38 protein-coding genes and 4 pseudogenes (1 of these 42 cut by a window edge) are annotated in these 45,686 nt (G+C 40.9%); 29 read left to right on the forward strand and 13 right to left on the reverse strand.

Annotated features, from left to right (window positions below; genetic code table 11):
* Positions 1 to 53 (forward strand): annotated as a pseudogene (locus ACM0OY_RS13860) (transposase); its annotated part reaches 966 nt to the left of the window's first position; the annotation flags it as partial.
* Positions 54 to 92: 39 nt separating this feature from the next.
* On the opposite strand, the gene ACM0OY_RS13865 reads toward ACM0OY_RS13860, so the two are convergent.
* Positions 93 to 3,545 (reverse strand): caspase family protein, encoded by a 3,453-nt coding sequence (locus ACM0OY_RS13865; protein WP_414569426.1) that lies wholly within the window; start codon positions 3,543 to 3,545, stop codon positions 93 to 95.
* Between the two features lie 72 nt (positions 3,546 to 3,617).
* On the opposite strand from ACM0OY_RS13865, the gene ACM0OY_RS13870 reads away from it, so the two are divergent.
* Positions 3,618 to 3,953 (forward strand): CU044_2847 family protein, encoded by a 336-nt coding sequence (locus tag ACM0OY_RS13870; RefSeq protein WP_414569427.1) that lies wholly within the window; start codon positions 3,618 to 3,620, stop codon positions 3,951 to 3,953.
* A 763-nt stretch (positions 3,954 to 4,716) separates the two neighbouring features.
* Here the strand turns inward: ACM0OY_RS13870 and ACM0OY_RS13875 are convergent.
* A complete protein-coding gene (locus ACM0OY_RS13875) occupies positions 4,717 to 5,703 on the reverse strand; it encodes a hypothetical protein (RefSeq protein WP_414569428.1) in 987 nt (328 codons plus the stop codon).
* A 134-nt stretch (positions 5,704 to 5,837) separates the two neighbouring features.
* Positions 5,838 to 6,056, reverse strand: coding sequence for a helix-turn-helix transcriptional regulator (locus ACM0OY_RS13880; protein WP_414569429.1), 219 nt, complete (start codon positions 6,054 to 6,056; stop codon positions 5,838 to 5,840).
* Positions 6,057 to 6,217: 161 nt separating this feature from the next.
* Between ACM0OY_RS13880 and ACM0OY_RS13885 the strand changes: the two genes are divergently transcribed.
* The 8 genes and pseudogenes from ACM0OY_RS13885 (at position 6,218) to ACM0OY_RS13920 (ending at position 10,330) form a co-directional block, all read left to right on the forward strand.
* Positions 6,218 to 7,009 (forward strand): hypothetical protein, encoded by a 792-nt coding sequence (locus tag ACM0OY_RS13885; RefSeq protein ID WP_414569430.1) that lies wholly within the window; start codon positions 6,218 to 6,220, stop codon positions 7,007 to 7,009.
* A complete protein-coding gene (locus ACM0OY_RS13890) occupies positions 6,993 to 7,184 on the forward strand; it encodes a hypothetical protein (RefSeq protein WP_414569431.1) in 192 nt (63 codons plus the stop codon). Before ACM0OY_RS13885 ends, ACM0OY_RS13890 begins: the two co-directional genes overlap by 17 nt.
* Positions 7,185 to 7,319: 135 nt before the next feature.
* Positions 7,320 to 7,778 carry a DUF1392 family protein gene (locus ACM0OY_RS13895; protein ID WP_414569432.1) on the forward strand — a complete coding sequence of 153 codons (459 nt, stop codon included), beginning with the start codon at positions 7,320 to 7,322 and terminating at the stop codon, positions 7,776 to 7,778.
* A 38-nt stretch (positions 7,779 to 7,816) separates the two neighbouring features.
* Positions 7,817 to 8,746, forward strand: coding sequence for a hypothetical protein (locus tag ACM0OY_RS13900; RefSeq protein ID WP_414569433.1), 930 nt, complete (start codon positions 7,817 to 7,819; stop codon positions 8,744 to 8,746).
* Between the two features lie 146 nt (positions 8,747 to 8,892).
* Positions 8,893 to 9,231, forward strand: a complete 339-nt coding sequence (locus ACM0OY_RS13905) for a hypothetical protein (RefSeq protein ID WP_414569434.1) — start codon at positions 8,893 to 8,895, stop codon at positions 9,229 to 9,231.
* Between the two features lie 80 nt (positions 9,232 to 9,311).
* Positions 9,312 to 9,521, forward strand: a pseudogene (locus ACM0OY_RS13910) (VVA0879 family protein); the annotation flags it as partial.
* A gap of 6 nt (positions 9,522 to 9,527) precedes the next feature.
* Positions 9,528 to 9,731: a hypothetical protein gene (locus tag ACM0OY_RS13915; protein WP_414569435.1), complete on the forward strand. Its 204-nt coding sequence runs from the start codon at positions 9,528 to 9,530 to the stop codon at positions 9,729 to 9,731.
* Entirely contained in the window at positions 9,728 to 10,330 is a 603-nt protein-coding gene (locus tag ACM0OY_RS13920; RefSeq protein ID WP_414569436.1) for an MT-A70 family methyltransferase, read from the forward strand. Before ACM0OY_RS13915 ends, ACM0OY_RS13920 begins: the two co-directional genes overlap by 4 nt.
* Positions 10,331 to 10,396: 66 nt before the next feature.
* Here ACM0OY_RS13920 and ACM0OY_RS13925 read toward each other — a convergent pair whose 3' ends face one another.
* From ACM0OY_RS13925 to ACM0OY_RS13935, 3 genes are read right to left on the reverse strand one after another with little or no spacing between them, the layout of a single operon-like run.
* Positions 10,397 to 10,591, reverse strand: a complete 195-nt coding sequence (locus ACM0OY_RS13925; RefSeq protein ID WP_414569437.1) for a hypothetical protein — start codon at positions 10,589 to 10,591, stop codon at positions 10,397 to 10,399.
* Between the two features lie 9 nt (positions 10,592 to 10,600).
* Positions 10,601 to 10,738, reverse strand: a complete 138-nt coding sequence (locus ACM0OY_RS13930) for a hypothetical protein (RefSeq protein ID WP_414569439.1) — start codon at positions 10,736 to 10,738, stop codon at positions 10,601 to 10,603.
* Complete coding sequence (locus ACM0OY_RS13935; protein WP_414569440.1) at positions 10,732 to 10,878, reverse strand: hypothetical protein; 147 nt, start codon at positions 10,876 to 10,878, stop codon at positions 10,732 to 10,734. Before ACM0OY_RS13935 ends, ACM0OY_RS13930 begins: the two co-directional genes overlap by 7 nt.
* A gap of 156 nt (positions 10,879 to 11,034) precedes the next feature.
* Here ACM0OY_RS13935 and ACM0OY_RS13940 point away from each other — a divergent pair, with 156 nt between their 5' ends.
* The 13 genes from ACM0OY_RS13940 to ACM0OY_RS14000 all read left to right on the forward strand — a co-directional run bounded on the left by ACM0OY_RS13940 (position 11,035) and on the right by ACM0OY_RS14000 (position 25,318).
* Positions 11,035 to 12,321 (forward strand): helix-turn-helix domain-containing protein, encoded by a 1,287-nt coding sequence (locus tag ACM0OY_RS13940; RefSeq protein ID WP_414569441.1) that lies wholly within the window; start codon positions 11,035 to 11,037, stop codon positions 12,319 to 12,321.
* Between the two features lie 113 nt (positions 12,322 to 12,434).
* Positions 12,435 to 13,796: a replicative DNA helicase gene (gene dnaB, locus ACM0OY_RS13945; protein ID WP_414569442.1), complete on the forward strand. Its 1,362-nt coding sequence runs from the start codon at positions 12,435 to 12,437 to the stop codon at positions 13,794 to 13,796.
* The gene (locus ACM0OY_RS13950; protein ID WP_414569443.1) at positions 13,796 to 14,296 is read left to right on the forward strand and encodes a DNA cytosine methyltransferase; all 501 of its coding nucleotides are present in this window, start codon (positions 13,796 to 13,798) and stop codon (positions 14,294 to 14,296) included. The genes dnaB and ACM0OY_RS13950 overlap by 1 nt, the downstream gene beginning before the upstream one ends.
* Before the next feature lie 315 nt (positions 14,297 to 14,611).
* Positions 14,612 to 14,824, forward strand: a complete 213-nt coding sequence (locus ACM0OY_RS13955) for a hypothetical protein (protein ID WP_414569444.1) — start codon at positions 14,612 to 14,614, stop codon at positions 14,822 to 14,824.
* A gap of 64 nt (positions 14,825 to 14,888) precedes the next feature.
* Complete coding sequence (locus ACM0OY_RS13960) at positions 14,889 to 15,101, forward strand: hypothetical protein (protein ID WP_414569444.1); 213 nt, start codon at positions 14,889 to 14,891, stop codon at positions 15,099 to 15,101.
* A gap of 187 nt (positions 15,102 to 15,288) precedes the next feature.
* Positions 15,289 to 15,516 carry a hypothetical protein gene (locus ACM0OY_RS13965; RefSeq protein ID WP_414569445.1) on the forward strand — a complete coding sequence of 76 codons (228 nt, stop codon included), beginning with the start codon at positions 15,289 to 15,291 and terminating at the stop codon, positions 15,514 to 15,516.
* A gap of 136 nt (positions 15,517 to 15,652) precedes the next feature.
* Complete coding sequence (locus ACM0OY_RS13970; protein ID WP_414569446.1) at positions 15,653 to 15,886, forward strand: hypothetical protein; 234 nt, start codon at positions 15,653 to 15,655, stop codon at positions 15,884 to 15,886.
* Positions 15,887 to 16,010: 124 nt separating this feature from the next.
* A complete protein-coding gene (locus tag ACM0OY_RS13975; protein WP_414569447.1) occupies positions 16,011 to 18,161 on the forward strand; it encodes a peptidase domain-containing ABC transporter in 2,151 nt (716 codons plus the stop codon).
* A gap of 228 nt (positions 18,162 to 18,389) precedes the next feature.
* Positions 18,390 to 19,799: an HlyD family secretion protein gene (locus tag ACM0OY_RS13980; protein WP_414569448.1), complete on the forward strand. Its 1,410-nt coding sequence runs from the start codon at positions 18,390 to 18,392 to the stop codon at positions 19,797 to 19,799.
* 192 nt (positions 19,800 to 19,991) lie between these two features.
* A complete protein-coding gene (locus tag ACM0OY_RS13985) occupies positions 19,992 to 20,477 on the forward strand; it encodes a hypothetical protein (RefSeq protein WP_414569449.1) in 486 nt (161 codons plus the stop codon).
* A gap of 790 nt (positions 20,478 to 21,267) precedes the next feature.
* Positions 21,268 to 21,945, forward strand: a complete 678-nt coding sequence (locus ACM0OY_RS13990) for a response regulator transcription factor (protein ID WP_414569450.1) — start codon at positions 21,268 to 21,270, stop codon at positions 21,943 to 21,945.
* A 174-nt stretch (positions 21,946 to 22,119) separates the two neighbouring features.
* The gene (locus ACM0OY_RS13995; protein ID WP_414569451.1) at positions 22,120 to 24,012 is read left to right on the forward strand and encodes a CHASE2 domain-containing protein; all 1,893 of its coding nucleotides are present in this window, start codon (positions 22,120 to 22,122) and stop codon (positions 24,010 to 24,012) included.
* A gap of 466 nt (positions 24,013 to 24,478) precedes the next feature.
* Positions 24,479 to 25,318, forward strand: a complete 840-nt coding sequence (locus ACM0OY_RS14000) for a DUF928 domain-containing protein (RefSeq protein ID WP_414569452.1) — start codon at positions 24,479 to 24,481, stop codon at positions 25,316 to 25,318.
* A 74-nt stretch (positions 25,319 to 25,392) separates the two neighbouring features.
* Here ACM0OY_RS14000 and ACM0OY_RS14005 read toward each other — a convergent pair whose 3' ends face one another.
* Entirely contained in the window at positions 25,393 to 26,853 is a 1,461-nt protein-coding gene (locus ACM0OY_RS14005; RefSeq protein WP_414569453.1) for a CHAT domain-containing protein, read from the reverse strand.
* A 732-nt stretch (positions 26,854 to 27,585) separates the two neighbouring features.
* On the opposite strand from ACM0OY_RS14005, the gene ACM0OY_RS14010 reads away from it, so the two are divergent.
* The 3 genes and pseudogenes from ACM0OY_RS14010 (at position 27,586) to psbA (ending at position 33,231) form a co-directional block, all read left to right on the forward strand.
* Entirely contained in the window at positions 27,586 to 30,138 is a 2,553-nt protein-coding gene (locus ACM0OY_RS14010; RefSeq protein WP_414569454.1) for a beta-propeller fold lactonase family protein, read from the forward strand.
* A gap of 358 nt (positions 30,139 to 30,496) precedes the next feature.
* Positions 30,497 to 31,838: pseudogene (locus ACM0OY_RS14015) on the forward strand (transposase).
* A gap of 307 nt (positions 31,839 to 32,145) precedes the next feature.
* On the forward strand, positions 32,146 to 33,231 hold the full coding sequence (psbA, locus tag ACM0OY_RS14020) for a photosystem II q(b) protein (RefSeq protein WP_414569455.1): 1,086 nt from the start codon (positions 32,146 to 32,148) through the stop codon (positions 33,229 to 33,231).
* Between the two features lie 105 nt (positions 33,232 to 33,336).
* Here psbA and ACM0OY_RS14025 read toward each other — a convergent pair whose 3' ends face one another.
* Positions 33,337 to 34,176, reverse strand: coding sequence for a hypothetical protein (locus ACM0OY_RS14025; protein WP_414569456.1), 840 nt, complete (start codon positions 34,174 to 34,176; stop codon positions 33,337 to 33,339).
* 397 nt (positions 34,177 to 34,573) lie between these two features.
* On the opposite strand from ACM0OY_RS14025, the gene ACM0OY_RS14030 reads away from it, so the two are divergent.
* The 3 genes and pseudogenes from ACM0OY_RS14030 to ACM0OY_RS14040 form a co-directional block, all read left to right on the forward strand.
* Positions 34,574 to 35,155 (forward strand): hypothetical protein, encoded by a 582-nt coding sequence (locus ACM0OY_RS14030; protein ID WP_414569457.1) that lies wholly within the window; start codon positions 34,574 to 34,576, stop codon positions 35,153 to 35,155.
* Positions 35,156 to 35,253: 98 nt separating this feature from the next.
* Positions 35,254 to 39,186, forward strand: a complete 3,933-nt coding sequence (locus ACM0OY_RS14035; RefSeq protein WP_414569458.1) for a CHAT domain-containing protein — start codon at positions 35,254 to 35,256, stop codon at positions 39,184 to 39,186.
* 82 nt (positions 39,187 to 39,268) lie between these two features.
* A pseudogene (locus ACM0OY_RS14040) lies at positions 39,269 to 39,400 on the forward strand (MBL fold metallo-hydrolase); the annotation flags it as partial.
* Positions 39,401 to 39,661: 261 nt separating this feature from the next.
* Here ACM0OY_RS14040 and ACM0OY_RS14045 read toward each other — a convergent pair.
* The 5 genes from ACM0OY_RS14045 to ACM0OY_RS14065 form a co-directional block, all read right to left on the reverse strand.
* On the reverse strand, positions 39,662 to 42,961 hold the full coding sequence (locus ACM0OY_RS14045; RefSeq protein WP_414569459.1) for an efflux RND transporter permease subunit: 3,300 nt from the start codon (positions 42,959 to 42,961) through the stop codon (positions 39,662 to 39,664).
* A gap of 91 nt (positions 42,962 to 43,052) precedes the next feature.
* Positions 43,053 to 43,508 (reverse strand): beta-lactamase hydrolase domain-containing protein, encoded by a 456-nt coding sequence (locus ACM0OY_RS14050; RefSeq protein WP_414569460.1) that lies wholly within the window; start codon positions 43,506 to 43,508, stop codon positions 43,053 to 43,055.
* 6 nt (positions 43,509 to 43,514) lie between these two features.
* The gene (locus ACM0OY_RS14055; protein WP_414569461.1) at positions 43,515 to 44,966 is read right to left on the reverse strand and encodes an efflux RND transporter periplasmic adaptor subunit; all 1,452 of its coding nucleotides are present in this window, start codon (positions 44,964 to 44,966) and stop codon (positions 43,515 to 43,517) included.
* Positions 44,967 to 45,011: 45 nt separating this feature from the next.
* Entirely contained in the window at positions 45,012 to 45,338 is a 327-nt protein-coding gene (locus ACM0OY_RS14060) for a rhodanese-like domain-containing protein (protein WP_414569462.1), read from the reverse strand.
* The coding region (locus tag ACM0OY_RS14065; protein WP_414569463.1) for a hypothetical protein at positions 45,335 to 45,686 on the reverse strand (352 nt) is incomplete at its 5' end. The genes ACM0OY_RS14065 and ACM0OY_RS14060, both read right to left, overlap by 4 nt.

Below are 45,686 nucleotides of genomic sequence, written 5' to 3' on the forward strand. Positions count from 1 at the left end.
TTACTTCTTTAGGACGTATTCATCCCGTTTCTACAAGCGTTGAACCCTCGTAAATTGGCAGAGGTATTGTATTAATCACCGCTTTGAGATTCTTATTTACTCCAAACATATTTGCGGCAGACTTCGCAGGCGGCTTTTGCTTCCTCGGTTTGCGGATTTGTGAAGATGGGATGGTAACGCAACCTGTTGCAACAGACTCGTAACCATTCTTGCACCTTACCTTCACTACCACCACCGACAATTGTCTGCTCATCCGAGCTAATGGCGAAAGGCATAATATCTATTCTACGCTTGCGGGAAGGGTCTACCAAGGGATGACCTTCGATATTCCACAACCGCACCGTTCCATCTTTACCACCACTAACAATTGTCTGCCCATCAGGGCTAATGGCAACAGAACAAACATCACCTTTATGCCCACGTAAAGGGTCTACCAGCGAGTGTCCTGGGATCTCTGACCAATGTCCTTGGATGTCCCATAACCGCACCGTGCCATCAACACCACCACTGGCAATTGTCTGCCCATCAGGGCTAATGGCAACGGAACAGACATAACCCTGATGTCCACGCAAGGGGTCTGCTAAGGGATGGCCTTGGATAGCCCACAAACGCACAGTCTCGTCAACACCGCCACTGACAATCTTTTGCCCATCCACGCTAATTGCTATCGAAGAAATATAACCTTGATGTCCACGCAAGGGGTCTGCTAGGGGTTGACCTTGGATGCCCCATAACCACACACTCCCGTCAACACTGCCATTGATAATCTTGCACCCATCTATGCTGAAGTCGGCACAAGAAACATAACCGCCCCTAAAAATCTGCTGTCCATCTACCCTAATAACCACGGAAGAGGCACAATGCTCATGCCCACTAAAAAGGTTTACCAGAAGATTATCTTTGATGCTCCACAACCGCAGTGTCCCGTCAACACCGCAGCTGGCAATTGTCTGTCCATCAGGGCTAAGGGCAGCAGATATGACAATACCTTCATGTCCACGTAACGGGTCTGTTAAGGGCTTACCTTGTATATCCCACAACCGCACTGTCCCGTCTTCACCGCTACTGACAATCTTCTGCCCATCTGGGCTAAAGGTAACGGATCTGACAAAACCCTGATGCCCTCGGAAGGGATCTGCTACGGAGTCGCCTTGGATGTTCCACAACCGCACTGTTCCGTCATCACCGCCACTAACAATTGTCTGCCCGTCTGGGCTGAAGGCGACTGAACAAACAATACCATCATGCCCTTGGAAGGGAATTGAGACTATACCTTTTGTCATTGCCCAATTCAAACTGTTTTGAACTTGTTTAAAAATTTGCTGAGGCATTTTCTCTAGATTTTCACCCACTGTCAGGATTGTAAGGACTAAACCATCTAGAGGTTGAACAGATAATAAATTCTGTGCCCTTGCTGCTTTCTCTTGCAAGGTAGCTAAGTTAGCTTCAGTGAGCGCCCGTTGCAGTTCGGCAATTTGGTCTTTTTCATAGGCATCGCTGTGCTGGTAAAAATTTTTGGTTAGCAATGATACAGATAGTTGTAGCCTGTCCCAATTTTCTCGCACCTCTGCCAGCAATCCCCCCTGCATTAAGTATTTTTCATTCTCCCCTTTGTTCAACCACTCGCGTAAAGCATCTGCTAACCGATCGCTCAACCGCCGCAAATCTCGGTCTTGTTGTCGCCATTGGGCAAACCTCTCCCAACCCTCAATTAAGGCTTCATGGGCTAAATCAATCCACGCTTTTCCTTGTTCATCTTTCCCAGCTACCAGCAAACGTCCTTGGATTAGTTTTTCTATAACTTGATTGATCGCTTGCTGCTCATCTAGGTTTTCATTAGCAAGACTTAACAATTCCTGTTTTGGTTGTCGCTGTCGGGTATCCTTGTCTTCTACGCCAGTACGCACCAATTTCCAAAAAATCCGCTTGATCCAAGGCTGCTGCTGTTTGGTGAAACTTGCATACAAATTTTCTGCATGACGGTTCAACGCCCCAATGACTCCACCTAGTTCGTTAAACTTAGCAATTGTTAACTGGTGAGTTTGTTTATCGCGCTGTTCCCAAAGTTCAGTCAGGGCAAACTGTAATAATGGTAAGCAGCCTTTCTCTTGCCCCACTACTTCTTGCCGGATCGTTCCGAGTAACCCTTTTTCTAACTGATAACCTTGTAAGTTTGCTGGGGATGCGATCGCTTCTTCTAATTCTGCTCCTAGTAATGGCGGCATATACACTGCCTGTTCCTGAATTAGTTTTGTTAGGGACTCATAGCTTAAACAAGATTCCAGAAAATCAGCTCGCATAGTGATGACAATTGCCAACTGCCCTTGAGAAACTTGGGTTAACAATTCAATAAATTCTTTTCTCTCTTCTTCTTTAGAAACAAGGGTAAAAATTTCTTCAAATTGATCTACCACCAACAACCAACGCTCAGAACCAGCCAGCTTAAAGATTACGGGAGATAAACCTTCTGTATTAATGAGATCCGAAATTTCCCTAATTTCTGTGCGTTCAAACAACTGTGTAAAGGCTCGTTTTAAGTCTGCTAAGGGTTCGACTCCGGGCAAAATTGGTTCTAAGACTCGCCAACCAATTGTTTCTAACACTGGAATCAAACCTGCCCGCACTACGGAAGATTTACCACTTCCCGATGCGCCAATAATGGGGACGAAATTTGCTTGAGCTAGTTTTTGTTGAATTAAGTTAACTGCTTTCTGGCGACCAAAAAAGAACTTGGCGTGTTCTTTATCAAAAGCTTGTAATCCTCGATAGGGACATTCTTCGCTCACCACCCCAGGTGCTATCGGATTCTTCGCTGGATAAAAAACTAGGGGAATTGATCTACCACCACTCATATAAATTGCTTCTTGTCCGCTTTGCTTGAGTTCCCCTGACACAAAGCTGATCAAGTCGTTGACATTAACTTCTCCTGTAATCTCATCAGCTTTATCTTGAGATAATCCTCTTAAAACTGCTTTGGTAAAAATCCCACCTTCAGCATCTTCTCGCGCTCTTTCAGAGACACGAGAGGCTGCAATTAGGCAGTAGTCTAGTTTGCTGTTGAAAACAGGGAAACTTGACTGGATCAAACTTCTCTCTAATAAAGACCCAGCATAGCAGCAGTCCAGCAATATCACTAAGCTACTGAGTTGAGATTTAGCGATTAAAGTGTTGAGGTCATCAAAGGCGATCGCATTTTGTCCATCTTTGCTACAATCCGATGTTGCCAAGAACCCTTCCAGCTCACCTATAAGGTTGAGCGCTTCAAATCCATGTCCTGCAAAATAAATCAGGGCCTCGCTACCTTTGGCCTTTTCTAGCAGAAACTTTCTCAGTGTTTGACCGAGTTCTTTACCAATTAACTTTTTATCCGGTGTGACTTGCCAGCGATTCTCACTCTCAATTAGCTTACCTGGTATTGGCTGAACATCAAACCGACCATGCTCACGCAGTAGCTGTGCTATTTTTTCTGCATCGTTAACAGCCTTTGGTAGGTTTGTAAAATTGTCATACTTAGCAATACCAATTACCAGTGCATATCGAGGCATACTGCTCAATTTTGTATCTATTTTTACGTAATATTACAAGAATAACAACCCAAACACAAATTGAGGCTACAGATGTCAGAAGTACAACGCCTGATTGTCAAAGAAGATGATCAAGAGTACGAAATTTATGTGGAATCAAAGACAGCCGCAGAGGTTCCAGAAGAAGAGGAACCAGGATACCGTGATGGTTTACCGACGCTTAATATTACAGAATTTCAAAACAAAATTCGTAATTATGCCAAGTTAGCGGTTGGGGCATTTAAAAATTTACCTGATGCTGAGGAGGTAACAGTTAAATTTGGCATCAAGCTGGGTGGTAAAACTGGCATTCCTTTTTTAACTGAGGGTTCAGCTGAGAGTAACTTTGAAATTGAGATTAAGTATAACTTGGTTGAGAAGAAATCATAAGTGTAAGCATCTCACAATCGTCGATACCTCAAGGCTGGGGCTACAAAAACAAAGTTTATCTTCCTGGTTTTTGTTTTTGTAGCCGCTAATAGAATGATCCTGTTTGCAAATTAATCAGGGGAAAAACTTATATACCTAGAGTCGACGATCGTGAATTAGCGCCAGTTAGTGGGAGCAAGAGCAGCAAAGCAAGATAAAAAAGTAGAGACCAAAGGTATATTAAATTATTGCTACTTGCGTACCTTATTTAAATAAAAATCGTTATATAATTCCCTGCCACACCTTGCAAATAAGCAAACAGTCAGTCTTTAAGTTCAGTAATCGCACTTAAAATAAATTATTTAATCATCAAACTCCTATTTCTATTTCTAGGAAACTCAACAGTTTTTCTTCCAGAGCAGTCAAATAAGCCCGCTTCAGCTTCCCCAACGACTCCAAAAACCTCTGCACCGACTCCTCCAGTCCACTAGAGTACACCCTATTGATGCGTAGACGCTTTGCGGCTTGCCGTCAGGCATCGCAGATCGAGATTGTCTGCTAGATATGTGGAAGTTGTACCTTTTCCCAGTCGCAATCTAATACATTACAGATTCCTTTGAAAGACTCTTCCACAACAGGATTACCTTTGAAAAACCAAAAACAGTCAAGGTAATTTAATTTATTGCTGTCAGCAAAGTTTTCTAAAGTTTCGTAGTTCAACTTCATTCTATGCCTTAAATCAACTATCTAATCTACGTGTAATTCTGGGTAATTTGCACTCATTTTATCCTCCATCAGTAATTCCATATTCTGTTTCTATCAAACTCAACAATTTCTCCTCCACAGCAGTCAGATAAGGACGGTTCAGTTTCCCCAACAACTGCAACAGATTTTTGACTGTCTCCTCCAGAGAATCAGAATACACTCGATTGATGCGATCGCATATCTCCCGCACCTGCTGACATTCATCTGGCAAGTAATTGAATGATCGCAAGTGCTTCACCCCAACAGTACATTCGCCATTCCAAAGCCTTACAGTGCAACTAAAGTCATTAACTGCGCTAACAATCGCCCAACAGCCGCCCTTACCTCTGAGTTCGGGGTTATCCTTGGCTAAGATTTGGCACACCTCACCAACCTGGTAACTGTTGGGTACTTGGGTTCGCTCCATAATCGTTTGCACAATGTCTTTAACAATACGACCGGATGGCACTTTACCACCTGCCTGTTTTACTGCCCTTTGCCATGCCTGGTGCTGTTGTTGGGGTTCTAGCTTTGCAAGAGGGCGGACTTGTACCTCTGATGTGGGCAAAATTTGGGAACTAATAGTTCCCATTTCCTCTACTTGTTCATTTTGGGAACTATTAGTTCCCATTTCATCTACTTGTTCATTTTGGGAACTATTAGTTCCCATTTTTATGTTGTCAACTATCACTGAACCAGCTATTAAATAGTTTACATGGCGGTAAGTATAACTAAACCTGTCCTTGCAATACTCCTCAAACGTGCGATGAGTAGATCTGTATAACCTGCGATCGCGTAATTCTGCCAAAGCCTTTCCTGCTTCAAAAAACGCCCTTTCAACCTTCCGTTCTAAATGCAGGCGATCGCTCTGCTCCTGTTCGGTTAATTCAGGAACTTCAACCGCAGAAACATTAATGATTGCAGAAGCTGGGTTTTCTGAAGAGGAAATGTCTGAGTTGGTGGACGTTTCTCGATTGCTGAATGTGGCAGAGATGACTTTCTTGCGCTTGGAGGATGGTTGAGACACGATTTCCCACCTCTGTAATTCAGTAACTTTTGCTCAGAGCTAATTGCAAATAGATTCTGGTTATGGCGGAGATTTGGAATTGCTGTTTTAAAAAAGCTGAAGGTGAAGACCCAAGAGAATTGATGGATTGAAAATCAAGCATCTTCTTCGTTTTCTCCGATCTGTTGATATCCAAACAAATCGTTAGGAGTGCATCGCAAAGCATCACACAACTTTGCGATTCTTTCAAACCATTCAACTCCACTGCGATTATTTTCCCAGTTACGAACAGTAGTTTCAGTGACCCCAACTAAATCGGCTAATTCCCGTTGTGTGAGGTCAAGACGTTTTCTTAATTCAGCTACACGCGACATTGGTATTTTACCCATAAAGAGACTTATATCAATAGTCTAACGAAAAAGTCTTTGCGTAAAGATATTGACGCGTAAAGTTCTTTACGGTAAAATTTTCATAAAGAAAGCGCCCCCGACTGCGAATCTAGAGCGCCTTCTGTCCTATTCAGAACTAATCAATTATGACCCACACTATATACACTCATCAACAGCTGCACCTGAAATCCCTAGCCCGCCTCAAGCAGATCTACAGCGAAATCGGCGCTAGCGTTGAAGTACGAGACAGACGATGTAAGGATGCGTGGATTAGCGCGTTCGTCGAAGACGTTGGCGCAGCCATCGCACAATACCAAGCCAGCAAACTTCAGAAGATTAACGAGCAGGACATAGCCCAAGCCGAGTTCGACCAGTACATCGAAGACCAAGCCCAGTCCATCGCCCCAGAAGAATTAACAGCAAGAGAAATATCTTTTTACCATCACGAATATTACGCCCTTGGCAAGTTGATAGCAGCCATCGACTACGACAATGACCTCACACAACCTTGGGTAGTGACGATCAACAACGCAAAAGAATTTCGTGCTGCTACCCCAATGATGTGCGATCGCTACATCCGCATTCATTACAAAGACGGCTCTGAGCAATTCGCAACTCGCAATGGGCTTCGCCCCGCTTCGCTAACGCAATTCGCAATTGATAAATCCAGTCTTGATAAGGGCTTAAGGGATTTGGCTCTGTTTCCAGATTTTCGTGAATTTATATCATTACCAGTGCAAGAGCCAGAAACTCCCACCAGCACAGGCAATGAAGTCATGGTGCAGATTGCCGCCGAATGCGACAAATACGGCTTAGAACTACTGGATAAGGGGATTTACACCAACGATGGCGTGAAACTAGGCTCAGTTGGCTGCATTCCAAACAAACTGCAATATCACATCAATAATTGCGAATTGCGAATTGCTCTGGTGGTTTGAGCGAGTCAATCAAAAGCGAACCTTTTGCAATTCTGTTGAGGATGCCGTTTGGCTACTTCAAATACTAGATGGTTTACCAGCGGCTAATGAATACTTGCAATATCATTCGCTTGAGCAACTGTCGTCGATGGAGTTGCAGTGGTTGTTTGAAACGCCAGAGTTACTCGCGGTGTAAATAAAAGTGGGCTTTGATGCCCACTAACCTTGAAGCCAAAGAAATCGATGTTTCAAATATAACTATCTGCATTGGGATAAACCTCCGTAATTTTCTCCCAATGCCTCACTAATCACTTCATTCATAGTCAAAACAATGAACTGTGCAATCACCGCTTTTGAAAAATGCTGGTATCTCTCGCCTCCTTGGGGTCAGCAAATGCCCTCCCTGGAAGTTCATTTGTCGGAGAAAGTCTACCTCACGACTAATCACACATTTGGTTATTGCTATGGGGTGCAGTGGGAGCAGGACAAGTGGGTTTATGCGATCGCAGTCGAACGCTCAATATCCTACGTCACTAAACGCGAAATCATCGGTACGGGACGATTACAGTCCACTTATTTGAGAAAACCTGCTTTTGTTCTGGGAGATCGCGTCATGCTTCGTTTTGATAGTCATGCCACAAAACAGCGTTTGATTCTGGGGATTGTACTGGTGAATAACGCTTGGTTTTACGTGATTGAGATGATATCCCCAGCTTTGGTTCGACCATTGGCTACACCTGTTCGTTTTCCATTGGTGAGCGAACAAGATTTAATTCGTGTGCTTTCCTAAGTTGATACGCCCTGTAGTTTTCTACAAAGGAGCAGATTATGACTTTACCTTTAAATCAATCGGTACTACTTGAATCTAGAACTTTGAGGACTTCAGCGATCACTAATTTTTCTGATGACAGAGCTTTAGAAATTCTGACGAAAGCTAAAGCAATTATCTTTGCAGTCTGGGGCGGTAGTGGTTGGGCGACTACTGCACAAATCGCTGAATACTTTGAGGTAACAGAATCTGCTGTCAAGGAACTTCACCGAGTTAATGGGGCTGAATTTCGAGACTTAGAAACTAAAACCCTTACTGGCAAGGAGTTACGCGATGCTCGACAGAAGCTCTGTCTACCATCTAAGACATCCCAGGTCAGAGTTTTTTCAGCTTTGGGGACTCTGAGAATTGCAATGTTGTTACAGCAATCCGAGATTGCAGCCCAAGTTAGAACCATTATTCTAGACTTGGTTGCAGCAGTGCCTACTGTTACACCGGAACCACCACCCATCACTGCACCAGCACTCCCAGTTGAGCAGCGATTGCATACTCTCGTCCTGGCAATGAAGACTTTAGCCGAGTTAACAGGTGGCAGACTCAACCCGTACATGGAACAGCAGGTCAAGGATTACGCCGCTAATCTTCTGGCTGAACACAACAGGAAGATGTTGACTCCCTCAAAAGAACACTGGCTTGGAGTTGTAAATTTTGCAGAGAGCGAGTTAGGTAGAAAAGTTCCTTTGAGTGGCTCACATTACCGAGGGCATCTGGGTACATGGGTAAGGACATTCTACCCACATCTAGGCTCACGCCAAGAGGATCGCTTGGTTAACGGTACTCAACAATCAGTTTACGTTTACGCTTGCCACGATCAGGTGGTGGCTGCTGGTTTGACCAAAGCAATTGACGAGTTTTTCGCACACCCGAATCCGGCGGCTGCTCTTCGGCAGGCTAGGGCTTTTTCTAAGAAAGCTGTGGTTACTGCTTGATGCACAATTTTAGGACGGGCAATATGCTCATCCCAGGATTAGTAACTATTTCCTCAGAACATTTATCACTCAGCAGTCAATACAGCTAAAAGAAAACGAACACACCTGATAATTCTGTTAATGAAGCTATTGATTGATTGAATGTAATGAACTGCCCGAACTGTAGAAGCTCAGAAATTTACCGTCAGAATCCAACCCAAAGACAGGTGTACTGCGATCGCTGCGGTTATTCATGGCAGGTAAAACAACCTCAAATCCCACTTTTAGAAAAAAAGATTTATGTAAGTCAAGGATCAATGAAAGGACAACACTATGTTTCGGTTTGGTACTGCCCAATTGATTCATCAAAATATTCTTTCTCTCTTAAATACGGTGGTGGGGTTTGTCTGTTTAATGAATTTCTTGAAGACCCATATTTAAGTGGCAGTTACAGCACTCCAGAAAAGGCATTAGAAGCGGGTATCGCAGAGGTAAGAAATGACTAAATATGAATGGCTTTTACAAGGACAAAGCTTATTCGGACAAGACATGATGCAGTGGAAGTTCACTCTTCCCATGCTGTAATCATATTGCTACTGTTAAGGATTATAAAAATGCTGGCGCACCTGAATCAGCCGTTGGATTTTCTTGTATAGGTCGATGGTTAGAAGTGCGAAAAGAAGCGTTTGATAACCAGGACAAGCGGAAAATTCCTTGTAATTATGCTGGGGGTGGATTAATTAATATTAATCCCGTTGATGTTGATGGACTTAAAGTTTTTGAATTCGGAGCTTAATTTCTTGTGAAAATCGTAGTTCAAATAGTCGAAAAAGTTTACCAAGAAGCCCACATTTATCTACCAGATGGATTGACAGAAGAAGCCATCAGACAAGTCATCACAGACCGATATAATTCTGGCGAAATGATTCCTGATTTAAACATTTTCCAAGTTGAGTTTGAATCCATCAGTGCAACGATTGTCCAACAACCGCAGGAGGCAGCATGAGACTCACAACCTTACAAGGCCAATATCAGTGCATCGTCATAGACCCTCCTTGGTTCTATCGCCTCCGCAACCAAGATAAAACACACCGTAACCGCATTCCTTATCAACCTATGCCAACAGAAGAAATTCTGGCGCTGCCTGTTCCCGAATTATGCGATTGCACTGGCTGTGTGCTGTGGTTATGGTTCACGAATAATCACATGATTGAGGCTTCTCAATGCTTACAAACTTGGGGTTTTGACCTCAAAACTATCCTGACTTGGCAAAAGATTACTAAAGCTGGAACCCCACACCTGGGGACTGGACATTGGTTAAGGAATTGCACCGAACATTGTGCTTTGGCTGTTCGGGGAAACGTGAAGGCTTTTGCTGGACGCACTTTATCAAACCAGTCAACTATCTTACACGCACCCCGCCGTCAGCATTCGCGCAAACCGGAACAGTTTTTTGAACTTGTAGAAAAGCTGTGTCCAGATATGACCAAGCTGGAGATGTTCGCACGTTCATCTAGAGACGGCTGGGACTGCTGGGGAAATGAGGCGGATATGTTCGATCGACCTGTTGAGGGCTGTGATGAAAATATTTCGTTGAGTGCGTAAATTTTGGTTAATTTAGGCACTCAAAGTCTTCCGAACCTTGAAAACCAAATATTCAACTCTTCAATGCTAATTTTCTGGAGGATTGTCAGTTGTAGAGGATTGGTAGATTTGACGCAATTCATCAACTGTAGTCGCTGTTTTTATACCTTCTTTAATTGCTCGTAATTGTTCAACATCTTCAATTTGGGAAATTTCATCCATCACCCCAAGTGAAGAAGTACCAAATTTTAGTTCTAAGCCTAATTCAATTGCTTCTAACAATCCCTCTATTCAGGTAATTCGCTCAAATGATGTCATGTACGGCATAGACTGTTGTGCCTCCAGTTGTTCTACTTCTGTTTTAAACTCTCGTTCTAAATCTAATGGTAATGTCAACATCCAATCAATAAAACCGAATAAATTCAGCACAGCATCTCGGTTAAACCCCTGCTCCAATCAATTTGAGCATGGGCTTGAGGAAAGAAAAATTGCATGAAGTCTTCAAAATACAACTGCAACATCTGCTTCCAGGGCGAATCGTATTCAGTTTGAGGTGCTTTATTAGTCATTACTGTACCTATTATCTAATTTCAAATTAATGAGATGAACTTCTTGAACAACTGCGCTTTAAAGAATTTGCACATCCGATTGCTGATTAAAAACAAATCCCTCGATTAGCAATAGTAAACCGAGGGAAAAGAAATTATTTAGTGAGGTGTATCATCATGAGTTTAGCAGTAAATGAATTAAATAATCGTCCAGATTTTGGAGTTTTTATTCCAGGTTTCTTTGATGATTATCCTCTCGAATCTGAAGAATTTAGGTTATACGCGCATATCCAAAGAAGAGCAGGTGTCAGTGGTTGTTTTGAGTCTATTCCTAACATGGCAAAACATTGTTACATGGCTCTGAAAACTGCCAAAAATGCCATCAAGCTTTTAGTAGCCGCAGGAATGATTGAAATACAAGAACGTCTTGGAACTACCAACATTTATACTCTTACTTCACCTTCGTGTTGGGTTTCTCCCGACCAAGTTCAATTACTTCGCTCACAAATCAAGGCAACAAAAGAAACCCCAATCAAAATTAACCCCAGTCAAAATTGCACGGGGGGTGGGGTTAAATCTGACCCCAGTGGTGGGGTCAATTTTGCACGGGGGGTGGGGTCAAATTTGACCCACAAAGGTATTCCCATTAAGGTAATCCCATCTAAGGAACTCACACTAAGTACAGCATCCTTTACCCATCAAAGTGTGTGTGAAGAGTCTGGACAACCAGGACAACAAAACCAGGAAGAAGAATCAATTCCCGAATCTTCGTCTTCGTTGTTAAAAAAATCCGAGACTTCGCATCAAACCCAAGATCCTGCATCTGGGCCAACAGTGCCCGCTTTGTTCGATAATCCCGAACAAGTGAATAATAAACCCAGTAAACAAAAATTCCAATCGATTGAAGATTTGCTTAATCAGGTTTTACTAGACCCTGGCATTATGGCATCTGACCCGTTGCCCGCCGTTTACAAAAGCGAAATCAAATTGCGCGGCTGGCGCTTCCCCTGGCGTACTGCTACCAGAGACAAGATTTACCAAACCTGCGATCGCGGTTTAGTAGAGTTAATCGCCAAGGAAAGAGCCAAGTGGAGTAAATGCGAGTGGCAAGAAAAAATCCCCACAGTCATCAAGTCCATTGGCAATCTGGAAGCAACCAAGGGCGGCTTAGAAGAACTGCTGGGTTATTGGTCAAAAGTTGTGGACTCGGCTGCACCACCAACAGAAACATCTCAGGCAACTAATGACCCCATTGGCTACTACTCGAATCGCTCCCTTGAGTGGCACAAAGCCACATTCTGCGAATTACTAGACCTTGGCGACAAAGTTGGGCAAGAACAAGCGATCGCTCAATTCAGTACCCGCTACGACCAACAACACACAGGGGCTACTGATGGCTGGTTGAATTGGTTGCAAATCAATTATCCCCAAATGTATGCACATCTGCATCAAGCCGCAGCATAAAAACAATTCGCTGATGAACGCAATACCCCAGTCCTATAGCCAATGCCCATGCCTCATGCCCTATGCCCATACCAAGCGTTCCCTGTACAAGAGCTTGTTAAACGAGGTAAACTATGACACACGAACTAAACTTTACATCCCAACAAGACCGCCTACCCCCACAAAGCATCGAGGCTGAAGAAGCCATACTCGGTGGCATCATGCTTAACCCAAATGCCATGAGCCGAATCAGCGATCGCCTGAGTGCCGATGCTTTCTACATCAACGCCCACAAAGACATCTATCAAGCAGCACAAAGGCTCTACAGCCAAGGACTACCAACCGATTTGCTTTGTGTCACGGGCTGGTTATCTGACAATGGTCTGTTGTTTCGCGTTGGTGGACGCAATAAACTGGCTACACTTGTCGATCGCACTGTCAGTGCCGTGAACATTGATGCTTTCGCCGATTTGGTCGTGGAAAAATATCAAAGGCGGCAGTTGATAAAAGCGGGAACTGAGATTATTAAGCTGGGCTATGCAACCGAAACCGAGCTACCGATTGTCCTTGACCAAGCCGAACAGAAGGTTTACTCAATCGCATCTGAACATTCTGCGACAGATTTAGTTCACATTTCTGACTCCCTGGCTGATGCTTTCACCGAAATCGAAGCCCGTCATGCTGGAACCGCTAGCCCTGCTGTGTCCACTGGATTTTACGACTTGGACAGTTTGCTCGGCGGTGGCTTTCGCAAAGGGCGGTTGTATGTACTGGCTGCTCGTCCGTCTGTTGGCAAGTCGGCTTTGGCTGGTAATCTCGCTCTGGCGGTGGCGAGTAGGAGTCGGTTGCCTGTGTGTGTATTCAGCTTGGAAATGTCCCAGGATGAATATGTGCAGCGATTCCTCAGCAGCGAATCGGGCATTGAAAACAATTTTCTTGAAACTGGGCAAGTCTGTAACAACCAGTGGCAACCATTGAGCCAAGCGATCGCTTCTCTTAGCGAACTGCCGATTTTTATCAACGATAACTCTTGCCCTTCCCTCAATGAAATCCGCAGTCAAGTTCGCAGGGTTTCATCGCAGTACGGTGGCGTTGGGCTTGTGGTTGTGGATTACTTACAGCTCATGGCTGAAGGTGCTGATTCTAGAAACAATATGACCGAGCGTGTTGGCGAAATCAGCCGGGGACTGAAGAAACTTGCCAAGGATTTGGATGTGCCTGTCTTAGCTTTATCTCAGTTGAGCCGTGAAGTTGAAAGCCGCAATGACAAACGCCCAATACTCAGCGATTTGCGGTCAAGTGGGGCAGTGGAACAAGACAGCGATGTTGTGATCATGCTTTACAGGGAAGAAATGCACAATCCCGATACACCTGAGCGTGGCATTTCTGAGTTAATCGTTCGTAAGCAGCGCAATGGCCCTACTGGGACGGTCAAGCTTTTGTTTGACCATCAGTTTACGAGATTCAAGAACCTTTCTCATGGTCGGGGGTTTTGATGAAATCCGTTCTCTCACTTTTCTCCGGCATCGGCGGACTATGCCACCACGGAATATCAGCCGCAGGTCTATCCCACAAATTCCGAGTCCAGCAATTTGTCGAAATCTCCCCTTATTCTCAATCACAATTGCGCCATGAACAACCAGGAATTCCAATCCACGCAGATATTACCAACTACCGTTGCCACCGACGACAGTTCGACATTTTGTGCGGGGGATTCCCCTGTAGTGGCACCAGTAACGCTGGAGATAAAAAAGGACTACTCGACCCCAGGTCAGGACTGTGGCACGAAATGTTCCGCATCATCAAGGAATGTCAGCCGCTATTTATACTCATCGAAAATCCTGCGGGTTTGCTCCATCGCGGACTTAACCGAGTCCTGTTTGACCTTGACTCCATCGGGTACGATGCAGAGTGGGATTGTATCTCTGCTTCATCAGTCGGCTTGCCACACAACAGAAAAAGAGTAAATATATTTTTACAGATTGACTCAAGGTGAGGCGATCGCACTGATGGTAGTCTTTCGATACTAACTAGAGGTGGCTAGATTTGGCTCAAGTGTTTACTGGAGTTATAACTTAGTAGCTCTGAGAAGGGATTTTGCTAGCTGTATGTGTTTTTCGGAAATGGTCGTGACCTAATTGTGAAATCAAGTTTACCAAATTTGGTAACAAACTTTACAGAAAACATACATGACTACAGCCAGTGTTTTCACTTATTGTCTTAATTAAGCAAGGAGTTGAAGGGAAACAAAAATCACAATGAACTCCAAGCGAAGATTAACTGTAAACATTCTAATTGTAGGAGAAAAATCATGCAAGTTCTAGAAAATAACGCCTTGTTTACTGAAGTTTCTGCTGAACAATCTCAGGTTGTTAGTGGTGGAAAGAAACGTGGACATAGTGATAGCTTGACTTTCGATCTAGATGCTTACCTATTTGTTTTAGGTGCTGGGGTTGTATTCGGTAATCCTACACTTACCTCAGATGAAATTCAAGTTGGTTGGGAATATGCACTGGGTATTTAATTACCCGTTCTCAAATGGTTGCCTGAAAATTAACTGTAAACATTCCAATTGTAGGAGAAAAATCATGCAAGTTTTAGAAAATAACGCCTTGTTTACTGAAGTTTCTGCTGAACAATCTCAGGTTGTTAGTGGTGGAAAGAAACGTGGACATAGTGATAGCTTGACTTTCGATCTAGATGCTTACCTATTTGTTTTAGGTGCTGGGGTTGTATTCGGTAATCCTACACTTACCTCAGATGAAATTCAAGTTGGTTGGGAATATGCACTGGGTATTTAATTACCCGTTCTCAAATGGTTGCCTGAAAAATTATGTATATATTTATTCATTTTTCAGGCTTACCTAACGATGTTACAGGGATAGATAAGCGTAGTCCAAGATATTAAATACTGGAGCATTAAATGTTCCAGTATTTGAAATCGTCACCGAAAAAATCTTAGAAATTACTAGCAATCAAGGATGAAAAATGAACATTAATGAGATTGTTCCAATTTTTACAGAGCTAATTAACGAAGAAGCTGCGGTTGTTAATGGTGGTGCAATTCCCATATTTGCTTATGATGGCACAACAGCTAAAATTATAAATGCAGACGGACACGGCAAAGAAGTAATTCTTTCTCGTCCTGGTTCTAGTCCCTCTCCTCAGCCTGACAATAGTATTGGTAGCCAATTATGGTTGCCAGTGGGAATTTAAACGTTATCAAAATCACGAATAAAGAGTGGGTAGTTAACGGTTAAAGCGATTAATTACTCATAAAACCCATGATTTATTATATGCTCCTGGGTTGTCAAGTTGCTCATTGTTACAACTAGTTTAATGCAAGCGAATCATGGAAGAAGATAACACTCTTTTTCAAGAAATTACCCCTGAAGAATCTGCTGCCGTCAGTGGAGGATATTTACAAGTTAGTTTTGACTTGAATAGTTACTTATTCATTTTGGGGGCTGGTGTTGTATTTGGCAACCCTGGACTTACTCCTGATGAAATTCAGTTTGCTTGGGAGTCAGCCTTTATATTTGAAGATGCACCACGTCGCAGAACTAGACGCAGTAGAAGCTTCTGAAATAATGGCATTTAGTGTATATGCAAGTATATCTGCTATGAGGCAGGCTGACTTAGCCTGCCTTATTCAAGATTGCTACTTTTTGAAAAAATTTTGGCTCAAATTAATATAAGCGTTTTGCTTTATGAAATACCAATATGTTGCCCAACATAGCGAAGAAGATTGTGGTGCTGCTTGTCTTGCATCAATTGCTAAACACTATGGACGGAGTTTTACCCTCAGTCATGTTCGTGAGGCTGTAGGTACTGGACAATTAGGAACAACTTTATTGGGGCTAAAACGAGGTGCAGAAACTCTTGGTTTTAATGCTCGTCCAGTCAAAACTTCGCCAGAACTCTTAAAGCGGATAAATAAAGCACCTTTACCAGCAATTATTCACTGGCAAGGACATCATTGGGTAGTTTTATATGGTAAAAAAGGCAAAAAATGTGTAGTTGCCGATCCGGCTATTGGTTTGCGTTATCTGTCTCCACAAGATTTAGCAGAGGGGTGGAGTGATTGGTTAATGCTATTGCTCGAACCTGATTCAATACGGTTTCATGAGCAAGAGAATGACAAAGTTAGTGGTTTTTGGCGTTTCTTTAAACGCATTTGGAATTTTCGAGCTATTCTGGCTCAAGCTTTACCCCTCAATCTCTTATTGGGATTATTATCTTTAGCTTCTCCTTTCCTGCTGCAAATTTTGACTGATGATGTGTTAGTTAGGGGTGATACCAAACTACTCACTACGATAGCGATCGCAGTAGTTGTAATGAATGTAATTTCTAGTAGTTTATCTTGGGTACAATCTAACTTAATTGCTCATTTTGCCCAGCGTCTACAATTAGGGCTAGTTTTAGAATTTGGGCGGCAAATTCTCCAATTACCCCTCTCTTATTATGAGGCTAGGCGTAGTGGAGAAATTGTCAGCCGTCTGCGAGATATTGACCAGATTAATCAGTTAGTATCTCAAGTTGTTGTGAGTTTACCCAGTAAGTTTTTTATTGCCATCATTTCTTTTGGATTCATGGCTTTTTATAGCTGGAAACTAACTGTATTAGCTCTATTTTTATCTATAGTAATGACTATATCTACAGTCATATTTCAGCCTAAATTGCAACAAAAAACCCGTGAAGTTTTAGTCACAGAAGCCGAAGCACAAGGTATTTTGGTCGAAACTTTTAAAGGCGCTCTCACTCTGAAAACCACCACAGCTGCACCGCAATTTTGGGAGGAATTGCAAAGTAGGTTTGGGAAAATTTCTACCTTGACACTTAGCACGATTCAGATTGGCATTATTAATGGTACGTTCTCTAACTTTGTCTCTGCCGTTGGTAGTATTGTTTTGCTGTGGTTTGGAGGCAATTTAGTAATTAATCCCGAAGAAAATTTAAGTATTGGGCAATTGCTAGCATTTAATTCCATGAATAGTAATTTTGTGGGTTTAATTGGCACTGTAATCGCTTTTGTCGATGAATTTACGCGAGCAAAAACTGCAACTCAACGCCTGACAGAAGTCATAGATGCGACTCCAGAAAACCAAGGAGATGGTAAAAAACCATTTGCCAAAATTCTTGATGATGCTGATATTGTTTGTAATCACGTCAATTTTCACTATGCTGGTAGAGTTGAATTACTAGAAGACTTTTCTTTAACTATTCCTGGCGGTCAAGTTATCGCCATTATTGGAAAATCTGGTTGTGGTAAAAGCACCTTAGCTAAAATAATTGCTGGTTTATATCCTATACAATCAGGTAATATTCGGATCGGACTTTATAACATAGAAGATATTTCTCTTGATTGTCTACGTCAACAGGTAGTTTTAGTTCCTCAAGATGCTCACTTTTGGAGTCGTTCTATTATTGAGAACTTCCGTTTAGGTGCGCCTCATGTTACATTTGAACAGATTGTTAGAGCTTGTCAAATTGCTGATGCTGATGAATTTATCAGTAAACTTCCTGACAAGTACCAAACTATTTTAGGCGAATTTGGAGCAAATATTTCTGGGGGACAACGCCAAAGATTGGCAATAGCACGAGCGATTGTCACAGATCCACCAGTGTTAATTTTGGATGAATCAACTGGTGGACTTGATCCAGTAAGTGAAGCACAAGTTTTAGATAGGTTATTTCAACATCGTCGGGGCAAAACTACTATTTTGATTACCCATCGTCCTAAGGTAATTAATCGCGCTGACTGGGTTGTGTTAATAAATCAAGGTAAGTTGAAAACTCAAGGTTCTTTAGAGAGCTTACGCTCTATATGTGGAGAACATTTAGAATTTTTAAATCCTTAATGGCGAGTAGGGAGCAATACGGTTCAGTTAAGGCTAAAACTCTTGGTCAAATTCAATTTTTTTAACGAACCGCCAAGGACGCAAAGAGAAGAAAGAAAGGCTTAACTGAACTGTATTGGAGTAGGGACTAGGGAAATGAAGGAGATGAGGGGGATGAGGCAGAAGAATTAATAATCAATGACTATTGACTAATAACGAGTAAAAATTTTTGAATTTTCAATTGTAATTATGCTCTACACTTATAATCAAAAAGTTCTATCATCAGTTCAAAGCGAAGAGTTTCTTCCGCCTATTAGCCGTTGGACATCATTAGCAGGAATTTTCCTGATCGCTAGTGTTGGTACTGGTATTAGTTTATCTTCATGGATAAAATACAATGTCACAGTAAAAGCGACGGCGGCTGTGCGTCCTACAGGCGAAATTCGCCTAGTGCAACCGAAAACTGAAGGAACAGTGAAAACTATTTTGGTGAAAGAAAATCAGCGTGTCAAAAAGGGAGATGCGATCGCTTACCTGGAAGATGAACAATTGCAAATTAAAAAGAGCCAACTGCAAGGTAGCATTCAGCAGGATAAATTACAAATTCTGCAAATTGATGCTCAAATTAGGGCTTTATATACCCAAATTTTAGCGGAAATCACAATATCAGAGCGAACGGTTATCTCTGCAAAGGCAGATTTGGAACGCAGTCAAAGAGAATATCAGGATAAGCAAATTACCACTAGCAGCGAATTAGTAGCAGCACAAGCCAATTTGGAAAAAGCCCAAGCTGATTTGCATAAAGCCGAAGCTGATTTAAGTTTTGCTGAGGTAGATCGCGATCGCTATCGACAATTAACAGAAGTTGGTGCAATTGGGGGACGTGAGTATGAACAGAAAAAACTTGCTGTTGAACAGACTAAAGCCATTCTGGAAGGTGCCAGAAAATCCATTGATATAGCCCAAACTCAAGTTAAATCGGCTAAAGCTGCCGTGAATCCAACAAATGCTACAGTGGCGATCGCCCAAGAACGTATTGCTCAAGAAACTGCTAGAGGCCAAGCCACTATTGCTACTCTCAAAAAAGAAAAACAAGCCTTAATTCAGAGGCGAGTGGAAATTCAAAATCAAATAGGACAATCGCAAAAAGAAATTCAGCAGGTAGCCACACAACTGCAAGATACTATTTTACGGGCTAGCAGCGATGGTATTATTTTCAAGCTGAATTTACGCAATACTGGTCAAGTTTTACGTGCAAGCGAAGCTGTTGCGGAAATTGCTCCTAATAATGCTCCTCTAATTATTAAAGCAGTTATTCCCACTCAGGAAATTAAAAATATTGCCGTTGGTCAAAAAGCACAACTGCGAATTGATGCCTGTCCCTATCCTGATTATGGCACTCTCAAAGGAGTTGTCAAAGCTGTTTCCCCAGATGCCATTAACCCCAACGATAGTAATACAAATACCCCCAAATCAGGTTCGACAACTCCTGCTGCTAGCTATTTTGAAGTGACTATTCAACCTGAGAGTCTCGTCTTCGGAAATAGCCACCAGTGTCATCTCCAATCTGGTATGGAAGCTCAAGCCGACATTATTTCTAAAGAGGAGACAGCACTGCAATTTATGTTGAGAAAAGCTAGATTGATTACTGATTTATAAAGTTAGAAAAAATAAGAGCTTAGAGGATGTTTTTAAAACAACAATACTGCTCCTAATATTCTTATTAAGGTTGATTTTTTTAGTGTAGACTGCTTGCATAAATAATTTTTCTCACGCAAAGGTGCATTCGGCGTTCGCCATTGGCGAAGGCTAGCCATTTCCGTCCATGCAACGTCTCCAAGAGAAGGGTAGGTGCAAAGAAGAACAAGGCGAAAAGAAGATTTTTGCAAAAATTCTAGTGTAGTTAATTTAAATTTGGAGGGAAGTAATGTCACCATGATTATGTTTGTTAAATCCTACAATAGAATTCAGCAAGCATTGCAATGGTGGTCTTTTAGACAATCTATTAAATTATCTGTGGAAGCTAATAAAATCAGAGAAGACTTCTTGCAAGAATTATTTACAGTTCGCCAAAATTTAGAGTTATTAGCAATAGATAACCCAGAATCATCTATTGAAAAAACTCAAGCTTCCTTAAAACAAATTGATCATTTACATCGCTCGCTAGCACAGTTGAGCGATCGCTTATTTCCATCCTACCTTGAAGATAACTTGCCGTTGGCTATTGAATATTTATTAGAACCGTGGATTGTCTCCCATCCCCATCTAGATTTTCATATTAGTATGCCCTTTAGCTGGCGGTATGAACCAGGGCAAACGCATCTAAATTACTCTTGATCACAACGAAGGTTAAAAACCAACGAAAAAATCAGGATTTCGCGCTTGATTATTTTTTAAGCCCCAAAGCGATCGCCTAAAATTTTCGCAATAAGCAAGAGTTAATGACATTAATTTTAGTTCTATTGAGAATAGACTTTGCTTGTTGACATGATGCGGCCGCCCTGCGGTATGAACCAGCTAAACAAAGTCTGATAGTTTTAAATGCTTTAGAAGAATTACTTATCATCACTTTGCCAGGATTGTTGACTCCAAGTTCAATTAACATTAGTTTGCAACAACAGGAGAACTTATCTCAGTTAATTGTAACAATAACGCACTCTGATATATCTATGCTAATTTCTTATTCTAATTTGAGAAAACTAGATTATCTTTGCAAAAGCTTTGGAGCTTTAACATCGGGAAAATTATTTTATCGGAGAAATAATCTAATCGTTATTTACTACTTTTATTGGTAAGGAAAACTTGTAAATCCAAGCATCAACTTGATAGCTACTCTGTTGACATTCTGACAATTCAGCGGTATCTGGAAAACCTCACTTCTATTTCTCTCTCGTAGAAGGAGAGAGACTTTGAATTTTCCCCCTTCCCGCGACGAGTTGGGGGTTATGGAGTTAGGTTAATCGTTAGCTTTTCCACATAACGTGAAAAGTCAGGTTTACATTAAATAAACAATACGTGATTCTTCTTAATTTAGTTATTAGTATATAGACATTTTAATATAATAAATATATGGATCAATTTATGTAAAAAATTGATAAACACGTATTAAAGGAGTGGGACGTTAATTATGAAAGAAGTTTTAACAGAAAAGGCTTTGTTGAAAATTCTAGTAATTGATGACCACGAATCAGTATTATCTGGCACAGTCAATGTGTTGCAAAAACATTTCCCTGATGCTGAATTAATGATTGCTGTCAATGCTCAGAATGCTCTCAGTCAGATGACTACCTCACAGCCGGATATTGTGGTTATGGATTTGTCGATTCCAGATAACCCAAAAACAACAGCTAGACCAGATACAGGTGTGCAACTCCTCCGCACTTTGATGAAAAATTACCCCCATCTAAATATTGTAGTGCAAAGTGCTAATATCAGAACTCTAGTGAGAATCAGACCTGATATTGATAGCCATAAAGGAGGTTTTACCGTCGCTGATAAAAGTCTTTCCACCCAGGAAATGTTGACTAGAGTTGATTGGGCATTACAGGGATTAACCCATACAAAAGATATTAAAGGCATTCATTCGGGATTAGAAGTTAAACCAGAGTGGCTCAGGATGTTGACTTTAGCATTTGGAGAAGGATTGCAAGATAAGACCATTGCTGAACGGATGTGCCTATCGGAACGCATGGTACGTCATTATTGGAGTAAGCTGCAAGATACTTTAGATGTTTATCCTGAAGAGGGTAAAAATATCCGCATTCAAACTGAAATGCGAGCTAGAGAAGAAGGATTAATTGATTAGTTACGGTGTCGTTACACTAATTCGTAATTCGTAATTCGTAATTCGTAATTACATCATTTGATGTCGTAACATTTAAGCAACAGATCCCTGACTTATACAAGAAGTCGGGGATCTAATATCTCGCCATAGTTCCCCAATTATTTTTGGAGTCACTAGAGATTACAACAGACACTTATGCAGCCTGGACTTTGGAGAAGAATCAAACAAGAAATTACCATTTGGCGTATAGGTGCCTTACCAGGTGTTGCAGTAATGGCACTGGTAATTTTGGGTCGTCTAGCTGGTGCGATGCAATCTTTAGAGTGGCTAACTTTTGATACTTTTCTGCGGATACGTTCAGAAGAACCTATAGATGAAAGAATTTTACTCGTGGGGATTAATGAAGATGATGTTCGCATTCGCAAAGAGTATGCCCTAAATTCTGCCATATCAGATCGCGATTTAGCTCAACTGCTATTAAAATTACAGACTTATAAAGCGAGAGTCATTGGTCTGGATATCTATAGAGATTTACCTGTTAACCCTGGCCATGCTGAACTACTTACAGCTTTTCAAAGCGTCCAAAATTTAATTGCTATTGAAAAAGTATTACCCGACCAAGTGCCTCCACCTCCCACATTATCACCCGCACAACTTGGTTTTGCAGATCAAATTATTGATAGCGATGGCAAATTAAGGCGAAGCTTGTTGTCAACACCATCATCTGGTGGATACAAGTTATCTTTGTCTTTACGTTTGGCGGAAGTTTATTTAGCCCAGCAAGGAATTACTTTAGAAAATGGTATTCGCGATCGCGCTACTATCAAGTTGGGCAATACTGAGTTACCCCGGTTTTTCCCAAACTCTGGGGGATATGTGGGAACTGACGCAGGTGGCGTTCAGGTACTGCTCAATTTTCGCAGTGGTAGAGCCAGATTTAGAACTTTATCTTTGTATGACCTCAAAAATGATAAATTCAATCCAGACTGGATACGCGATCGCATAGTCATTATTGGCATCACTTCCCCTAGTCGGAAAGACTTTATTACAACTTCAGCCATTGAATCTATTCAACCTGCTACCGGACAAGTTTACGGATTAGAGATTCAAGCACACGCTGTTAGCCAAATTATCAGTGCAGTGCTAGACTCTAGACCACTCTTAAAAACTTGGCAGGATGGATGGGAATATATCTGGATTATCGCTTGGGGTATTTTAGGAATTGCTAGTGCTAGGTTAACCAATTCTTCTCTGAGTAATTTTTTAGTTATTGTTTTTGCTAGCTGTAGCCTGGTAGCTGTTAGTTATTTCTTACTCATTTGGGGTTGGTGGGTTCCGGTAGTTCCCACACTTCTAGTTTTAATTTTAAATGGTATCGAACTTACGGCTTTATATCAAAATTATCAAACTTTACACTTAGGAATAAAAGCCCGTCAAGCTATAATTGAACGCACATTTGAAACGATTCACAATGGCCCCTTGCAAAACCTTGCTAAAGTATTGAAACTTTTACGAGATAAAGATTTATCAACCAGCCAATTACTAGCAGAAATAGAACAAGAACTAGAAAAATTAAATCGGGAGTTACGAGGAATTTATGAATTTTTGCAAAGAGAACCAATAGACCAAGATGCCAGACTTTATTTAGGAAACAGTCTAGTCCTCAACTTAAAAGACCCTCTTCACGAAATTCTTTATCAAGTTTACACCTATACCTTAGAGCGAGAGTTCCCCTGTTTTCAAAGCATCAGGATTAAAATTCGTAACTTTGAACCGATAAATGAACAACACTTGACTATTGAACAAAAGCAAAGTCTTTGTCGATTTCTAGAAGAGGCTTTATGCAATGTTGGTAAACACGCTACAGGAGCAACTCGTCTCGAAGTGACTTGTTCTTCATCTGAAGGTTGGTACACTCTAAGCATTGTCGATAACGGTTTAGGTATAACTTCATCTACAGAAGGTCGTGGTACTCAACAGTTTAGAAACTTAGCTCGACAATTCAAAGGCAAATTTCGGCGTGTATCTCTTTCTCCTAGAGGTACTCTTTGCGAGTTGTCTTGGCCAATGCCAAAGTCTTGGCTGTAACCATTAGCCAAGGAGAGAAGTCTCTAGTAAAATCGGGTCTTGTCAGCTTTTGGCGAGCGGGGAAGGTTACGCCTTTTAAGGCAAAACGAAGATATTTCAATTTGTATACACGTGAATTTCTTTAGAAGATCCTTATATTTGAATTGTATTTTACTGACATTAACGCCATGTACAGAGGTGCAGAGGAAAATGACTAAGTTTTGGTAATAAAACTGCTGTTAATACTTTAGCTGTAACTACACAAAATATTACTAAATTAATTTGTGAATGAAAGGTAAAAAAATTTAGGTCAAACTTATTCATATCTTTATGACTATAAAGTAATAAAAGTGTAGTATTAATATGTATTCTAAAAATACAAAAGTAACTTATAGGTTCTTCTGTATATTTTTTTGATGAAATTAAATAAGATTTAAAGTTTTTTTAATGATTTGATTACCACAATATTGAAGGAGGAAAGATGGTCATGCACGCATCTTTAATTAACAAAAATCAATGTGAAAAAACGGGAGAATTAAAATGTTCAATTTGTAGTTTAGTCACTAACTCTAACTGTAAAATAGATCCAAGGATGGATGACAAAAATAAATCCTTGCATAAATTTTTACATAGTAGTATTTTAACAAGTTGTATTTTGAGTGCGATTCTAGGTGTAAGTCAGACTGCACTGGGTGGGTATCAACCACCCAAAGATCAAAAACCCCCAAGCGGTTATTCAGACTCATCAGGTGTCAGAGGAAGTTGCAGTGCTACCACGCCCATACTACTAGCCCCTATAACCCATGTAGGACTAACTACTTCAACTCACCCTACCTTTGTTTGGTTTGTACTTGATAACCAGTCTGTACCGATACAATTTAGCCTCTACGAATTCGATACAAACCTCAAACCCAAAAAGCTCAATAGCTATACACAGATATTCTCAAGTTCATCGGGACTGATACAGCGATCCTTATCAAATGACTTACCAGGCTTAAGTGTAGGTAAAAGATATCTCTGGCAGTTGCAAAGTTTGTGTAACCCTAACCGCCCTTCTCATAATCCAATTGCCAGAGCAGAAATAGAAGTTGTACCAGTACCTCAAACTCTTTTCAATGACTTGGCTACTACTAAGGATCGATTCAGCAAAGCCGATTTGTATGGGAAATATGGTATGTGGTACGACGCTATCAAAGAAGTTCTTCCATCTACTTCCCAAGAGGAACTTAGTCAAGTCTTTATCAGTTTGTTAGCTAGTCTTGCCCAATCAGAGAAACCAGTAGAACGGAAGAATTTAACCGATATCGCTTTTATCGATGGGAGGTAGGGAGTAGAGACGCGATTAATCACGTCTCTACATGGGTGGGGAGATGAAGAAAATTTATCTCCTTGTCTCCTTGCTTAAAACCAATTTCCCACAAGTATAAATGCTGCCCAGTATGCAGGATGAGAAAATGCTCCATCACTTGCAATCAGCGATCGCTGTGCTATGCGTAGAGCCTCGGCTTTACTTACACCAGAATGACACCAAGCTTCATAAAACTTAGTTACTAAATTAACAGTAGCAGCATCGTTAATCAACCATAAGGGAGCTATGGCAGTTTTTACACCAGCCTGTACTGCAACTCCAGCAAATCCAAAAACGGCATTATCTTTGCCAATGGCGCTTTCACAAGCAGTCAGCATCAGTAAATCTATGGTTTTATTCTCGTGATTGAGACTACGGAGAATACGGGTTAATTCAGTAATGGTGAGCTTTTGATTATCACCTGTTACCAAGAAAGTATCATCAGCGAGCTGGCCAAATTCACCATGTGTAGCAATGTGAATAATGGGGTAAAAACTTTGGTGGAGTTCTGATTCGAGGCGATCGCGTGTAAAATTCTCATCTAACAACTGCTTGCTATCTGGAATCTGTTGTTGAACTTGACGGATTTCTGCGGCGACGTGACTCAAAGCCTCACATTTGCAACCTTCAACCTTGGCATTTTTAGTTAAGCCAACAACTAACGCCCGCATTTTTTTGCTTGATATTTGCAGATTTGTCAGACTTAGGCTAGGAGTAGTGGCGATCGCATACTTTTCAATCAAAAATTTTTCACCATCATGCAGCGCCGCCATTGGTACACTCCGAAGAATTCCATCTGGGATGAAAACTAGAGTTTTGATCTGCAAAGACTCTAAATCATTGACAAAAGGTCGAATAATTAAGTCATAAACCTTTTGTGCTTGCTGGGGATTGTAAGTGATATCTCCATAATTTTCTAAACCTATGCGAAATTTATTTACCTCTTCCCTGAGAGCTTGGTTATCAATATCTATCCACTTAAATTTTTGATATTTATGAGGTAAATTCACTATGATGGCAGCTTGTTTATCCAGAATAATAGAGTGGAAAATTGCCGTTTTAGTTTCTAAGAAAACTGAATTATATTGATTTGGCAATACACTAGATAACTGATAATCTGCAACATGATAATTTTGCATTTCTATCATTTGCAAATCATCAATAGCAGCAATTACATCATTGAGATTACTACCTGAATTGTTAATATTTTGTTTTAATAGACTGAGCTTTTTGTCAATATGTTGACGATACAATATTTCTATACAATATTGAATATCAACTTGCTGATATCCGTGCTTATTACAAATATCTCCATTAATTTCTTTTAAAATCTTAGATGTTGGTTGAAAGTGTTGCTGGTTATCAAATTTATATAGAATATCTGCTTGTTGTACTACAGTAGTTTCCTCGCCAAATTTTATCTGCAAAGTTCTCGATAAAATCTGATTTAACTCTAAGCACAAAATTAGACCATAAATAAATAACCACATTAAAAACTGCTTTTTACTTGGCATAAGAGCATTTGATTAGGGATGTTCTATAGTGAATATGACAAAATACTTATCAAACGACAGTTAGTTTGGCAGAACAGCACCAATAATTCTCAGTTCAGTAGCCAAAGGCAAAGAGAAAAGCTTGGAAGCTCATCCTTACCTTTATATTAAAATTTATTTTGCACACCAGCTTTTTTAGAAAATAATTATTTATATTGAGATTATCACTAATTTTTTCAATAAATGAATTAAATGATTTACAATTTTTGATATACAACAGATGTGTTGTTTAAATACTTTTTCAACGGAAAAAGATTCCTTGTATTTGACAACAAGTTTAATTTACTTGAACTACATGCAATGTAAGGTTTGAGGATTGCTAAACTCCTACATTGCGGTCTAGTTATCTGAAAATTACTGTCAATATCCCTCTTCTGTCACTCTCCGGAAGAGCGATCGCTAGAAGCCTCATGAGCCAATCAATACAAGCTATACTATTAGAAAAAAATAGATCTTGTATTTGTTATTAGAAAATAATCGCGCTATTGCTTGCTATACAAAAGCTCTAGAATTCAGAAATGGCAAATATTTTCGGAAAGTGACAGAAGAGGGATAAATGTCTTTACTTGAACGCACCGAGACGAATGGGATGTTGATTTCTAACTAATACTGCAAACCAAGTGAAGATTTACTGAGCAGGAATCATGTATTTTTTACGTGTTTGTGTGTATAAAAAAAACAAGGATAATCACCATGATTAACAAAATTTTGAGTTTTGTAGAAGTTCAAAAAAACCAGACAAATGGTGTATTTGGGCTGAATTTCGCCAGTTCTGTGACTATCAGTCCTGACGGCGAATTCTTATATGCAACAGCATTAGATAATCAGTTGACGGAATTCTTTAATGAGTCAGCGATCGCCGTATTTCGACGGGATCAAACTACAGGTAAGCTAAATTTTGTAGAAGTACAACAGGATGATACAGACGATATCGATGGGCTGGGTGGTGCTTATTCGATCGCCATTAGCCCTGATGCTAACTTTCTGTATGTAGCTGGATCTGATGATGCAGCGATCGCTATATTTTTGCGGGATACGACTACAGGCCAGTTGAGTTTTGTAAACTTTCTACAAGATAATGAAGTACTGAGTGGTGTTACCGCCATCACCATCAGTCCTGACGGTCAATTTCTCTATGCAACAGCTTCCGATGAAGATGCTATTGCAGTATTTAAACGAGATGCGATCGTTGGTGAACTGAGTTTTGTAGAACTTCAACAAGATGATACAGAGGATGTGGATGGGCTTGATGGTGCTTACTCCCTGATTATTAGCCCTGACGATAGATTTCTTTATGCAACTGGAATTGATGATGCAGCTGTAGCAGTATTTGAACGCGACCTGATTACCGGTGAACTGAATTTCGTAGAAGTTCAAAAAGATTACACAGATAGTATTGATGAGCCTTTTATTCCCTACTCTCTTACCATCAGCCCCGATGAGAAATTCCTTTATGGGGTTGGAGTTAGTGGTGTCATAGGAGTGTTTAGGCGTAACACAACCACAGGTGAATTGAGTTTAGTAGAACTTCAAGAAGATGCTGCATCCGATACTGATGGACTAGCTGGTGTAAATGCCATCAGTATCAGCCCCGATGGTAAGTTCTTGTATGCTGCTATATTTCCAGATGACTCAGTGGCAGTATTTCGTCGGGATGCAACCACAGGTAAACTGACTTTCATAGAAGTTCAACAAGATAATACCGACGGTGTAGATGGGCTAGATGGTGTTTTCTCCCTCACCACCAGCCCTGATAGTAAATTTATCTATGCAGCAGGATTTGGGGATTCGGCTGTAGCGGTGTTTAGCCAGAATGCCCTTCCTACTTCCACAGATACCAACATCTACACTCAGCCAGACAGCCTCTACACCTTTAAAGCAGCTGACTTTCCTTTTAATGATGCTGACAGTGACGACAGTTTGCAAGCAGTGAAAATTGTCACGCTACCGCAATTGGGAAAGCTGTTTCTAGATAGCAATGACGATCAAAAGCTCACTGATGGCGAACTGATTGTGGTTGGACAAACTATTCAGATCGAAGAATTGAGCGAGTTAAAGTTCAAAACTGATGAAACTGCGATCGGTGATAATTATGCTAGTTTTCAGTTTCAAGTTAATGATGGTGCAGAAGATAGCGCTGAAGTTAATAAATTAACTATCAATGTTCAGAGAACGTCAATAACCGACGATAAAGATGATGATGTTCAGGAACCATCAGTAATCGACAGTAAAAATGATATTCAAGGAACAGTATTAATCAACAGTAAAGATGATATTTTTACTATCAAAAATTCAAATATTACTGCCAAAGCAAAACTCCAATTTCAAGTGACCAACTATAGTTCAAGTATCATCTATGAATTAGGAGTATTTAACGTTGATGATGCACAAGGTAATATTGGCGGTATAGCTCCAGGTACAAATGATTACACTCGCATAGCATTAGGACGATCCAAGGTAGTTTTATTTTCTCTAGCTAATCCACCCAATGGTTTTAATCCCACCAAACTGACAAGAATACTAGAATTTAATTCTGGGGAAAATCTCAGATTTTATTTAATACCTAATAGCACAACTCATTCGGTATTATCGGGACAACTTTCCTTCTCAGAAGTGGTATTTTTATCACCGGAAAATATTCAGGTAGCAAATAATGGCTTCTCTTTGAAATACTCAGATTTTGCGGTAAAAATTGAAACTACACAACAAAATTTCCCCCCAGGTATAACTCTTCAAGAAAAACATCAAGGTGAAGTGATTGATTTGCGGGGAGCAAGGCAATTAGTGAAAGCTGATTTTATTCTCAATAGAGAAGCAGCTTTTGATAATTTTGTTGGCTTTTATCAAGTAGTTGATGAAAATGGTGGGATTGATAGCGACGGGAATGGTACAGCAGATATCTTAGTCGGGCAGCATGGTTATACGCAAGCGGCGGTGCGTGGACGTGTCAGTGGGATTGACTTGAGTGCGAGCAACCAAAGTACAGCAACTTACACTGGTACTTTTGAACCTGGATCTATTTTCGTACCATTTATCATCGTTAATAGTACACCCGATACTATTTTGAATGGAGATTTTGATAACGATCCGGCAGTTTACTTTCCATTTTTAGGTGCTAACACTGACAAGACAGATCATGTCCACTTATTGGGTAATAATACCTTTGGTTTTGAGGATCTAATCAATGGCGGGGATAGAGATTATAACGATGTAATTGTGCGGGTTAATTTAAGTTTAGTGGTCTAATTGGCGTTGCATAACAATACCTTTGCCAATTTACGAGGGTGATTAGATGTCCAAACTCTTATTCCTCCGAAGCTGGGCAAAAACAATCAGTTCTAAAAATTCCTTTCAGGTTTCCCGCAAGGTATTTTTTAGTGTATTGCATAGAGGATAAAGGTTCTGACAGTTCAAGCTCCCTTATAAGCTGAAGGTTTATGTATGGGTAATTTTGCCAGTTTTTGCCAAAATTTTTCTAGACTCTTATTTTGGCAAAGGTATTGGCATAACAATACCTTAGCCAAAATAAGAGGGTGAAGAGAGAGGGCTGATGTAGTAGAGTTATTGTCTTCCCAAACGACAACTCAAAACCCACAATCAACCCATGCCCGACATCTTATCACTCCTGCAATGCCTCCTGCCGCAGATAAACGCGACAACGATGCGGCAATTAAATCAAATCATCCTGGCAATGTTAGCTATGAGTGGTCGAGTCACGATGTTGGGAATTGCCCGTTGGACAGGGGAACGCGGTAGCTATCGGACAATAGGAAGATTTTTCAAGGACAGTCATACCTTGGGCAACATTGTTTTGGCTGTTTTTTCGTCAACATTTGTGGCGAGAGCAGGATGTGTATTTGCTTGCAGGAGATGAAGTTGTAGTTAGTAAATCGGGTAAGCAAACATACGGGGTAGATAGATTTTTTTCTAGCTTGAGCAGTAAACCAATTAATGGTTTATCTTTCTTCGCATTGTCATTAGTAAGTGTGTCAGGAAGACAGTCATTTCCTATTGGGATAGAACAGGTAATCAAAAGTGATCCCCAAATAAATAGCACCAGACCAATCAAAAAAATAAAACCCAAAGACAAACGTGGAAGGGGACGACCAAAAGGCAGTAAAAATAAAAATAAAGCCGAAGTGATATTAACATCTGAACTATTGTTAATTAAAAAGATGATTAAGTCACTATTCGAGCTAGCAGCTAACTTTATCCCCTTGACTTACTTAGTAGTAGACGGTCATTTTGGTAATAACAATGCCTTGCAGATGGCACGACAAGTTAACTTGCACATAATTTCCAAGCTCCGCCATGATTCAGCATTATACATTCCTTATGAAAATCCTGACTCGAATAAACGTTCTCGTCGTAAATACGGAGAAAAACTAGACTACCGTAATCTACCTGAGAAATATTTGTGTAAAAGTGATATTGAAGATCGAATTCTTTCCTGTATTTATCAAGCTACTCTTCTTCACAAAGAATTTGCCCAGTCTCTCAATGTAGTTATTTTAGTCAAAACTAATCTTAAAGCCAATACACGTAGCCATGTAATTTTATTTTCCAGCGACTTAGATTTGACGGCTGACAAAATTATTGACTATTACAAGCTTCGTTTCCAAATCGAGTTTAATTTTCGGGATGCCAAGCAATTCTGGGGCTTAGAAGATTTTATGAATTCTTCCCAAACTGCTGTGACTAATGCTGCTAATCTTGCATTCTTTATGGTTAATTTATCCCATCATCTTCTCGCTGATTTCCGTAAACATAATCCTGGTTCTGGCATTATTGATCTGAAAGCTTATTACCGTGGTTTTCGATATGTCCGTGAAATGTTAAAAATACTTCCTCAAAAGCCTGAGCCTATTTTATTAGCGCAAATTTTTGCCAAGCTTACTTCCCTGGGACGTATTCATACCGTTTCCACAGGTATTGAACCCTCGTAAATTGGCTAAGGTATTGCATAAGAGAGCGATTTTTTCCGGAGAGATGGGTGCGTTTGGAATCATAATTTGGTTCTTGGCAACTTTTGGTAATTGCTTGTTGGGGTGTTGGGGTCATCTTTTCAGGATTCATTCAAGTGAAAGCCCAGTCTCGATTACACTCCGCTTGCCACGCCTCAATCTCACCATCTATAAAAAGAAGTCAAAAACAATACGATATTTTGCTTGACAACTTATATAACTATATGGTTATATAAATTATATAAGGTTAACTTGCCTTGAACAACGATTAACCTCGGAATTAAACATTATGACTATTTCTCTGCAACAACGCCAAAGTAGTAACAATCTTTGGGAGAAATTTTGCAATTGGATTACCAGTACTGACAACCGTATGTACATTGGTTGGTTTGGCGTACTGATGATTCCCACACTCTTAACGGCAACCATTTGTTTTATCATCGCTTTTATTGCCGCACCACCTGTAGACATAGATGGTATTCGTGAACCTGTCGCTGGTGCTTTGCTCTATGGCAATAACATCATTACTGCTGCGGTTGTGCCTAGTTCCAATGCCATTGGTCTGCACTTTTATCCTATTTGGGAAGCGGCTAGCTTAGATGAGTGGTTATATAATGGCGGCCCTTACCAGTTGATTATTTTCCACTTTCTGATTGGTATTTTCTGCTATATGGGTCGGCAGTGGGAATTATCTTATCGCTTAGGGATGCGTCCTTGGATTTGTATCGCCTACAGCGCACCTGTTGCTGCTGCCACTGCGGTACTATTAGTCTACTCTGTGGGTCAAGGCTCTTTTTCTGACGGTCTACCTTTAGGGATTAGTGGTACTTTCAACTTCATGTTTGTACTGCAAGCAGAACACAACGTTCTTATGCACCCATTACATATGTTGGGAGTAGTTGGTGTCTTTGGTGGTGCTTTATTCGCTGCCATGCACGGTTCTCTAGTCACTTCGTCTTTAGTCCGGGAAACTTCTGAAGCTGAATCCCAAAACTACGGTTACAAATTTGGTCAAGAAGAAGAAACTTACAATATTGTTGCGGCTCACGGTTATTTCGGCAGATTGATCTTTCAATACGCATCTTTTAATAATAGTCGTGCTTTACACTTCTTCTTAGGTGCTTGGCCAGTAATTGGTATCTGGTGTGCTGCCTTAGGCGTATCTTCTTTTGCCTTTAACCTCAATGGTTTGAACTTTAATCAGTCCCTTCTTGATTCTCAAGGTCGTGTAATTAATACTTGGGCTGATGTTTTAAACCGCGCTAACTTGGGAATGGAAACAATGCATGAACGCAACGTTCACAACTTTCCCTTAGATTTAGCTGCTGGAGAGATTCAACCTGTAGCTTTGGTTGCTCCTGCTATTCACGGTTAATTAATTCTGAGTTCTGTTCGTTTTAATTCCTCAAAAATAGTGTAAGCAACCCAAGTTAAAAGGCTTCGGGTTGCTTTTTATAAGAAAAATATTATCTTAATACGCCTATGGAGACTTTTCCTTAGAAGCGCTGGGGCTAAGAATCATCAACTGCTCACCGCCACCTTCTCTAACAGCCAGAACTAAGGGACGAGGACGTTTTTTAGGATCTGAATTTGGGGGTAATCCTTGAAAAAGGTAGAGCCACCCTTTACTGCTGACGAGTAAACGCCAATCGCCAATTTGAGATGAACTACCAGGAATTTTAACCTCTGACCCCCGCAAGTAATTCTCAAAAAGTCCTACATCTCCAATAATGCGAACTTTGTCTGACAAAGAATAAGTTTTATCTTTCGGGCTATATCCTAACCCCAATCCTTTTTCAGGCTGAACTAATGTAATGACAGGTAGAAGAGAAGTGTCATTAAACATAGCTTCCCAAGCGTCTGCCTCTCCCTTCCATCGTGCTATCCAAAATAAAACTGTTAAAATACAAGCTACTATTACTAAATCTCTAAGTAATGGTGAGTTTAAGCTTTTAACAATCTGCCTGTGTACAATACTTAGCCAGCTATCAACATTTCCTCGTCGATTGTTTCTAGGAGAAAAATTCTCTAATCTCATTGAAGTCCCCTTTAGCAAAACAGGAACTAGAACAATTGAGCCAAGGATTAATAGCAGGGTTAATAAAAATGCCTGCCAGCTTCCAAGGAAAACTTGGATTGGAATAATGAAAAATGATTGTGTAGGTAGATCGAGTGATAGGATATTTATCCGAAAAGAGCCAAAATATGCCCAGCGATAAATCCAACCTGTAAAGTAGAGAGCAATACTAAAAAGAGTGAGCGCACCAGCAAATGCGCCTAAAATTTTAGATTCATTAGTGGTTTGAGAAGTTTCAGACATGGAAGCCTCAGCTACAAAACTGACAAAACTATATTCAGCGAGTATAGAAGGGCTAGTAGGTCATCCTTGATGATTGCCGGATAAACTTCACAATTAACTATTGAAAACGCCTTCGTAAAACTTGAAAATATCTATCCGGGAATCGACGATTAAGGGCTACTAGTAATTGGTTGAATAAAAAGATTTACCTGCCAAAATTGCAACATTATTATGAATTATATATTGACATAAAACTGGTAATAGGAATACTCCATCTTGCTGCTAATACTGACTCAGGCTAGCTAATTGTTAACTTTTAATGAAGTTTGTGTTTATTAAAATTCTCCTCACAACTTCTTCAAGTTTGTAACCTATGCTCCAAACATACTTAGGAAATTGCTGAAGAGTGCCAAAAATTATGTACATCCCTTATATGAAGCTAGTTAATATACTTTTAGCTACAACAATTGGGTTTGGAGGGTGTGCCGCAGTAGTTTCTACTTCCAAAACTAAACTAGCTCCAGTAGCAGTAGTTTCTGCTTCTAAAACTAAACTAGCTCCAGTAATAGTCGCACAGTCACAAGTGCAGAACGTCTCAGCCGTAATGCCTGCTTCTACGGAAGTTACACTCAAAAGCGGCGGCTCTAAATTTGGCAAGCTAACCGCTATTAACCCCAAGGGACGGAAGTTTACACTACTTCTACAAAATGGGAAGCCTGAGTTAATCCCCATTGCTCAAGTTGCAATAATTAGGTTTTGGAGCATCGATCCGATTACAGGTAAACGTCTAAGTCCTTTACAAGGCGGAGAGGCAAGAAACTGGTCTAATATTCCATTGGCAAACGTGACGATTCAACCCAATGGAAATCGCGCTGAGATCAGACTACCGTGTGTAACAGATTCTGATGTGTGCAAAAGACCAATTGCTAGCTATACGGTTACGGAATTGTTATTTCCTGATGGAAATAAAGTGACCTTAAGTGTTGTTGTTGCTAGGTGAACATAAAACTTGTTGAACAGATTAGCTTAAGCAATGTTTTGAACCTCAATCAAATCAGTAAATATCAATTTTTGTGAGTGAGCTAAAAGGTATTTCCTATGCGCCTTCTGTATGTTGTTAAAAAAACAGGCATCAAAGCCTTACCGCTTCTTACTTTTCTACTTTTCTTAGTAATTCAGCCTCGAAATGATCAAGCCAGTGCGCTGCTGAATCTGAAAGCAAGCAGCGGTTCAAAGATCAGTCTTTTAAGGGGAATTCAGGAGGAACAGTCAATACAGGAGATTTTCAAAGATGCTGGATGGATCTTTTATCCTGATGGCAAATTTATCTTTATACCCTCCCAGGTAAATTCCTCTCGTGTTAAACTACCACCAATTTCAGGAACTTATACACAGTTTGAAGATAGGTTGGAGTTCCAAGCAGAGCAACAATCATCAAGTTTGCGAGTTTCCCTGGATGGTGTTATTCGTAAGGACGATGAACACTGGGTTTTAGATGCCATTTATACCAACTCAAGCTGGCAAGATCCTCGCCAGATAGCTAGAGTTACCCAGCAGTCTCTAACCCAGCTACCTCCTGGAACAGTTAAACAACCAGCTATTGAGAAAACACCTGTTTCTCAACCGCTTCCAGCCGCAATTAAAATACCGATACGTATATTTGATGTTACTTTTGAGGGCAAAACAGAGGCTGGTGCTTTTAGTAGGCTTCCCGGCTTTCTTTTTATCACTCTTGGTAAGGATGAACGTCTTTCAAATGTTTCTTTTCTAGTCGATCCAGATTTACCCATAACTCACGGTAAATTTAATTGGAGTACGGGAGATTTACCAAATCCTAGTATTCAGATTCAGGGTAATATTAGTAGCCAACTTCAAATTGAGTTTAAGCCTGGAAAAAAAATGGGTGCGATCGCATGGTGGACTTTACCTTCTGTTAGATCCACGTCTACCGATCCTGTACCTGTTATGGGTGAAGCCGCAACGGCGATGCTTTCTATCCAGGGTGAGCAGGTTACGGGAGAAGTTCATGCTAGAGGGATTTCTCCTTATGATGATCAACCCAGCACCTACGAAGCGAAAATTACAGGCAGAATTCAGAAAAGCCAATTGACTGAGCAATTGCGTACTTCTCTTAATGCATCTGGCTTTAACGGACGATGGAATACAAGTGGTGAAGAGAAAGGAAAAGAGTTTGGACAGATTGAGTTCGAGATGAATGGTCAGCAGGTCAGGGGGACTTTCAAGGGGCAAGGTAGTGGAACTATTGAGGGCAGAATTGTAAGTCAGAATCGACTGGAGTTTACCTGGAAGGACAATCAGCGAGGGCAGGGTAAGGGCTTCCTTAGATTAATCGGAGGTACTCTAGTTGGGCTTTGGAATACCCAGGATTCCAAAACAGCCAGCCCTCTGATTGCTACTTGGCAATTACCTGCCTCCTTGTCTACTCAAGCTCTCACTCCATTAGATATCAAATACCTTCGTAGACTAGGAGATGAACTTGGCTCTGAAGGACGCTGTGAACAGGCAGAAGCCCTACTGGATAAGGTATTCACTTTTTATAGAGATGAACGGCACAAAGGAACTGTTTCATTGTTTGAGCAACAATGGAATGCCCTCTCAGAATCATGGAATCTTAGTCTTACTTCAATACCATGCAACTTCCAACTTGGCGACTACGATAATCTAGTGGATAGCCTAAATCACTATGCAGATATCCAGCTTTTTCTTCAACCAGAAACATCGGCAGGCAGACTTTATAGACAACGTACAGCCAGTCTTACCAAACATTTGAAGTCTAGTTTAAAAACACTAGCAATTTTGCAAAATGGTTTTGCTGAGATGAAGAAGCTTGCTAGTGGCAATCATTTCATCGGTATAATTGGTATTGGTTTAGAAAAAGATGAAACAACTCAAAACCTGGTTATCTGGAAAGTATTTAAAGGCAACCCTGCTGAAAAAGCAGGTATTTTGCCTCAAGATATTTTATTGAAAATTAATGGACGTAGTACTGAGGGTATGAACGATGATCAGGCATCTGAAAAACTGCGAGGTGCACCAGATACACCAGTCACAGTTACGGTGCGACGAGCGAATCAAGAAATAGATTTCAAACTTGTTCGGGATCAAGAAGAGATTTATCCTGTTGCTCGTCAAGAAGAATTTATTCAAGCATTGACGTTTCGTGTTAATTACTTAGCAAATTTACAGGCAAGGTTAAAGACGCAACTCGAACAACTTGCTGACATAGAGACGAAAATTTCTCAAAGGCAAGCAGATCCTGTTGAAGCTTGGATTACTCTCACTAAAATCCTCAAAAGCCAAAAAGCCCAACTAGATTCTGAGACGGATGATATCTTTGCACAGGAGAGGATTCTACATAAGGGACAGACAGCACTAGCTCTCCTGCAAGATTTTGATACTATTATTCAAGCTTTTCCAAGGGACTGTGATGCTTATAAACTTAATGAGATAAACATAAGTCAGGCAAGATATCTGGAAAAACGTATTGAACAGACTCTCGAAAGCAGCCACAATTTAACATTAGTAGAAAAAACACTTTTCGGTGGAAATTTGTATTTAGCTCTTCCCCTTTATAGTCTCTCTGTTGAGCTAGATTGTGAGCATAAAACCCTAGCAAAAACTGATGCCAAAAAACAATTTGAAGATAACAAACGCCAAGCCACAGAAACAGCAAACAAGCTGGATAGAGACATCGAGCGTTGGCGGAAAAAGTTGGTCGATGATGCCCCAAAAATTGAAGCATTAGATAAAGGACAGCCCTTTTTCCAGAAGTTAATTTCGTTACTAGTCGAATTAGGTGATGAAAAAGGTGCGCTAGTTGCCTCAGAGAAGTCTAGAGCTAGAGCGTTGGCAGATTTGTTGGCAACTAGACTCTCGACTACTTCCACTCAAACTAGTGCTGAATCACCAACCCTTGAGCAAATTCAGAAGATTGCCAGAACACAAGCTGCTACTCTAGTTCAATATTCAATTATTGAAAACGCTGGCAAGGAGCCATATCTGTTTATCTGGGTAGTTCAGCCTACGGGACAAGTCAACTTTAAGCAGGTTAGCCTGAAGTCCCTAGAGCAGAAGAAAACCACTCTTGAAAGTTTAATTGCTGAAACTCGTAAAGCCATTTTTGAACAACGAGATAATAGTCAAGCAAATAACCCTACTGCTTATTTTCAACAGCTTCATGAGTTGCTGATTCAACCAATCTCTGAACTTTTACCATCAGATCCCAATGCCCACATCATTTTTATACCTCAAAAAGACTTATTTCTTGTTCCTTTTCCAGCACTCCTGGATGCTGACGGAAAGTATCTGATTGAGAAACATACTATTCTTACAGCTCCTTCCATTCAGGCTTTAGACTCAACCCATCGACTGCGACAACAAAATGCTGGAGTCTCAAAACAGAATTTAGTTGTTGGTAATCCTGTGTATGCGCCAAGACCTAAACCACTAGATGATCTCAAAAATTGGGAACAGGGAGCTAAGGACATCGCAGCACAGTTGAATACTCAAGCCATAATTGGCAGGGATGCAACCAAGGCAACCATTCTGAAGCTTCTACCTCAGGCTCGGATTATCCACCTGGCAACTCACTCAGGGTTTGACGAAGAGCATCCGTTGGATAGTTGGATTGCCTTAACCCCAGAGGGGAGTAATGATAATGGAGAACTTACGGCTGGCAAACTCCTCAATTTGTATGCTCCCCCAAAAGGTAGTCCTCTACATGCTGAACTAATAGTTCTTGCAGCTTGTGAAACTGGGCAAGGTAAAATAACAGGAGATGGAGTGAATGGGCTGTCTCGGTCTCTCATTGCTGCTGGTATTCCGAGTGCAGTTGTTTCATTATGGTCAGTAAATGAAGTGCCAACAATCTTTTTGATGAAAGAGTTCTACAAAGCTCTTCCATCTGGTAAGGCGCAGGCTTTACGACAAGCTATGCTAGCAACCATGAAGGAATATCCTAATCAGGTTACAACTTGGGCAGGATTTACACTTATTGGTGAGGCTAAGTAAGTATCTCTGAATTTTCACAGGCTACATAGTAAATTTTTATTACTATGTAGTCATATAATGATTTAATTTGGAGTTAGCCATGATGTTATTCCGACAACTCTTTGACCCAAAAACAAGCACCTATACTTATTTAATTGCTGATTTAGGGACTAAAACGGCGATTTTAGTCGATTCGGTATTAGAACAGGTGGAGCGCATTCGTCAGAGGTTAAGGTCGAATACCATTTGTCAATAAGCAATAGTACTTAAAATATTGCTGAAATCCTGGTCGGAAACACAATTTTTGAGCAGCCGATCGCTTAATCTTGATACGAATGATTCATTCTTGAACCATAAATTAAGTACAATAGTTAACTTAATACCTGTATCTTCTCTAATTTTTCAGCATAATTTCTAATTGACAAAAATAAAATTACTTTAACCTCTCACCGATGGGTGGAGCGCGATCGCCAATTTATCGACGAGTACGATGCGCTCATTTAACGATCGCAGAGTTCATCGAGATTTCAATTGATTTGGACTTTCTGCGTCGCCAAACTTTGTAGTATAAAATCGGCACAGCAGAGCGGGATAACAGTAAAGATGCTACTTCTCCTGCCATCAAGGAAATAGCTAATCCCTGAAAAATGGGGTCAGTCAAAATAATTGCAGAGCCTACTATTACTGCTGCTGCGGTTAGTAACATCGGACGAAACCGGACTGCTCCAGCATCAATTACTGCCTCTTCTAATGGCATTCCTTCTTGCAATCGCAATTCAATAAAATCTACCAAAATGATGGAATTTCTCACCACAATTCCGGCTCCGGCGATGAAGCCAATCATTGAAGTAGCACTGAAAAAAGCTCCCATCAACCAGTGACCGGGCATAATTCCTACTAGTGAAAACGGAATTGCTGCCATAATCACTAGGGGGGTAATAAAAGATTGAAACCAACCCACTACTAGAGCATAAATTAGTATCAGGACTACAGCAAAAGCAATTCCCAAATCACGGAAGACTTCATAAGTGACGTGCCACTCTCCATCCCATTTGATAGCGTAGGTTTCGGTAGTGGGAGGCTGCTCTGTTAAATAGGTAGCGATGGAATAACCCATTATCTGGGAGAGTTTATCAATTTTGGATTGCACATTGAGCATGGCATATACCGCACTCTCGACTCTACCGGAGACATCGCCAATCACATAAACTACAGGTTTCAAGTTCTTATGATAAATGCTGCGATCGGCGATAGTTTTTTCAGTTTTTATCAGGTCGATCAATGGTACTAAATTATTATTTACTCCCTTGAGCTTGAGTGATTTGAGGTCTTCTAAGCTAGTGCGATTTGCTTGGTTAAATCGAAGATTTATTCCCATATCTTCACGAGCATTATCATCGTGCAACAAACCCGCATTCTTACCAGAAAGATCCATTTGCAAGACTTCAGAAATTTGTAGTGGACTAATACCATTGAGTGCTGCTTTTTCGCGGTCAATAACCAAATGGTATTCTGTCTGCGGTGACTCCATATACCAGTCCACATCCACAATATCGGCAGTTTCTTTGTACAATTGACGAATTTGGCGGGCTAGGTCAATTTGTTGGTTGTAGTCGCTGCCGTAGACTTCTGTCACCAGAGTTTGCAATACTGGTGGCCCAGGTGGAATTTCCGCAACTTGGATGCGAGCCTCGTATTTATCTGCGATTTTCTTTAAGTTTGGACGAATAGCTTTGCTAATTTCATGGCTTTGGCGTTGACGTTCTCCTTTGGGTAAGAAATTTACTTGAATATCTGCGACATTTGCACCAGAACGCAGAAAATAATGCCGCACCAACCCATTAAAGTTATAAGGTGAAGCAGTGCCAATATAACTTTGATAGTTAGTGACTTCTGGAACAGTTGTGAGATATTGCCCCATTTCTCGCGTTACTCTGGCAGTCTGTTCTAAAGTTGTTCCTTCTGGCATATTTAGAACGATTTGCAACTCACTTTTGTTGTCGTAGGGCAACATTTTCAGAATCACCAGCCGAAATCCTGCCAGTCCCATTGCCGCAATTAATAGGGCTATTGTTCCGCCAATAAAGATATTTCCCCACTTTTGATTCTCAATTAGGGGACGCATGAAGCGGCGATAAAGGCGACTGAGAAAATCTTCCTGTTCGTGTTCTTGGTAGTGGGTTTTAACATGACTAAAAATCCTGACTGTTGCCCAAGGTACAACAATGAACGCCACTAAAGCCGAGAAAATCATCGCTGCTGAAGCACCAAGAGGAATAGGGCGCATATATGGCCCCATTAAGCCGCCGACAAATGCCATTGGTAAAATAGCTGCAATTACCGTCAAAGTTGCCAGAATTGTCGGATTTCCTACCTCATCAACAGCTTCTAAGACAATTGCTTGTAGAGTTTGCGATCGTTTTGGCGATAATTGTAGACGAGTCTTATTCTCTGGCATTTGCAGATGACGACCAACGTTTTCTACAACAACGATCGCATCATCTACTAAAATCCCAATCGAAAAAATCAGAGCAAAAAAAGTTACACGATTAAGGGTAAATCCATAGAAAACAAAACTAGCAAGGGTGAGAGCCAAGGTAACGGGAATCGAAATTGCCACCACCATTGCCTCTTTTTTACCCAAAGCAAACCACATCAATATAGTGACAGAAATAACTGCGATCGCCATGTGTACTAATAATTCATTAGAACGTTCCGCTGCCGTTTCGCCATAGTCTCGTGTAACTGTAAGTTGCACATAACTGGGAATATAATTGCGTTTGATTTGCTCTAGCTTGTGCAATACTCGATGGGAAACTTGAATTGCGTTCGCTCCTGGACGTTTGGCAATAGCGATAGTTACTGCATCAGCTTCACCCTTTGGTGCGTCCTTCACAGAATGTTTGCGATCAGTTTTACCTTGTCCAAAAAATACATAATTAGCTGGTTCTTCTGCACCATCAATAATAGTTGCCACATCACGCAGATAGACAGGTTGATTGTTAGCAACGGTAACAACTAAATTCTCAGCATCTTCTGCTGAACGAATAAAACTCTGAGTTCTGACAAGTAAAGATTGATTATTTTGACTTAAAGCACCGCTTGCTAATTCAGTATTTTGTGACTGTAAAGCTTGGGAAATTTCTAATGGAGTCAAGCCAAAGGCATTTAAACGTATTGGATCGAGTTCTATCCGCAATTGTCGTTTTTGACCACCAATGATGGTTGTTTCTGATACATCTAGGACTTGCTTAATTTGCTCATCTAATTGAGCCGCAATCTGACGCAATTCAGAAGCGTTAGCTTGGTTACTCCACAGAGTTAAAGTAACAATCGGTACATCGTCAATAGAGCGAGACTTAATCAATGGCTGGGAAACACCAGAGGGAATTTTGTCAAAGTTGGCGTAAAGCTTGTTGTAAAGTTGGACGATCGCATCTTCTGTTTTTTGTCCCACATAAAACCGCACTATTGCCAAAGATGAACCAGGGCGGGAGGTAGAGTAGACATATTCTACCCCTGGCAATTCTTGGATCAGTTTCTCCATTGGAAAGGTGACACGCTGTTCCACTTCTTTTGCTGAAGCCCCAGGCATTTGTACGAAGACATCTGCCATTGGCACTGTGATTTGTGGTTCTTCTTCACGAGGTAAAATTATTGTTGCACCAATGCCTAATAATAATGAAACTAAAATAATCAGTGGAGTTAGTTTAGAATTAATAAATTTTTTGGCTAATGAGCCAACAAAACCCATAGATGGTTTTTGCAGATTTTGCCCTGAACCTTTACCATTCATATAATTTTAGATTTAAAATTGATGGCGTTGCTGATTTTATATATAGTGCAAACCTTTCTAGAGACGCGATAGTTCACGTCTCTACATTCCGCTAAATAGGCAATTTCAAACAATTAGAAACGTACTTTGACACAAACTGTTTGATACCAGGTTTTTCATCATAGTCAAAACCCAATTCTTTACCTTTAGCAAACGCTTCTTCAGGACTCAAACCTTTATGAATAGCAATGTAAATTAACACAGCAGTAGCAGCACGTAACCCAGATTTACAGTGACTAAGCATCGGTTTTGGTAATTGGTCAATTTCAACCAATATCTGATCGATAATTTCATCATTTAACCCATCGGGTCGAAGCGGTATATTGACATAGTTTAGCCCTACTGCCTCAGTAGATCGTTGTTCATTCTTCAAAAAGCCTTCTTCTTTAGAAGAACGCAAATTGATTACAGATTTAAATCCAGCTTCAGGTAGTTTTTGGAACTCTTCAGCAGAAGGCTGTCCAATAAAAATAGCAAGGTCTTGGTTGATGTATTTGATGTTTTCCATAAATTTTTAATTGGCTAATACAATGTGTTGTCCATCACTTAATTGCTCTATATTTCTGGTAATAATTCTCTCTTTTTGCTCTAATCCAGAAACAATCTCCACTTTGCTATTTCGTACTTTCCCTGTTTTTACCCAACGCAATTGAGCAATGTTATTTGCACCAACTACATAAACCCCTTCTAACTGACCTCGTTTCAATACAGCACTTTGGGGAATCATCATTACTGAGTGACTTTCATCAGGTAGTTCCATCCGTCCAAACATTCCTGGCATTAAATTTCTGGCATTTTTCAGGGCTATCTTGACAGTAAAACTACGGTTGTTGGGGTTGGCAGAAGGAATAATTTGATTTACGTGTCCGCGCACAGAACGGTTGAGGGCATCTAGCTGCACTTCTACTTCATCTCCTTGTTTCACCAAGGACATCATTGACTCTGGTACTGCAACGCTAAATCGCAGGCGATCGCTACTTTCTAATGTCACCAAAGGTTGTCCCGAACCCGCTATTGCACCTACTTCTGTATGTTTCTTAGTAACAACCCCAGCAAAGGGAGCTTTAACGATACCGTAGTCTAAGTTAGCAGTCGCTTGCTCTACTCCAGCTTGCGCTTGCTGGACTTGGGAACGTGCCTGTTCTACTCCGGCTTTGGCTTGCTGGACTTGGGAAACAGCTTGTTTTACCCCGGCTTTGGCTTGCTCAATTCCCCGCTTGGCTTGTTCAATCCCGGCTTTTACCTGTTGAATGCGAGCTTGAATTAATGCTACCTGTGTATTAGCTGCATCTAGTTGTGACTGACTCACAGCACCATCTTTTCGCAGCATTGTCATACGTCGTTGATTTAGCTGGGCATCAGCTAGTTGTGCTTGTGCTTCCTGTAATTTGGCTGCGGCTTCCTGCTGACGTGCCTCTGCTTGATTGAGTTGTGCTTCCGTCTGACTCTTGCTTGCCAAGGCTTGAGTTTGGGCAGCAGTAGCAACTGTTACACCTGCCAGGGCTTGGGAAATAACGGCCGATGCTTGATTGCGTTGTGCCTGGATATCTTTAACATCAATAATGGCAATGATTTGACCTGCTTTAACTCTGTCGCCTTCTTGCACTAGCAAACTTTTAATCTGTCCCATGACGCGACTAGTGGTAGTAACGGTTTCTACCGCTTCCACAGTACCACTCAGAGAGGTTCCACCCAGAGTTAACGCTTTCTTGGTCAGAGTAGTTTCTACCTCTAGAGGTTTGACAGTACTAGTGATAGTCTCACTAGATTCCGCAGAATTAGAAAATAAAACTAACCAACCAACTCGCAAAACTGCGATCGCTAAGGTGGCTCCTAAAGCAACTATAAAGATATGCTTGGGTAGCTTTTTTTTCGCAACTACAGGTTTTTGTTCGGAAGCTTCTGCTTGCAGAGATGGAACTAACTCCGAAGATTCCGTTGTAAGTAAAGGTTCTTGATTAGACATAGCTGTTGGAAAAGCAAGTTGGGAGTGTTCTCAGCAAGCGATTGTTTAGGGTTGAAGACCGAATTTAGTCCTGTAGCCTGTTTGTTTCCAAGCAATCAGACCACCTTGGAGGTTATAAACCTTTTGGTATCCTTGTTCAAGCAGCCATTGGGCAACAGGGGTACTGCGATGACCAGATAGACAAACAACTGTGATCGCTTGTTCTTTAGAAACTTCGTTGAGGATACGTCTGGGATGAAATCGTTGGGCATTGGGAATATGACCAAACAGATACTCTAACCAACTTCTAGCATCTAGAACTACCAGTTGATTCTGGCGTTGTTGCAGTTGAGTCGGTGTGAGTGGAATCGGATTTATCTTCTGCTTTTTCATACCCGACTCATGACAGTAAAAGATTTAATAAATGGCCCTGCCATACGCGGGTCTTTAATCATGGCAAGATAGTCTCCGACCCGGAATTGCAGCTTGCGTGTCATGTAAGCCATGCTGATTCCCATCATATTCAAGCCATTAGTCAGCCATTGCTGCCAATGATGGCGATCGGCGCGTAAGTCCCAATTGAGTTTTTGACCGTTGTAAGCGCTTCCATAGGTGGCTTGTCCGTTTACAATTGAGATTACACCTCTTGGTTCTGACTCATCTTCAAAACCATAACCAATCACAGAACGGGAGCAACGCGATTTTGTGAGGTTGGGTGAAAAAGGTGCGATCGCTAACAAC

It is taken from the genome of Nostoc sp. CCY 9925 (assembly GCF_963920935.1).
Classification (GTDB): domain Bacteria; phylum Cyanobacteriota; class Cyanobacteriia; order Cyanobacteriales; family Nostocaceae; genus Nostoc.

What these genes read in the sequence shown, in the direction of transcription:
- ACM0OY_RS13960 (WP_414569444.1), top strand. Translation starts at nt 14,889, where the DNA reads ATGCAAGTTTTAGAAAATAACGCCTTGTTTACTGAAGTTTCTGCTGAA.
- ACM0OY_RS14025 (WP_414569456.1), bottom strand. Translation starts at nt 34,176, where the DNA reads ATGTCTGAAACTTCTCAAACCACTAATGAATCTAAAATTTTAGGCGCA.
- ACM0OY_RS14060 (WP_414569462.1), bottom strand. Translation starts at nt 45,338, where the DNA reads ATGAAAAAGCAGAAGATAAATCCGATTCCACTCACACCGACTCAACTG.
- ACM0OY_RS13905 (WP_414569434.1), top strand. Translation starts at nt 8,893, where the DNA reads ATGAACTGCCCGAACTGTAGAAGCTCAGAAATTTACCGTCAGAATCCA.
- ACM0OY_RS13950 (WP_414569443.1), top strand. Translation starts at nt 13,796, where the DNA reads ATGAAATCCGTTCTCTCACTTTTCTCCGGCATCGGCGGACTATGCCAC.
- ACM0OY_RS13895 (WP_414569432.1), top strand. Translation starts at nt 7,320, where the DNA reads ATGAACTGTGCAATCACCGCTTTTGAAAAATGCTGGTATCTCTCGCCT.
- ACM0OY_RS13900 (WP_414569433.1), top strand. Translation starts at nt 7,817, where the DNA reads ATGACTTTACCTTTAAATCAATCGGTACTACTTGAATCTAGAACTTTG.
- ACM0OY_RS14050 (WP_414569460.1), bottom strand. Translation starts at nt 43,508, where the DNA reads ATGGAAAACATCAAATACATCAACCAAGACCTTGCTATTTTTATTGGA.
- ACM0OY_RS14010 (WP_414569454.1), top strand. Translation starts at nt 27,586, where the DNA reads ATGATTAACAAAATTTTGAGTTTTGTAGAAGTTCAAAAAAACCAGACA.
- ACM0OY_RS13870 (WP_414569427.1), top strand. Translation starts at nt 3,618, where the DNA reads ATGTCAGAAGTACAACGCCTGATTGTCAAAGAAGATGATCAAGAGTAC.
- psbA (WP_414569455.1), top strand. Translation starts at nt 32,146, where the DNA reads ATGACTATTTCTCTGCAACAACGCCAAAGTAGTAACAATCTTTGGGAG.
- ACM0OY_RS13880 (WP_414569429.1), bottom strand. Translation starts at nt 6,056, where the DNA reads ATGTCGCGTGTAGCTGAATTAAGAAAACGTCTTGACCTCACACAACGG.
- ACM0OY_RS13955 (WP_414569444.1), top strand. Translation starts at nt 14,612, where the DNA reads ATGCAAGTTCTAGAAAATAACGCCTTGTTTACTGAAGTTTCTGCTGAA.
- ACM0OY_RS14030 (WP_414569457.1), top strand. Translation starts at nt 34,574, where the DNA reads ATGTACATCCCTTATATGAAGCTAGTTAATATACTTTTAGCTACAACA.
- ACM0OY_RS13975 (WP_414569447.1), top strand. Translation starts at nt 16,011, where the DNA reads ATGAAATACCAATATGTTGCCCAACATAGCGAAGAAGATTGTGGTGCT.
- ACM0OY_RS13920 (WP_414569436.1), top strand. Translation starts at nt 9,728, where the DNA reads ATGAGACTCACAACCTTACAAGGCCAATATCAGTGCATCGTCATAGAC.
- dnaB (WP_414569442.1), top strand. Translation starts at nt 12,435, where the DNA reads ATGACACACGAACTAAACTTTACATCCCAACAAGACCGCCTACCCCCA.
- ACM0OY_RS14035 (WP_414569458.1), top strand. Translation starts at nt 35,254, where the DNA reads ATGCGCCTTCTGTATGTTGTTAAAAAAACAGGCATCAAAGCCTTACCG.
- ACM0OY_RS13965 (WP_414569445.1), top strand. Translation starts at nt 15,289, where the DNA reads ATGAACATTAATGAGATTGTTCCAATTTTTACAGAGCTAATTAACGAA.
- ACM0OY_RS13990 (WP_414569450.1), top strand. Translation starts at nt 21,268, where the DNA reads ATGAAAGAAGTTTTAACAGAAAAGGCTTTGTTGAAAATTCTAGTAATT.
- ACM0OY_RS13885 (WP_414569430.1), top strand. Translation starts at nt 6,218, where the DNA reads ATGACCCACACTATATACACTCATCAACAGCTGCACCTGAAATCCCTA.
- ACM0OY_RS13980 (WP_414569448.1), top strand. Translation starts at nt 18,390, where the DNA reads ATGCTCTACACTTATAATCAAAAAGTTCTATCATCAGTTCAAAGCGAA.
- ACM0OY_RS14055 (WP_414569461.1), bottom strand. Translation starts at nt 44,966, where the DNA reads ATGTCTAATCAAGAACCTTTACTTACAACGGAATCTTCGGAGTTAGTT.
- ACM0OY_RS13970 (WP_414569446.1), top strand. Translation starts at nt 15,653, where the DNA reads ATGGAAGAAGATAACACTCTTTTTCAAGAAATTACCCCTGAAGAATCT.
- ACM0OY_RS14005 (WP_414569453.1), bottom strand. Translation starts at nt 26,853, where the DNA reads ATGCCAAGTAAAAAGCAGTTTTTAATGTGGTTATTTATTTATGGTCTA.
- ACM0OY_RS13940 (WP_414569441.1), top strand. Translation starts at nt 11,035, where the DNA reads ATGAGTTTAGCAGTAAATGAATTAAATAATCGTCCAGATTTTGGAGTT.
- ACM0OY_RS13935 (WP_414569440.1), bottom strand. Translation starts at nt 10,878, where the DNA reads ATGACTAATAAAGCACCTCAAACTGAATACGATTCGCCCTGGAAGCAG.
- ACM0OY_RS13995 (WP_414569451.1), top strand. Translation starts at nt 22,120, where the DNA reads ATGCAGCCTGGACTTTGGAGAAGAATCAAACAAGAAATTACCATTTGG.
- ACM0OY_RS14000 (WP_414569452.1), top strand. Translation starts at nt 24,479, where the DNA reads ATGCACGCATCTTTAATTAACAAAAATCAATGTGAAAAAACGGGAGAA.
- ACM0OY_RS14045 (WP_414569459.1), bottom strand. Translation starts at nt 42,961, where the DNA reads ATGAATGGTAAAGGTTCAGGGCAAAATCTGCAAAAACCATCTATGGGT.
- ACM0OY_RS13865 (WP_414569426.1), bottom strand. Translation starts at nt 3,545, where the DNA reads ATGCCTCGATATGCACTGGTAATTGGTATTGCTAAGTATGACAATTTT.